Below are 57,671 nucleotides of genomic sequence, written 5' to 3' on the forward strand. Positions count from 1 at the left end.
CTCTTTTTCTTTTTGCAAAAATAGTAATTTTAAATTAAAATTCAAATTCTATTTTTCAAGGATTGTTTCAATGGCAGAAATCTTAATAATTTTCTCTCTCAACTCATTATCTTTTTCTTCATTAGAGATCTTTTCAGCTGTTTTATCAAAATTATCGTTGAAGAAAGGAAGAGAGAATGTTTCTACAATATTTCCTCCGTGGAAAGGGAAACGTTTTGTTGCGGCTTCCAAAACCCCGGCTCCACCTCTCCCTCCCGGTGATGTAGACATTAAAAGCATTGGTACTTCATTCCATACTGTTCTGTCCTTGATTCTTGAAACCCAATCAAATACATTTTTAAAAGCTGTTGAATATGTTCCGTTATGTTCAGGTAAAGAAACCAAGAGTACATTAGCGCCATCAATTTTTGCTGCAAAATCTTTTGCTTCCTGAGGTACTCCTCCTGCCAATTCTCTCTCATGCTTATAAATAGGCATTTCGAAAGGGTTAAGGTCTACTACTTCTACTTCTGCTTTTCCCGCAAACAAAGAAGCTGCGTAGGATACCAAATGCTTATTCATTGATGCTTCGGAATTACTTCCTGCTATTGCTAAAACTTTCATTCTGTTTAATTTTTTTAATGTCTACAAATTTAATTTTTATTTTAGATAAGATGGTAATTCCATTGGCACTTCCATCAATAATATTTCTGTGTCCTCGATTGCTTCAATATTAAAGCTTTGGGTATCCCAGATTCCTAATCCGTCTCTCTCATTTAAGATTCTGTCGCCTACTTTTGCACTTCCTTTTAGAACAAATGCATACACCCCGTTTCCTTTTTTGTTAAACACGTAGTTTTTACCATTCCCTTTTGTAAAGTTAGCCAGGTTAAACCATGCATCCTGATGAATCCACACTCCATCATCATTTTTGTTGGGTGAAAGAATCTGCTGGAAACCATTAATTTTCTCTCCTTCTTTGATGCTTTTCTGATCATATCGGGGCTCTACATTCAGCTCTCTTGGAAACACCCAGATCTGAAGAAATTTAACCTCCTCATCCTTGTTTTTATTGTATTCGCTATGCTGAACACCTGTTCCGGCACTCATTACCTGAATCTCTCCTTTTTTGATAACCGCCGTTGTACCCATTGAATCTTTATGCTCCAGATCTCCTTCTAATGGAATAGAAATGATTTCCATATCTCTGTGAGGATGTGTTCCGAATCCCATTCCCTGAGAGACGGTATCGTCATTCAACACTCTTAAAACTCCGAAGTTTGTTCTTTCAGGATTTTGATAGTTTGCAAAACTGAAAGTATGGTAGCTGTTTAACCAACCATGACTAGCATGGCCTCTTGAATCTGATTTATGATATACTGTTTTCATATTGTGATTAATTATGGTACAAATGTACGGAGCGTAGACGGAGTGGATATTGATGTAGGGTAAGAAAGGAAAAAAAGGTGAAATCGCTGAATTGCGGAACTGCAAAATCGCCATCTTTGTCGATGAACAACTTTCACCCTTTGATAAAAACTTTTTTCAACAAACATTCCTAGCGATTAAACGATTTAACCGTTCTGACTTTTCGCCTTTCGGCATTTTTGCCATTTTGCTTTTCATCTATTCAGCCACATCGTCATTCTTCGCCTCTTCTTCAATTGTTGTCCCAAAGATATGCTGACGGTGATTTTTACCCCAATTTCCCAATGATTCTACCACAGGGTGAAGTGTTTTTGTATATTCCGTCGGTAAGTATTCAATAGAAACAGGATATGTATCCTTCACAACCCTTTCAAGCAAACCATTTTGTTCTAATTCCTTTAATTCTTTGGCTAAAACTTTCGAAGTAAGCTTGGGAATGCTACGTTCAATCTCTGTGAAACGCTTATTTCCGGCATTCAAAGAAATGATGATCTGTAATTTCCATTTCCCATTAATGACATCCAATGTATCCTGAACAGGTTTAAGAGCCTTTGTACAATCTTTATGATTATGTTGTTTTTCCATTATTCCACTTTCCTTTAGGTAACCACTATACTTTTGAAAGTAAATTTACAATAATTTTGACATTAATAAAAACAAAAAAAATTTAAACAAAATGGCTAACATTTTAAATATCAAAACAAGTATTGTAGGAGAAAATTCTATAAGCAATCATTTATCTCAGACTGTTATCAATCAATTGCTGGATAAAAATCCCGGGAGCACGGTTGTTGTCCGTGATCTGGGTTTAAATCCTATCCCCCATCTGGAGATTCATCATTTTAGTGCTTCAAGAATTCCGGATGAGGAAAAGAATGATGAACAGAAAGAAGCTTCAAAATATTCTAACGAAGCATTAAAAGAAGTTCAGGATTCAGATATTATTGTTATAGGAGTTCCTTTTTATAATTTCAGTTTTCCGTCAACTTTAAAATCCTGGATCGATAGCATATCTGTCGCAGGGAAAACATTTTCTTATATTGACGGGGTTCCAAATGGTCTCCTGCAAAATAAAAAAATATACCTGAATTTCGCATCCGGAGGTGTGTATGAAAATGGACTTATTGAAAATATGGAAACCTACTTAAAAACCTTATTCGGTTTCATCGGTATTACGGATATCAAAGTTTTCAAATCTCAGGGAACCATGGTTCCACAGTTGAAAGAAACAAATTTATCAAAAGCAATTGCTGAGATTGAAGAACTGGTATAATTCAATTGAGCTAATAAAAATGTAAGTTTTGGCTAAGCCGTTTTTATACTCTTATTGTTGAGGTGGGTTTAAACCCACCTTTTTCATTACAGGAGGATTAGTATATTTTTGGTAAAAAGATTAAAAAGCCTCCTTAATTTTGGAATTTCGTTTAAGATAGAAAAGTAAAGCGAAAATAATCAGCATAAGGGCAATCAGAGATTCTAAAATTGCAGAAGTATAATTGGAAAAACTGCCCAAAACATTCGTTACAACCCCTGTCCCTATTTGATTGGCCGCCATCAAAAAGCCAGATACCAAAACCGAAAACATCGGAAACTCTGCTGTTCCCCAACCTATAGATCCGGGAAAGATACTTCCCATAAAAAAACCAATGAAAAACATCAGCAATAAAAGGATATTTATATCAGGATCAACTACCATCAGGGTAAGAAATCCGGCAACAAACAATGGTGATATCAGAAAGACATATGATACATTAAATTTCTTTGAGAAAATCCCAAACAGCAGACGGTTTATAGCAATACCACCCCAAAATAAAGAAAGCCCAAGACTGGCTTTACTGTTATCCAATCCTTGATTTTTGAGTATTATCCCTCCAAAGCTCCCAAATGTTCCTTCGATACAGCCGTACAAAATAATGGTGATAAAAAAGATCCATAATTTTCCAGGGATTTTAAAATGATCAGGAAGCTGGAACAATCTTCCTTTTTGTATTTTTAAAAATAAAAACATAACAAAGGCAGCGGATACCATTATAAATATACTTCCGGGAACATATTTCCAGTTTTTCACATCACCTATCAGATTCATCATTAAAGGAGAAGTAGATGTCCCCAACCCTACCAGAAACTGTAAAATTAAAATTGCAGAAGACCTGTTATCATCAAACAGGCTTGCAGCCAATGGATTCAAAGTGGTAATAGAAAGTCCGAATCCGGCTCCCATAAAGGCTACTAAAACCATCAATACCGGAAACAGCAGAGTTTTATTCGCCATAAAATAATGGAGCATCCACAAACAACCTGTAGATATAATCATCAGCAAAAGCCCACAAACCAGAACCGGCTTAGGTCCTGTTTTATTAATCAGGAACGGTGCTCCGAAGCAGGCAACTATAATACATATAACCTGAGGGATAAAAAGATTTCCAAATTGTGATGAAGTAAGTGTAAATAATGAAGGGTTTGTAAAAACAGTTCCCAATGCTGGAAACACCACAAAATTAACTCCCGTTAAAAATGCTAAAATATAAACGACAATGATGGTGACTGTTTTAGAATTCATTACATTAATTTAGCCTTTATATGATCCCCAACACGTAAAGCCATCGCAATAATAGTAAGAGCCGGATTTACAGCACCACTGGAAACAAAAAATCCTCCGTCTACGATATACAGATTTTCTAAATCGTGACTTTTGCAGTAGATATCTACAACCGACGTCCCCGGATCGGTTCCCATTTTTGTCGTTCCGTTCTGATGAGCCGGAGAAGCAATGTCCATCCCTTTACTAAAATAGAAACCTTTGAATAAAAAGCTCTCAAATTTACCTGATGCTTTTAAAGCTTTGATCAGCTCAGCCTTTAAAAATTCGTGTCCCTTTTGATTGTTTTCAGAATAGGCAATCCTGATTTGTCCGTTTTCTACAGTAACCCTATTTTCAGGATCCGGCAAATCTTCTGAAGTCAGCCAAAAATCTACGGCGTGTCTGGCCATCAATTCAAACGTAAAACCGGGAGCTGCAACAGGACTATCGGCTCTGATCTGATACTCATCTGATTTTCCCAACATCTGAATATGCCCAAGAGGAAACTCATATCCACGGTTAGCATGGTAGAAGTCATTCACACCGAATGTTTTACCGAATTTTGTGGGATTATGTTCTGTGTACAACGCAACAAGAGCTGTATTCTGGTGGAACATATAGTTTCTTCCGACCTGATCCGAAGTATTGGCGAGCCCTGTAGGAAATCGTTCATTTTTACTTTCAAGCAATATAGCCGCAGAATTGATAGCTCCTGCTGAAAGAATAACAAGATCTGATGTAAGGGTTTTTATCTGTCCATTTTGTTCTATAACAACTTCTGAAATCCTGGTTCCGGTATTATTGGTATTCAATCTAATGACTTTTGTATTCGTCATCAATTCCACGTTGGGATACTCAAGTGCTTTTGACAATGAACATAAGTGCGCATCTCCTTTTCTTTCGGCGGCATCAGGAAAACCATCAAAACGGTCCAGCACATAAGGCGCATTAGCTGTTTTATGAGGTTCAAAGTTAACCCCTATGGGTAATTCAAAAGGATGCAGTCCATAATCGGTGAGTTCATCAACAATTTCCTGTATCCTTGGCTCATGGGGCAAAGGCGGGTATGGATAAGGTTCTGCATCATAAGGTTCAGTAGGATCAGATCCTCTTTTACCATGAACATGGAAAAGCTTTTCAGCTTCCAGATAGTAATCCTTTAAATCTTCATATTGAATAGGCCAAGCTGGTGAAGTTCCGCCATAATGTTTTATTTCTTTAAAATCTTCCTCCCTTAAACGAAATAAAGCAGCTCCATAAAATTTGGTATTTCCACCTACATTATAATGCATACCGGGACGAAATGGCTTCCCATGTTTATCCAGCCATAAATCGGTTGTTGTATATCTGTTCTTTTCAAAAACCTCTATGGAATCCCAATTCTCTTTTTCAACGGGCACATAATCTCCTCTTTCAATAACCACAATTTTTTTGCCGCTATCGGCCAATCGGTAAGCCATTGTTGCACCTCCGGCTCCACTTCCTATAATGATGATATCGTACATTATTACTATTTAATCAATCTAAATTAAAAATTTAAAGCCATGACTAGCTTAATAAAAGATTAAATTCCGATTGATTGTATAAATAAAGAACGATGACTCTTTCTGAATATGGATATATTAAATAATCTCATCAATTTTATGGAACAGTTGTAAACTTCATTTTATGATGGATAAATCTGTAATTTAAACTATGTTTTGGCTAAAGCCATTTGTATAAATTAGAAAAGCGGGCTAAAGCCCGCTTCTGTTGATATATTTTTCGACATAATTGTATTTCTGCCTTCTAACTTCTAATATCTGATATATTATTTATTGATATAAAATTAAAAATGGACCTGTTGAATTTCTTCTTCAATTTCTTTAGGTGTTTCATCTTCTGATTTAATAAAAATCATTGTAAGGACGGCTCCAAGCAACATACAAACACCTCCTACAACAACATACCCAATTGCATAATTCCCAAAGAATCCGCTTACAATAGGCCCACCAAAAAGACCGTTGATAATCTGAGGAATTACAATAAAGAAATTAAAGATTCCCATGTATACTCCCATTTTCTTTTGAGGAATAGCATCAATCAGCATCGCATAAGGCATTGCTAAAATACTTGCCCAGGCAAAGCCTAATCCTATCATTGAGATTTTCAGATAACTTACATCTTTGATAAAGTACATAGAAATCAGTCCTATCCCTCCACAAAAAAGAGCTAATGCATGAGTTTGTTTTTTTCCGATTAATTTGGCGATTGGGGTGAGCAGAAAAGCAAACGGAATTGCCCACAAGTTATAATATCCAAACAATTTTCCTGTAAGATCGCCAGCCCTATTGAATTCAGCTGAATGAGTATCCTGCGGGGACAGTCCGAAATGATGTGTTGCCAAAGCACTTGTGGTAAATACCCACATCGTAAAAAGAGCAAACCATGAAAAAAACTGAACTGCACCTAATTTCTTCATAAGCAAAGGTATTTTAGCAAAATCTTTGAAAATATCAGTAAATTTAGATGGTTCTTGAACCATTTCTTTTCCATTTTCAAATTCTGCAAACTCCTCTGGGGAATATTCCTTTGTACTCACTATGGTATACAGTATGCTTGCCAGTAAAACCCCTGCTCCGATATAAAAGGCATAAATTACATTATCCGCTACAAAACCAGGCTGAGCAACGTTGGAAATTCCAAGTTGAGTTAGCCAATCCGGTAAATAGGACCCGATAACCGCTCCGATTCCTATCAGTATTGTCTGAACAGAAAATCCGATTGTTCCCTGATGTTTTGGAAGCATATCCCCTACCAACGCACGGAACGGTTCCATTGCAACATTGATGGATGCATCCATCATGGCCAAAAATATCACAGCTAATAATAAGACATTTGCTGCCATCATATGGGTTGCGGAAGCAGCATTGGGAAGTAGTACCAGGCCTATTGCGCACAAAATGGCTCCTATTAAGAAGTAAGGCTTCCTTCTTCCCAATGGGCTCCAGGTATTATCCCCCATGTGACCGATAATAGGCTGAACAATCAATCCGGTAACGGGAGCGACCAACCAAAACCAGGAAAGCTCGTGAACATCTGCTCCAAAGTTGGCAAGAATCCGGCTGGCATTTCCGTTTTGTAAACCAAAAGCCATCTGAATCCCTAAAAATCCCATACTCATATTGATGATCTGAGCCATGGAAAGATTCGGTTTTACTTTTTTAGCCATTGTCTGTTATTTGGTTTTCAATTGCTGCAAAAGCACATCCTCAATCGGTGCCTTTTCAGCCACCACTTTATCTATTACATCATTTGGAACCGTTACGGAAAGGACATATTGTTTTACTTTCCAGCTTCCGTTTATTTTTTCCACTACACCGGAACCACGGCAGATTTTCATCTGGGTATCCAGTAATTCATCGAACCAGGCTAGTTTACCGTCTTTACTGAAATACACATTTCTTTTCAAAGCAGTAAAATTCCAGGTCTTCTTTTTATCAAAATACGGCTTAGCCCAAATCATAAAAGCTTTCTTATCCCAAACTTCTGTAGCATCAGTCCCGATGAATGTAGACTCATCAGCAAAATAATTAAAATATGCAGTATAATCTGCTTTGGCAGCAGCAACATTGAACCCGTCGAGCATGGTTACGATCTCAGCTTTATCTTTCTCGAATTTAGACTGCGCTGAAGAATAGTTAATAGTAAACACCAGGAGTACCAGCGTATAAATGATTGTTATTTTTTTCATATTCTAATTTAATATATTTGATTTCATTATTTTTGCAATTCAATCACCAGCGATGTTTTTGCAGGTATGGTGATGGTGTTCTGTAATGAAAATTCCTTCCCTGAAATGATATCTTTTCCCTTTTTAATGGTGCCTATAGATTCAGCAAATCGTTTTAAATCCAAAACCTGCTCTTTTTTATTATTATTTAAAACAACCATAACACTGTCTTTTTCATTATACCTGAAATATACGAAAACATTGTCTTGGGGAATATAATTTTTGGTTTTTCCCGTATGAATAACCTCTTTCCCTTTTCTCCAGTTCAGAAGTTTTTGGGTAAAAGTGTAGAATTCCTTTTGCTTTTCCGTTTGGGTTGAAGGATTAAAAGCATTTTGACTGTCTGATTTCCATCCTCCCGGAAAGTCTCTGCGAATATCGGCATCTCCTCCTTTCTTTTTATCCCCCCTCATTCCTATTTCAGAACCATAATATATTTGCGGAATTCCCCGGACAGTTGAAATTACTGTTAAAGCCATTTTGTACGCATCCGGGTCAGCATTAAAAATTTCATTCCATCTCTCGGTATCATGATTTTCGAAAAAGACCATCACATTATCAATATCAGGATACAGGAAATCACTGGTAAATACGTTATACAATTTAATCAGCCCGCTATCCCAACCATTTTTTTCAGTAAATGCTTTAGATAGATCACCATACAACATAAAATCCATTACAGAAGGTAAATTGGAATTATAGTGAGCAGCTTCTCCTGTTTTTGAATCTTTCTGCCAGGCCGAAATCTGACCGGCCGTATATAACCACGTTTCACCAACAATATTAAATTTCGGATATTCATCAGTAATGGCTTTTGCCCATTTTGCCATCGCTTCTTTATCGTTATAAGGATAGGTATCCACACGAAAACCTCCCAGCTCGGCATATTCAATCCACCAGATTGCATTCTGAATGAGATATTTCAGAACCAAAGGATGTTTTTGGTTGATGTCGGGCATTGTTTTATCAAACCATCCATCCAAAGCATATTTTGTATCAATATCAGATGCATTGGTATCAAACTGAGTCGTTGTTTTATAATTCGAACGATAGAAGCCTTTTTCTCCTTCATCAAACCAATGGATCCAATCTTTGGTTGGCAGATCCCTGATCATCCAGTGTGAAACTCCCCAGTGGTTGGTAACATAGTCCAAAACAAGTTTCATATTCCGTTTATTCAGTTCACGGGACAGTTCACGATAATCTTCGTTGGTACCATAACGTCCATCGATTTTATAAAGATCTGTTTGTGCATATCCATGATAAGAATATACTTTTTCATTATCTTCAGTAACCGGAGTTAGCCATACGGATGTGGCACCTAAATTCTGGATATAATCAAGATTATTGATAATACCGCGGAGGTCGCCACCATGCCTTCCGTTGGGAAGCTTTCTGTTTGCTTTTTCAGTAAGATCAGGCTGAGAATCGTTCTTCTCATCACCATTAGCAAAACGATCCGGCATGATCAGATACATCACATCTTTAGAGGTAAAGGACTCCCTGTTGGCTGAATTGGGATTTCTTTGTCTGAGTTCATAAGAATAAGAAGCTATATTTTCAGTTCCTCTTTTTATGTTGATTTTAAACTCAGAAGCATTAATTTCATCCGTATTAATGGTAACGAAGAGATAGTTTGGGTTCTCAACTTTCCGGATATCTTTAATTCTAATACCATTGGACAGCTCAATCCCATAATCTGCGATGTTCTTTCCATAAATCAATAACTGAAGCTCAGGATTTTTCATCCCTTTCCACCAAAATGCAGGCTCTACTCTTTCTAATGTTTTCAACTGGGAAAAAGCAAAGCAACCTGTCAAAAGAGCTAATATTGTATATAGTTTTTTCATAATGGACTGGTTTAAAAAAACCTTACAGGAATCATGTACCTGTAAGGTTTAAGTTTTAAGTTGGTTCTTAAAATTTATTTTATGAGCTTAATGGAGATTGCAAAACCACCACTTCTTACCATTTTAAAATTGATTTTAGACTTGCTTGTAATCTGTTTTTTGTAGATGTTATAGCTTTGAGGATTATTAATATAATCAGCGTCTTTACCGTCTTCATAAATTGTTGCCTCATATTTCTGACCTTTATCCAGGAAAGAGAAGTCTACTGTATATTCACGTTTGTTCTCATCTGTAATTCCACCCACGAACCAATTGTCGGTTCCTTTAGCTTTTCTGGCTGTAATTACGTAATCTCCAGGCTCTGCTGCCAGGATTTTTGTATCGTCCCAATCCGCTGCTACATCTTTGATAAACTGGAAAGCATCCATATGCTTCTTGTAATTCTCAGGTAGATCGGCAGCCATCTGAAGTGGCATATACATGGTAACATATAATGCCAGCTGTTTTACCAAAGTAGTCTTTACAAATCGTTTATCACCTGGGAAGTAATAATCCAGTTTAGTCTGGAAAATTCCCGGAGTATAATCCATTGAACCTCCCATCCATCTTGTAAATGGTAAAATGGTTTGATGATCTGCATTATTTCCTCCAAATGCCTCATATTCCGTTCCACGGGCTGCTTCTGCGGAAATGTAATTCGGATAGGTACGGCTTTCTCCTGTCGGACGTACAGATTCATGAGAATTAACCATGATCTTATATTCATTCGCTTTCTCTGCAATTCTGTAAAAATGATTGATCGTCCACTGAGAATAATGGTGCTCGCCTCTTGGAATAATATCTCCTACATATCCTGTTTTTACAGCATCGTATCCATATTTATTCATTAACTGGAAAGCTTTATCGGACCATCTTTCATAATTGGTTGCCGAACCTGAAGTTTCATGATGCATGATCAGTTTGATCCCTTTGGAGTGGGCATAATCATTCAGCATTTTGATATCAAAATCCGGATAAGGTGTAATGAAGTCAAAAACAAATTCCTTTGAATGTCCAAACCAATCTTCCCAACCTATATTCCAACCTTCGATCAGAAGTCCCTGAAATCCGTTTTGAGCAGCAAAGTCGATATACTCTTTAACTTTAGTATTGTTCGCAGCATGCTTTCCGTTTGGAGTTAATTTGGTAAAATCTGTTTTACCTAAATGAACATTTTCTGCCGTAGAATAAGCCCATTGGGATTTTCCGATGATCATTTCCCACCACACACCCATATATTTTGTAGGGTGAATATAAGAAGTATCGGTATATTTAGTCGGCTCATTAAGATTAAATATCATTTTTGAGTCCATTACCTCTTCTGCTTTTGGAGATACTATAATCGTTCTCCATGGCGTAACAGAAGGAGTTTGAATATATCCTTTCGCTCCTTGTCGGTCGGCTGTAAGATGCGTTTTAAATTTGAAATTCTGAGCATCCACTTCCAGATGCGAAGCAGGATAATCCAAAACCGCCGCTTCAGCGACATTGACGTATAAAGGACTTTTACCTTCTTTCTTTAACATTAAAGGAGACTGAACTGCATTTTTAACCAATGACTGAGAAGCATTGGCATCAAACGCTTTGTCCCATCGACCCGGGATTTCGGAAATTTTTGTTTCCTGATATTGGTACTCCTGAGAATCATAATCAGCCACAATCCACCATGCTTTCATATCTGTCGGAAAATCAATTTCAGAATCTTCCTCTCTGATCACAAAATAATTAAGGTTCTTCTGTTGTGGGAATTCATATCGGAAACCTAATCCGTCATTAAACAACCTGAATTTTACCACAATGCTTCTGTCTGTGGAAGCCTGATTAAGCGTAACAGCTAATTCATTATAGTTATTGATGTAGTTTTTCTTTTCTCCAAGTACAGGCTGCCAGGTTTCATTTTTAGAATCCCTTTTCTCGTCTGTCTTGGTAAACCCGTTATTCAGGTCAAATTTAGCGTCTTCTGCTTTTGCAATTTCAGAGGCAAATTTAATAGCTGTGTCTTTAAATAATCTCAATCCCAATTTAGAATCTTCAACAACTACTGCCCCATTATATTTTAAGTTATAATAAGGTACTCCCTGCTTTAGCTGAAAGTCCATTTCGAACTTTCCGTCCGGCGATTTTAAAGTTTGTGCATTAACACCCGCAAACATCATTGAGAACAATAAAGCTCCAACTGTAATTTTCTTCATAATGACTATTTATATGTTTAATAAATAAATAAAGTGTTACTAAAAAGCAACACCTTACTTTTTAAATTCTATGTAATTTTATATTTGATATAGTATTTTTCAGGATATTTTAAAATACAGGAATTACAGAATATTCACCTGTTATATCATTAAAATATACATCATAATGGAATGCTGTAGCTAAAGGAATGTTGGCACCTCCTACGGCTGCTACTCCAAAGAATTCCTGTGCTACTCCCCAACTTGTTCCCCAATCATGATTAGCTCTGAACTTAAATTCACCGGAATTCATTGCAACATTCTTCTTCACCCAGATATGAGGATCAAAAGTTGATTTCTGAAGATCAAGATCCGTATTCCAGTCCCCTGATGCTGTTCCAATCATTGAAATAGTTGTATAAGTTGTTGACGGAGCAGGTACGGATACTAATGTATAAGTCAAAGCGGTTGTATTAATACTGAGCTTATAATACCCCGCAGCTGCAACAGGAATATTCCCTGATCCACCACTTGTACTTAATGTTCCTGGAGAACCTAATCCATATTGCGGATCCCATGATCCAGGAGTTTTAATCATTTTAAATTCTCCCTGTGCAAAATACCCAGTATAAGAATAGATCCCGGCAGTAGCCGTTTTTTGCAATGGAAGGAAATTAGTATTAGCTGTTGTATTTGTCCATCCGGCTGACGTGGCATCCCCTATTAGATATAAATCTGTATAGTTATAAACAGGTCCTAAAAGATAAGGAGTTATTGTTAAAGTAATTACCTCAGAATAAAAGGGTGCTGCCCCAACTAAAGTTCTTAAGCGAACCTCAATTTCAGCTGCTGCATTTGTAGGTGCTCCTAAACTCAATGCTATATTGTTAAGTTGTTTATGAGTAAAGGCTATAGGAGAATTTGTAGCTTCCATAGTAGAAGCATCTTTAAAACTTTTCCCTTTTATTGCAAACTGTAACTGTTGTGTGTAAACTACAGGTAGATCAAAAGTTGACTTACTCCAGGTCACATTCAAAGCTACGTTATCAGGATTGTTTTTATCCAAAACGATCGTTGTCTTATCTGGTGTAATCTTACTTTGGGTAGTTTCAGTAATAACAGCCTCATCATCGTCTTTTGTACATGAGATAACCCAAAGCCCTACGAAAGCTATTGCTAAGATTTTAAAAAAATGTTTCATTTTTAGACTTTTAAAAGTTAATACCCTGGATTTTGAATCAAATTAGGATTAGCTACGATATCATTAGCTGGAATAGGAAATAGATTTCTATATTCATCCACTCCTTTTCCTTCTTTCACACCACCTTTCCAAGGCCATACATAAGCACTTGAGGTAAATTTCCCATATCGTATTAAATCAGTTCTTCTGGTAGCCTCCCACGACATTTCTCGCGCTCTTTCATCTAAGAAAAAGTCAGTATTAATTGATGTAACTAAGTTTCCTCCTGCTCTTGTTCTGAGAGCATTTACATATCCTAATGCAGTTGCAATATCACCTCCTGAACCACCTCTAGTAACAGCTTCGCCATACATTAAATAAATATCTGCTAAACGATATAATGGTATATCAGCATCTACAAAATTTCCTGTAGGGTCAGAACCTGGTGCATTGTTAGCATATTTTATATTTTTATATTTAATAAAAGCATATCCGTCAGTAAAAGCAGTTATATCATTAATCTCCAGATTTTGCCCGCTTGTATAGAAATTACCTCTTTGGTCATTAGAGTTTCCGTTAAACAAACTCACAAAGGATTTTGTCGTTCTTAAACCACCCCAACCACCATTGACACCAAATTGAGCAGCAGGCATTGAACCTCCAATAGCAGCATGTACCATGAAAGTTGAGCCCCCATAAGTTTTTGTACGCATTCCATCATAATTTACTGATAAAATAACCTCCGGATTATTCAAATTATTATCCGCCATAAACAATGAGCCATAATTTGATTTTAAGGCATACCCAGAACTAATTACTTTTTTACAATAAGTAATACAATCTGTATTTCTTTCTGTCCCCGTATAAACTTTTGCGTTTAGATACAGTCTTGCAAGTAATGCCCAGGCAGCAGCTTTATCCGCTCTACCATATTCATTTGTTTTAGGATCTTTTAAATCGTTGGCACAAGCCAATAATTCAGTTTCCACAAACTTAAATAATTCTGGTCTTGTAATTCTTGGAGGCGGATTATTAATGATATCAGTTGTTTCCAATACATAAGGAACATTTCCAAATAAATCTAAAGCATGATAGTATGATTGAGCTCTTAAAAATCGAGCTTCAGCATTCATATATTTAGCTTCAGTAAGATTACTTCCTGAAATTCCATTGGTAGCAAGTTTTTCATCGGTTGTATTTTTGATGAATTCATTACTAACAGCAATAACGTTATACATTCTATAATAAATCGCCGCAACAAAAGGATTTGAAGCATTCCAGGTCATATTATGCATTTCAGGCAAACCAGCATCACTCCAGGCAATAACAGCCTCATCTGTCGTCAATACCTGCATACTATACATCTGACGAAGATAATTGGAAAACCCACCATCTATACCTCCGATATCCGTATTTCCATCTCCATTATTTTCATCACCTTGTCCTCCAATTGCTAAACCTGCATAGATTTTTGCGAGAGCAGGTTTATAATTATTAAAATCTTTGTATAATACGGTAGAGGTTAAACCCAAGGTTGGCTCTCTTTCGAGATCCTGTGTACAAGATCCTGTTGAAATTAAAGTTCCTAATGTAATAGTTCCAATAATTAGTTTTTTATATAAATACTTATTTTTCATGATAGATTAAAATTGAAAGTTAAACCCTACTGAATAAACTTTAGGTCGTTGATAAAATCCGTTATCAATTCCACCAAAAACCTCAGGATCCACACCTTTGTATTTGGTGATTACAAATACATTTTGAGCCATTGCATTTATCCGTAAATTTGTGCCTTTCCCCATAAATTCACCTGCGTTATATCCAACCGTAATGTTATCCATTCTTAGGAACGAAGCATCTTCTATAAACATATCAGAGAATAACTGTGTAGTTGCAAACTGAGTATTTAGAACACTTGAATTGGTATTGCTTAAGAAATTGTTTGCCTGAATATTTGCTATGGAACTGTTAGAAGCTGAATTATTATAAACATAGTTACCTAAAACCGCTCTAAGAGATGTTCCAATATCCCATTTCTTAAACTTCACCTTTGTGGAAAAACCTAGTATAACATCCGGATTCGGTGACTTGTAAAAATATTTATCATCTTCTGTTATTTTTCCGTCCCCATTTCTGTCAATGTAAGCCCCGTCCAATGGTTTTCCGTTAGCACCGTAGACCTGTTGATAAACGTAAAAGGCATTAAGAGGTTGACCAACTGTAATTGCCTGAATATAATTGTTGATTCCAGAAATACTTCCAGCAGGTATCTTATAAGCAGAATCTACATATTGTGAAAGACTCGTAACTTTAGGATTGAATCTCGTTGCATTAAAATTTACATCCCACGTTAGATTTTCATTTTTTATCGGAATGATATTTAAATTAGCTTCAAATCCCTTATTAGCAATAATTCCAACATTTTTAATATTAAAGTTATTTAAATCTCCAGCCCAAGTTGGAACTTTTGCAATCAGATTCTCAGATTTCTTATCAAAATAATCTATTGAACCATTAATCCTACTATTAAGAATTTCGAAATCCAACCCTAAATTTTTTGTGGTTGTAGTCTCCCAAACCAGATTAGGATTATAAACATCCGGACGAAGTAACGTATAAAAGTTATTCCCAAATTGGTACTGAGCAGTACTACTATTGCTATATGAATATGAACCAAAAGCGGGATAAAAATTACCTGTTTCCTGTTGTCCTGTTTTACCCCATCCAGCTCTTATTTTCAAGGAATTTATACTTGAAATATTCTTCAGAAAATTTTCTTCATTGATTTTCCAAGCAACTGACACTGCCGGGAAATTACCCCATAAGTTATTTTTATCAACTCCATTCCAGAATGTAGAAGAACCATCTCTTCTTATTGATCCGTTAATGACATATTTATTAGCTATAGTAAAAATACCTCTAGCATAAAAAGACAATAAGGTTCTTCTTGTGTCTCCGGGAGTTGAATAATCTGTTTTTTGGTTGCCATAATATGTAGGTGCTTCAGGAGTAATAGAACGAGTATCCTGATAAGAATAGCCTGCAATAATATCCAAATTGGTATCTATGGCATCAATTTTCTTAACATAATTTAAATATGACTCGAAAAGTTTACTTTTTATTTCTTGGGAATACGAACGGTAAGATCCTAAACTCCCTATTCCTTGAGCATAGTCTTTTGATACATTTACAGATCCATCACTTTTTGCATAATCATATGATCCCGTCACATTTAAACGTAAATCAGGCAGAAAATGGAATTTATAATCTAATTGAAGGCTAGGTATAATCCTGAAAACAGACGAAAGATCTCTTTTCCCGTACAATAATCCCAAGGGATTTCTGGTACCATTTACATTTAGTCCTGTAGCCTGATTTTGAGGATCCAACCACTCATAATACCCTCCATAATTTGAATTACCAGAATACACAGGCTGAGTAGGATCAAAATAGATAGATGCTCCAATAGCCCCTTTATCTGGAAATCTGTTCTCAGAAAATGTTCCTTTAAAGTTACCATTAACAGTTAAGTGATTATCAAAAAATTTAGGTGAAAAATTTAAACCTAAAGATGTTCTTTTAAACTCATTGGTTCTAACAATACCATTTTGCTCATTATATCCTATAGAAACTCGATAAGGTAATTTTTTAATGCCTCCGGAGAAAGCTATATTATTGTCAGTTCCCCATGCTTGTTGATAAATCTGATCCTGCCAATTGGTATTTGCATTTCCTAGGTATGTCTTTTGAAGTGCAGTTCCGTATGTATTTACAAAATCTCGAAATTGGCTGGCATTGAGGACGTCCACATTACCCATTTTGGTAGAGACTGAAAAATTGGTATTGAAGTTAACTTTCAATTTACCTGTAGTTCCTTTCTTTGTTGTAATTAAAATGACCCCATTTGAAGCTCTGTTACCATAAATCGCTGCGGAAGAAGCATCCTTTAAAATATCAAAAGTTTCAATATCATTTGGATTTATGAGAGCTAATGGATTAGTGGCACCACTTAAGCTATTAAAGTCAATAGGTACACCATCAATTACTATTAATGGATCATTATTAATAAATGAAGAACCTCCTCTTACTCTTATAGTAGAACCTGCACCGGGCGCTCCACTGTTCCCAGTTATCTGCACGCCTGGGGTTTTTCCCACAATTAATTGGTCTGCAGTTGCTGCACCACCATTAAAATCTTTTGATGTCACTGAAGAAATAGATCCTGTTAAATCTGTTTTCTTCTGCTTTCCATATCCAATCAGCACCACTTCCTCTATTTTCTTTTCTTTAGTCACAGAGTCTTGTGCATAAACCATTGAACTGGCTAATAAAAAAGCAGGTGCTATTTTTAATACCGTTGTAAAATTTCTCACAATATTTTTTTTATATAGTTTCGTTTTTGTAGTAATAATGGCGTGAAAACCACGCTTGCAATTTAGAAAAAAATTAGAATTATCATAAATTTAATAAAACTTTAGATAATTTTATGTAAATTAAACGCGGTCCAAAGATTAGATTTCTGCTTTTCATCAATTTACACGATCTTATGCGTTGCATAATATTATCGCAGGATTAACAAAAAGTTAAACAAGCGTTTAACAAAATGTAATATTTATTTCCCAATAATCGCTTATTGTTGCTAATATTGAGGGCTATCAAGAATTTTCGGGAGATAATCCGTATATTTGTAGTTAAATTATTACTATAAATGTCAAACAGAAAGATGATTACGGCAGCTTTGCCTTATGCAAACGGACCGGTTCATATAGGACATTTGGCAGGTGTTTATATTCCTGCGGATGTTTACGCAAGATTTCAAAGAAGGTCAGGAAAAGATGTAGCGTTTATCTGTGGTTCGGATGAGCACGGGATCCCTATTACGATAAGAGCCAAAAAGGAAGGAGTTACTCCTCAGGATATCGTGGATAAATACCATGAGATCATTAAAAAATCTTTTTCAGATCTTGGAATTTCATTCGATGAATATTCCAGAACCACTTCTAAAAAACATTATGAAACCAGCCAGGATTTCTTTAAAACATTATATGAAAAGGGAAAATTCACTGAGGAAGTTTCTGAACAATATTTTGATGAGCAGGCTAACGAGTTTTTAGCAGACCGCTATATTGTAGGAACATGTCCTAATTGTGGGAATGAAAATGCTTACGGAGATCAGTGTGAGAAATGTGGTACTACCCTTTCTCCTTCAGAACTGATCAATCCGAAATCAATGTTAAGTGGAAATGTTCCGATCCTTAAAGAAACCAAAAACTGGTATTTACCTTTAAATGAATATGAAGATTTCTTAAACGAATGGATCATTGAAGGCCATAAAGACGACTGGAAGCCCAATGTATACGGACAGGTAAAATCCTGGTTAAATGACGGACTAAAACCACGTGCAATGACCAGGGACCTCAACTGGGGAGTTCCGGTTCCACTTCCTAATGCCGAAGGAAAAGTATTGTATGTTTGGTTCGATGCTCCTATCGGATATATTTCTTTTACTCAGGAATGGGCAGAGAAAAACGGAAAAAACTGGAAGGACTACTGGCAAAGTGAAGACAGTGACCTGATTCACTTTATCGGAAAAGATAATATTGTATTCCATTGTATCATCTTCCCGGCAATGATGAAGGCACACGGAGATTATATAATGCCTAAAAATGTTCCGGCATTTGAGTTCCTCAACCTTGAAAACGATAAAATCTCAACTTCGAGGAACTGGGCGGTATGGGCACATGAGTATGTTGAGGATTTCCCGGGACAACAGGATGTTTTGAGATATGCTCTTCTTTCTTCTGCTCCCGAAACAAAGGATAATAATTTTACGTGGAAAGATTTCCAGACAAAAAATAATTCTGAATTAGTTAATAAATTTGGAAATTTTATTAATAGAGTTATTTCTTTTACAAATAAAAACTTCGAAGGAAAAGTTCCAAACGGTACTTTAGATGAGGAGAGTAAACATGCAATCAAAACTGCATTAAATGAAGTAAGTAACTATTTAGAAAAATACGAATTTAGAAATGCTCTAAATTCATTTATGGCTCTTGTCGATTATGGTAACTTGTACCTTCAAAATGCCGAGCCTTGGAAAACAATAAAAGAAGATCCAAATAAAGCTGCTCAAGCTCTATTTGTTGGGGCTCAAATTGCAGCTGTAACAGCCCAAATCTGTGAACCATTTATGCCTTTCACAGCTGAAAAACTATATGGATATTTTAATATTACAAAGAAAAATTGGGAGGAAGTACAAAACTCACAAATCCATATTGAAATTGGCCATAAAATTGAAGAAGCACCTTTATTATTTAACAAAATAGAAGATGATGTTATTGAAGCGCAAATCCAAAAGCTTGAAGACACAAAACAAAACAATAAGAAAACAAATCCTAACGCCAACCCAATGAAAGAGGAGATTACTTTTGACGATTTTTCAAAAATTGATTTAAGAACAGCTACTATTTTAGAAGCTGAAAAAGTAGAAAAAGCCGATAAGCTATTAAAGTTTACGGTTGACACAGGAGTTGATGTAAGAACAGTAGTTTCAGGAGTTGCTGAGAGTTTTACTCCGGAAGAATTGATTGGAAAACAGGTGATGATCTTATTAAATCTGGCTCCAAGAAAAATTCGTGGAATAGAATCTCAGGGTATGTTATTATTAACCACAAAGCCGGATGGAAAACTATCTTTTGTTACTCCGGATGACAGCAATGTTGAAAACGGTATTGAAATAGGCTAAATATTTAAATGCATAGTAAAAAAATCCCCTAAGGTTTTACCTTAGGGGATTTTTATTTTTATACAATTGTCCTCGCAGGGATACTCATATTCTATTTCTTCATTAGTTTTGCCAAATAAGCATCTTCATCCTGCATCACCTTTTCAATATTGAAACCATTATTTTCTGCAGCATTCTTTAAAGTCTCAAAATCCAGGTATAACCACTTGATAGGATCTTCGGACTCTCCTTTATAGTGTACGATATAATCCAATTCTCCATAATAACCTTCTGCCGGGATATATACTCCGCCATCTTCATCCCGGTCAAACATGTATAAAATATCTGTACTGTCGATTAAAACCTGTCCGTTATCATTGAGCAATAAATGCAGTTTTTGGAGGTAATTATCTATTTCAGCCAGGCTTCCAAAAATCCCGGTTCCATTCATTAACAACAATATGGTATCAAAAGTTTCGCCAGAGAAATCAAGCATATTCTCGCAGACAGCTTTTTTAATTCCTCTTATCTGACACACCTGAATCGATTTTGGGGAAATATCCAATGCCACAACATCCAGATTCCTGATATCCTGAAGATATAAAGAATGAGAACCAGCTCCGGCTCCGATATCTAAAACCTTTCCATAAGATGATTCCAGAGCTTTTTGTTCCAAGGCATTCATCTCTTCAAAGGTTCTGAAAAGATAATCTACAGGAAGTTCATCCAGTTCGGAAATTGAAGTTTCAGTCTGCAAATCTTCAGGATCTTCATTATGATGGTAATCCCAGATTGCTTTTCCCATTAAATCTTTCATAATAACTTTTAATCAAGCAAAGATAAGATTTTTGCCTTGAAAAGCTATCGCGGTAATTGATAGAACAAAAGATAGTCTAATCCAATTAGCGGAGATTAATTTGTTACCGGTAGTAACAGATAGCCCCGATAGGAACGGTTACCCCACAGCAAGAATCGGGAAAGCAAGGCGCGAGGAGTATGAGTGGATAGCGGGAAAAAGCTTCAAAATATACCTATCAAAAGAAACCCGAACGATTTGTCGGGACCATTCTTATTCATTCGCATGCAATTCTCTCCTCCTTTCTGCCTGTGACTCATCTTGCGCAGCACCGGCTTTCCAGTATGAATATGCATATAGCTCAGACTGATTCCAGCTCTTTTCTTTTCTGAAATAATTGCGAACCTCTTTCATGGTGGAGAGTTCACAGGCAATATATCCAAATTTTGAAGTTTCCGGGATCTCCACCCTTCGCACCACCTCAGCAAGCTTGTTTCCTAAGTGAGCATCAGGATTATGAACCCATATGAATTCAATATCGGCCTTGGTTTCCAATTCCTGCTCGTCTTCTCTCCCATGGACTTCGATGACACAAACTCCTTTTGCCGTTTCGGGAAGGGTTTCTAAAATGGCACTCAAAACCGGAATTGCAGTACCATCACCAATAAGAAAATACCAATCTGCCTGAGGATAAAGTTCCTTGGCCTCTGTACGCATCATCACGCCTAGCTTTGAGCCCTTTTTCGCCTCTCTAGCCCATTTTGAAGCAGGACCACTATCACCGTGATCAATAAAGTCAATAACCAGTTCATTGGCTTCAAAATCAATTCCCCGATGCGTATACGTACGGATAAAGGGAGCGACTTCCTTTGATGGATGGATCCATTCATGATTTTCATTTAAAGTTGGAAAATAGATCTCGTTCAGCCCATGGGGAGGAATCGCAATTTTATTGTTATCACCGATCGTTGTATTTCTGAACATCGAAACATCTTCGGCCTTAAGATAAACTCTGATAAAATGAGGAGTTATGTATTGTTTTTTGATTACTTCGGCAACGATCTGCCCTGCTTGCATTGTAGCCATACCTTTTTTTTTTAATTAATATGCTATACACCAATCATCCTTTGAAGCCTTTGATAATAGGACATAAGGATAAAGAACATTCTTCATAAAGAATGATACAAATGTAGTTAATTATTTTTATTACGTCTAAATAAAAATAATATTATTGAAATAAATTACATTTTATCGGGTTCATTTTCATACCATAAGATACCAAACAAGAAAACGTAAACCCCAGACTCAAAATAAATCCGGGGTTTACAAGTGAAAAACAAGGTATCTTTACAAAGCGGGACCAGCCGCATCTTTTATTTCTTCTAACAATTTTTTACGTTCTCTCAATCTCCTTCTGGCAATCACGGATTTACCACCCAGCATTCTGATAAATCTACCATATTGAAACCATTCTTTACCGAAATGATGGGTTAAAACGTAAGCCAATACCCCTAAACCTACTATTATAATGTAACCAAATATCTTTTTGGACGCGATAATGATCGCGTTCAGCTGAACGAGTTTCATATTACCTGAAAGTGTTTGAGGAGTCACTGTCATTCCATCAATATAAACAGCCAGATCTCCTACCGCCACCACCTGAAAGTGGTATTGAAACCATGAATAGATTGCTGAAAATATCCCTACCGCTAAGAATGTTCTCCAAACCAGCACCAAGCCGATTGCAGCAAGCATATCATCAAGTTCCAGTTTATCAAGCGTATAATACCATACTGAGATAAACAATGAACACATCCCATAACCTTTTAAAAACATAGGCAGATACCAACCTTCATAATTGAATTCCAATACCATTGAAAAGTACATGATCATAGCATATCCTATCATCGCAGAAAATCCTGAAAAAATGAACATCTTTAAAGGTTTTTCATTTTTAAACCAGAAAATAGCTGTAATCCCAGCCAAAATAATTCCCGGAATCATCAGGATGCTGAGCCTTGCATTGGTCAATTGATCATATCCCAATACTCCCACCGCAAACGTATTTTGCAAAGTTGTTGTCCCTAAAAACATTCCCAGCCAGAACAACATGAACAATCCATTCTGGACATTGTTTCTTTTGAATATGGAAAATGACAGATAAGGTCTTTTTAATGTTAATTGTCGTGTTGCCAATAACGCAAAACTTATAAAAGCACCAATGCTGGCCTTTATTATTTTCGAAGAGTTCCACCAATCCTGCTGCTTTCCAAAAGAATATACATATGCCGAAAACATGAATGAGGAAATAAAAAGCAGAATACTCAGCCAATCAATATAATGCAAAGGAACTTTAAGGGCAAAATATTTATCATGCATAAAGATCCAATGAATCAGTGCCAGTACAAAACATAAAACGGACACAATAATGTAAAAATGCTGCCAGTTGTAAAGAACAGACACTTCTACAGCATAATAACTTGCCACCTGATTCATCATAAGGACGAACGTATAAAATGCTCCGTAGAACATCCCCCTGTTTCCTATCATTGCCATTAATGGTAAGAACAGTTCAATAGTAACCATCATTTTCAGAAAACCGATGACTAGTGCTGTTATTACGATTACCATTGGTTGCAATGTGGTAGCATTAACATAGCTTAGTAGTCCTAAAAGAACAAGAATTAAAGTGATCTTATCGCGTACCTTAAATCTCATCTTCATTCTTAGAACTACAGGCATACAGGCTCCCATTCCTATTGTCGTTGCATAATTTGCCCATAGAAAATATTCTGACAGAGCTCCCGTTCCTCCTACAAGATAACTTATATTACCTGTATACACTCCCCCCAACGGCATTACCACGGCAAGAAGTAATAGGATCAGTAAAAGCTGAACCGGCTTTGGAACCCAATCATGATATAAGCCTTTGTTATACATTTTTTATTTTTTTTAGATGTTACAGACAATTGAAAAAGTTGAAAATGATGTCTTACTGACAAATCTTTCAATCTTTCAATCTTTTAATCTTTTAATCTTTCTTGTTAACATTCACATTCATATTCATCCCCGCACTCAGTTTATTGATATCCTCTTTTTTATTAGCGGCAGTAAATTCTATTCTTACGGGAATTCTCTGCTGTACTTTAATGAAGTTACCGGTAGAGTTGTCTGTCGGAACACTGGAATATCTCGATCCAGTAGCTGCAGAAATAGCCGTAACAATTCCTTCAAATTGTTGTCCGCCGAGCGCATCCGCCGTCATTATCATCTTCTCTCCAATTTTAACATTCGGCATCTGGCTTTCCAGAAAATTGGCAGTTACCCATTTCTGACCATTCAGTACAATCGTAGCTACCTGCTGCCCCGGCTGGATCAGTTGGCCTTCGGAAATCGTTCTTCTCCCCATAACGCCGTCATAGGGTGCAGTAATTACGGTATAAGAAAGATTGATTCTTGCCATATCCAATGCCGATTTTGTTCTTTTGATCTCGGCATTATTGATCCCAAGCTTGCTTTTAACTTCCGTCGTAGAAAGGTTCGCTGATTGCTTTTGATTAACTAATGTTTCGTAAGCTGCTTTTTGTGCATCATATTCTGTTTTCACCTGGTCATATTGTTGTCTGGTAACAGCTTCTGAAGCCAATAGGTTTTTGTACCTGTTCAGGTTTTGTTCAGCATTCCATAATCTGGCTTTTGCCCCTGCTATGTTAGACTCCATCACGTTAACATTATTAGAAACCGTATTTACGGATGATGATGTAGCGGAGCGCTGTGCCAAAGCATTTTGATACGCTGCTTCGGCCTGGCCTAGCTGGGTTAAAATTTCATTTTTATCTAAAATAACCAAAGTATCTCCTTTTTTTACCTGCTGGTGCTCAATAAATTTAATTTCTTTGATATAGGCTGAAACCCTGGTATTGATTGGATTGATAAATTCTTCAACCTGGGCTGCTTCTGTATAAGTCTTATCTCCGATATGAAAATATTCCCTAACCAGCCAGAATAAGCCAAAACCAATAGCCAGAAATACAATAATATTGGAAATAATTGCTCTAATTTTATTTTTCCTGGCTTCCTTCTTTTTAGCTACTGCGCTTGAAACCGCAGGTGCCTGTTCTATATTTTGTTGTTCCTTGTTTTCCATTATCTTGATTTTCAGTTTTAAAAATTAAAGTGTTCCCGTAGATTTTAAAAGATTATAATATTGATACAGAACATTGATTTCTGCATTGGCAAAGTCCAGTTCAGACTGTAATTTCTGATTTTGAGCATCAATCATTTCAGCTTGTACAGCCAGCTGATTGAGATATCTAGCCTCTGTAATCTTGTAATTCTCTTCGGCCAGTTTTTTGGCGTCATTAAGAATATCAGCCTGCTGAATAGATTCCTGGTATTTAACATAAGCCGCATTAACTCCCATGTCTACATTTTGCTGAACTAAAGTCATTGCATCTCCAGCTTGCGTTTTTTGTATTTCTCCAAGTTTAATTTTCTCTTTCGTTTTATAAAGATTGTCGATATTATAACTTAGAGAAACTCCTGCCTGCCATCCTCCGGAATACATATCCACAACAGGATTTCTTGTCGTAATCGGGCGCTGTAAAGTATAACCTCCAAAACCGGATAACGTAGGAAGCTGATCGGTTTTTATAATCTCTATATTTTTATTTGCAACATCAATATTCGTTTTGGCAGACTTTAGCTGTGGATTACTGTTATGAGCCAGATCCATATAATACTCCATTCCGATACCCGCTTCCTTATTGTCTAAACTTTCGACAGGAATAATTTCTGTTTCAGAAGGTAATCCTAATGCAATATTCATATTATAATTAAGGATCTTCCGGTTATTAACGAGCGTTAAGATTCCCTGATCGAGATTCTTTATTGCCAACTCTCCACGGATCACTTCATTGCGGGTAACCATTCCTTGCTGATAAAATTTCTGGATGTTTTTCAGGCGTTCCTGGGCCAGTTTCTTATTATTCTGAAAAACGGATTCCTGATTAAGAATTTTGTAGATATCCAGATAATTGGATATAACTAAGAGCTTAACGTCCTGTTTATTCTTTTCAAGATCCAATTCAGAAAGCTGTTCCCTTAATCCGGCTAATTCTATAGATTTATTCACCAATCCTCCTTTGAAGATCAACTGAGTAGCCTGTACTGCATATGAGCTTCCATAGTGAGGCATAGGAATAGTGGTAGAACCCGAAAAATCTTTGTCAATTGCTACTGCATCTCCCAAGTAAAACTGACTTGTTGATGCCGTTATATTAGGCAACTTCTGGAGTTTTGCGACACCTGTCTGTTGTTTTGCAATATTGATATTTTGAGCGGTAACTTTTAGCTGCTGATGATTCTGAAGAGCCAGTTCAGCGACCTCATTCGCTGTCATTTGTCTGACTTCCTGAGAAAAAAACAGCGCAGGGAATATAGCTATCAAAACTGATAGTGCTGTTTTTATGTAATGTATCATTTTACCTTGTTTTTACATAGGCAAAGTTACGGCAACACAGAAATCAAACAAATGTTTGATAACTGGAAAAAGATGTTCAAATGTAGGATTTACCTGTCAAACTGATTTCTGTATTGGGTGGGACTGATCTCTAAATGCTTCTTAAAAAAGTGAGAAAATGAATACTGATCACTAAACCCAAGCATGGAAGAAATCTCTGAAACAGACTTTTTGGAAGAGTTTAGAAGTACTTTGGCTTCGTTGACCACTATAGCCGCTATGATCTGACTGGCCGACTTTCCGGTAATAGATTTCACCACCGACGAAAGATGTCTGGTTGTAATGGACTGTCTTTCGGCATAGAACTCAACAGCTCTTTCCGTATGGTGATGTTCTGCGAGATCTGTCAAGAAGATAAAAACAATTTCTTCCTGTCTAGACATCTGCCCCATGGCGTTGCTATCCTCCTTGGAAATAATCCCGGCCATCTGGTAGCAAAAAACGGAAAATAAGTGTTCCACTATCTCCTTTTTATACATCATTTCCGTTTCCGAATCCAGTATATATTTAAGGAAATTAACACTTTTCCACACCAACTCCATTTCATCCTGCTGAAAAGGAACTCCTTTATTCATTTGTTGCCTGAAATAACGGTATCCGATAAGACGGTTAAATTTCAGGGATAAAGCAGAAATAAACTCCCTTTTATAAGAAACCATTCTGGATTGAAAGTCATCACTTACCGATACCATTTCATAAACAGTCTGGGGATCGGTTACCATAAACATATTGGGCATAAGTTCAAGGTCCCTGAAGTGCTGACGAAGCTTTATAGTCCCGGTTTTAACAAATATAAACGCAGGATTATCTGGACGAAAGGGTTTTTCGACAGAAATTCTTTCAAAGATATTATGCTGTGTAAAGATCTCTACACCGAATTTTTCAAGGACAGACATACCACAAATGTATTCAATCTCTTGGACGATTGCAAAATTTTATTAATTTCGTATTAACCAAATTCCAAATTATGAGAAAGATAGATTTATTTTTCGCAGAATATTGTAAAAACCACAGAAATAAAACCAATAAGCTCATTCATTGGATGTGTGTTCCTCTCACTTTTTGGAGCATATTAGGCTTTATCTCCTTACTTCCTTCACCGCATATTTGCTCTCCTTACTTTGGTTGTGCCAGCATCATAAGCATGGTTGCAGTTGCATTCATTACACTATTTTATCTCAGACTATCCTTCCTGATCAGCATGATGATGCTTATTATCATGATATTGATGGAGGGTTCAATATATATGGTTAATATACGATTCTTGAAAAACGCATGGATTATTTATTTTTCAATATTCGTGGTTACCTGGATCTTAAGACTTTTCGGACACAGAATCGAAGGTAAAAAGCCTCCCTTCTTAAAAGATCTTCAATTCCTTCTAATGGGGCCTATTTGGTTATTAACCTTTATTTTCAAAAAGACAGGAATAAAATATTAACAGTCTTTCTTTTGAATTATGCATCATTTTTGATAAGATTCATAAAAAGAATCATGAAGAACTTAATTTTACCCTTATTGCTCATAATATGCATTCATTGCAGTAAATCAGATGGTGTCGCCAGTCCAAGAGCTAGTGCTGATCTTGTAGAAGTACTACCGGATGATAAAACAGCTAATTTCTCAAAAAACGAACTAGTTCCTTCGCCTCAAGAGGAACCGCGGGAAAATACACCCAAAAAAATTGATACCATTTCTAAAAAAATCATTAAAAATGGAGAAATGCGTATCCAAGTTTCAGATATTAAAAAATCCCTGGATCAGGTAAATGAAGCCTTAAAGAAAAATAATGCTTATATACAAACAGAAGATTTTCAAAACTCAGATGAAGATGAAAACCTGAGCCTTACGATCCGTGTGCCTCATAAAAATTTTGATGCTTTAATCAATTCCTTTTCTAATGGGATAGGTTCTGTTTTATCTAAAAACATTTCCTCTGAAGATGTTACGGAAGAGTATACAGATGTTAGCATTAAACTAGCCAATAAAAAGATTTATCTTGAAAAATACCGGGATTTGCTTAGAAAAGCCTCCAATACGAAGGATATGCTTGAAATCCAGGAAAAAATCCGTGGTCTGGAAGACGAAATAGATGTTGCAGAGGGAAAACTTCGTTTTATTGATGACCGTGTGAACTACAGCACACTCAATTTGAGTTTATATAAAGAAAAAATAAGAAGTTCAGCTACATCAAAAATAGGTTTTGGAAGCCGGTTTGGAGATTCCATTACCCAAGGCTGGAATAGTTTTATAAGTTTCATACTTGGACTCATCTCTTTTTGGCCATTCTTTTTAGCCATCCCGCTTATTGTTTTCCTTTGGAGAAAATGGAAAGGAAGAAGAAAACAAAAATAGATCTGAATATCTATATCCGGATCTATTTTTGTTTTTAAAACTATGCATTAAAATGCTTCTTTACCATTTCCAGCACTTTCTCGTCTGACATTTGCTGGGACGTGTCTAATGTAATTTTCAGATCCTTGAACTGAGCAGTATCATGCAGATAGTGTTTTAATTCTTCCTGAATTTTTCCCGGACCGGTAATATATACTTCCTGAGAATTTATTAATAAATGTTCAACTTCTTTAAAAAACTTAATCCGATTCGTCCTTTCCGCATTATTACCTGCATTTTCACTTGAATTACCATGCTGAATCTCAGCTTTTACAGGATTACAAAGAAAAAATTTAAAGGCATTTTGTGCATCGTGATTTTTTGCAACGATAGCTTTTTCGGTATCTATCCAGATTCCTGCTAATTTTTTGTCTGACATAATCTTGTATTTTAATGTTACCCTATATAGAACAACAATGGTGCAAAGACGACGTTAATGCATGTTAAAAATAATTGCACTAAAAAAATTAAACAACAATGAAACAAGACCTGTTATACGAAAACTCTTTATAAGAAAGATCTACATAATTATTTACCAAGCACAAATACAGCGGGGATTTTATGAAGTTCCGGTTTTTTCTTTTGCCATTCTTTAATGGTTTTCGTCTGAATAAATTCATGCTCAGGATCGTTGATATTAGCAGCGATACACAATTTTGTATTGGGAGACAAAAATTTACACAGGTCTTCGATAAGGGGATTATTCCGATAGGGTGTTTCCATAAAAATCTGAGAATATCCTGTCTTTTGTACCAGGCTTTCCAAATGCAGAATTTGTTTTTTCTTTTCTCCTTTATCAATAGGAAGGTATCCGTTAAACGAAAACTCTTGACCGTTAAACCCACTTGAAATCAGAGCCAGGATAATAGAAGATGGTCCTGAAACAGGTATTACTCTTATATTTTTTTCATGGCACCATTTCACAATCAGATTTCCCGGATCAGCGATGCAGGGAAGGCCAGCTTCAGAAAGCAATCCAAAATCCTGACCTTTTAACATGAGTTCCTGAGCATCTTTAATATCTTCATTCTGGGTATATTTATCCAGTAAAAAAAGCTTGAGATCGGATTGTTTTTTTTCAGGAGCAAAGAATTTAATGACCTTTCGGGCAGTTTTTTCATTTTCCACAAAGAAATAATCGGTTTGCATGATATAATCATTCATCACCGGTGAAAAATGATTGATAGGAGTATTTTCTGATAAATAGGCTGGAAGTAAAAAAAGCATTTTTTTATTTTTGGGTTCTTTCTTTTAATGAGGGTTGTTGAAAATATTGGGTCAGATCCATTGAGAACGTCACTGAGGTGATTTTCCATGTCCCGCTGATCTTCATTAAGGTCCATATTTCTTTTCCCCAGTTACTCATTTTTCCGTCATACCAAAAGCTATAATCGAAATTAGCAGAAGCTATGGAACCGTCTTCAATGATCCTGATATTATCAAACTTTTCTTCTGATTTATCGTCTTTAAAACCCTTAATAAAGGTTTTATAATCATCGGTAAAGTGGCTTTCTGCTTTTGGATTTTTTTCAAGACGTTTCAATTGAGTCCTTTCACTATATGTTCCCATCCATAAAACCGGTTCCTGAAAAAGGGAAAGAAATTTACTTTCATCCCTGGTTTTGATGCTTGTCATAAAATCATCCATTACTTTTCTAATGGCAATCTCGTCATTTGTCTGGGCAAATAGAAAGTTGGCAATTAAAACAAAAAAGAAAATAAAGTATTTCATTTAATTTATAATTTGATTACAGATCGTATTGCATGCTTCATCCAAAAGTTGATAAACATCTTCAAAATCATCCATATTTCCCCAATAAGGATCGGGAACATCAGCATTTTCATGATTTCCTGCAGCTTCTAAAAACAGAAATATTTTCTGCCTTTGCTCCTCATTTTTTGCTTTTGAAATTACATCTCCATAAATATCAATATCCATACAGTAGATTTTATCAAAATTTTCCAGATCCGCTTTGGTGATGGGTCTGGATCTTTGTTTGGAAATATCAATCCCATGATTAGCTGCCGTTTTTATCGCCCGTTTATCCGGATGTTCACCTTCATGCATTGAAATCGTTCCCGCAGAATCCACTACAAAACCGGGAGGGAGCTTTTCTTTCATAATTCCTTCTGCTAAAGGGCTCCTGCAAATGTTTCCCAAGCATACCATCAATATTTTCATGTTACAATTCTATGAATTAAGGACTAGCATATCTATCAAAATTAAACAAAAAAATGAAGAATAATTCCTATCCTTCATTTTCTTTATATCAAATTAAATTATTCTAGTGTTTGATTCTTTCCGTAAGCTCTTTTACGTACTTTTTCACTTCTTTGTCTATCTTGGAAACATCTTTAATAGTTTCACAAGCATACATTACCGTTGAATGATCTTTACCTCCCATTTCTTCACCGATTTTAGTAAATGTAGCATTGGTAAATTCCTTTGCAAAATACATGGCCAGCTGTCTTGGAAGTGCAATTTCCCTTTTTCTTGTTTTCGAAAGCAACTGCTCTCTTTTAATACCAAAGTAATCACATACGATCTCCTGAATATAAGGAATGTTGATGATTTTTTTCTGATTGGCTGCAATCTTATTGATGGTATCTTTTAATAACTCAAGACTAAGATCGGATTTATAAATAGTGGAGTAAGCAATTACAGAATTGATCACCCCTATAAGTTCTCTTACGTTGGTCTTTGCTTCAGCCGCTAAGAAGTCAAGCATATCTTCCGTCAGTACAATACCATCTCTGCTTAACTTATCAACGATAATTTTTCTTCTGGTTTCCAGATCCGGAGATTTGATCTCTGCAGAAAGTCCCCATTTGAAACGGGAAACGATTCTGTCCTGAATATCCATAATATCTACCGGAGCCTTATCAGAAGTCAGGATGATCTGCTTTCCATTCTGATGCAGATAGTCAAAAATATGGAAGAAACTATCCTGTGTTGCCGATTTACCAGACAAGAACTGAATATCATCAATGATCAAAACATCCACCATCTGGTAGAAGTTTGCAAACTCGGTTTGCTTGTGTGCCTTTGCTGCTGAAATGAATTGCTGTATGAATTTTTCAGAAGACAAATAAAGCACTACTTTATCCGGAAACTGGCTTTTAACTTCCAATCCTACCGCCTGTCCCAAGTGTGTTTTACCTACTCCATATCCTCCATATAAAAACAATGGATTAAAGGCAGTAGCACCAGGTCTTTTTGCTATAGATCTTGCTACTGTTGCAGCAAATTTATTGCTTTCTCCCTCTACATAGTTATCAAAAGAAAAATCAGATTTCAGATTGGAATCGATATTTACTTTTTTAATTCCAGGTACAACAAAAGGATTAACAATATTGGATGAAAAACCTTGAGGCATTGTTTCCTGCACTTTCGGTGTAGGAACACTTTTCCCTTTCATGTTCATGGTAACTGGTTTTTCTAAGCCATTAGGCTTATTTTCCATTACAGAATACCATAATTTTACTCCTTTACCTATATTTTTCTTCAGGGCCGCAGAAAGTAGAGATAAGTAATTATCCTCAATATATTCCTTGTAAAAATCACTAGGTACCATTAATGTAAGATTATTGTCAACCAAAGAGATTGGCTGCACCTTATCGAACAATAAGTCGAAGGATTTTTCAAGTTTTTTCAAATCAGAATTATCTTCAGCTGCGTTAAGGTTGTCACGCATAAACTGAAGGCACTTCTGCCATATCATCATTAAATTTTCATCCATATTTATGCCCCGATTAATTCTTTAGTTAGTACTGTGTTTAGAAGGAAGACAAAGGTCTAATTTTTTATTTTCAAAAAAAAATTTTGCAGGTATTGATTATTTAAAAATATATTTGTATGTATAATTTGAGACCCAAAATGATACACACAATCCACTCAATACGAGTACGTTACGCCGAAACCGACCCTATGAAATATGTCTATTATGGCAACTATGCAACGTACTTTGAAATTGGCAGAGTTGAGCTATTTCGATCCATCGGAATGTCATATAATGAAATTGAAAACCAGGGAATTTGGTTACCCGTTTCCGATTATAAAATTAAGTATTTAAAACCAGCTTTATACGATCAAAAATTAGAAATCCACACCTATATAAAAAAAATACCCGGAGTACGGATTGAATTTGAATATGAAATCTACAACGAAGAGGGAGTAAAAATTACCGAAGCTTCTACCACCCTGTTCTTTCTGGATTCATCAACCAACAAAATCATCAGATGCCCGGAGCATTTATTGAATCTTTTTAAAGCAAACTGGAAGGTTGAAGAAAATACCCCTGAATAATTAAGGTATATAATTTTTTTAACTATCAACTATTTCATTCCTTTGTTGAAGTTTAATTTACATTTAACAATTACGCAGAATATATGAAGATTGCATTTCTTGGCCCATATGCAAGTTTTACCCAACTTGCCACCACACAACTTTTTCCTGAGGAAGACCTATTACCACAGGCAAATATCCTGGATTGTTTTGAAGCAGTAGAAAAAGGAGAAGTTGCTAAAGCTGTTGTCCCCTTGGAAAACTCCATTGAAGGTACCGTTTCCATGACATTAGATTATCTGTATAAAACCCCTGCAATAAAAATCGAAGCTGAAGCTGTGATGCCCATTGCACATCACTTAATGATTCATCCCAATAATTCTATTGAGGAAATTGAGAAGATTTATTCTCATCCGCAGGCATTGGCTCAGAGTTTTCATTTTTTAGATGACCACTACAAGAATGTTCAAAGACAGGATTTTTCTTCTACGGCCGCCGCAGCAAAATATGTATCTGAGAACCCTGATCAAAAGATCGCAGCTGTCGCCAATCAATTTGCTGCCAACCTTTATGGTTTAAAAATCATTAACCGGAATATTCAGGACTTTGAGCAGAACCATACACGCTTTATCGTGATCTCTAAAGAAGGAAATCCTTACAAAAACGAAAAATTAGAAGTTCTGGGTGAAAAATCCGGGATGCTCATTACATTACCTGAAGATCATGCCGGAGGATTACACCAGGTACTATCAGTATTCGCCTGGAGAAAGATGAATCTTAGCAAAATAGAATCCCGGACCTTAAAAACGGGACTTGGAAACTACTTTTTCTATATCAATGTGGTAGGTGAATGGCATCCGATCCTGCATGGAAATGCAATACAGGAGCTGGAATCCATTCATGCAGATGTTGATTTCCTTGGAAACTACAAAGAATTTTTGTTGGAAAGTTAGATCTTATCAAAAACACAAGGAATTATATACTAATTTATAAATATCAATAATATTTCAAAAAGCTGTCAGACGTTCTGACAGCTTTATTTTTACCTTAAATAAAAATTATTCAATAAAAAGGGATTTATTTAAATTATTTTATTTATCTTTATTCTCAAAAAATTTAAGTATATTTACTTATAGTATAAATACGTAACGTTATATTGAATATAAATTGTAAATTGTTAAAATATTTAAACATAATTTACAATAACTTTATATAAAATATAACCTACAGGCATAATTTTTGCTGTATTTTTACGAAACTAAAACTAGAACCATAACAATTTAAACTTTTATAACATGAAAACTAAAATTTCCATTCTGATCTTATTTTTGATCTCATTTCAAGCCTTTTCACAGGTAGGAATAAACACCACAACACCAGCAGCTACTCTTGACGTAAACGGAGATGTGAAAGTACGCCAGGTTCCAACAACGACAACATTAACCGGATTTGATGTTATGATGTATAATATTGCTACCGGTGAGTTACAACAAGCAGATCCTGCATTAGTAGCGAGTGCCGGAAGTGGTGGTGCAACAAACCCTACCCTGTTTGCTGCTAAAAAAACAGCAGGAATCAGTTTATTAAGTTTAGGATTATTTCCTTCCGGATTTAGAGGAGTTAACTTCCTGACAGCAGAAAGAACAATCGGTAGTGCAGCATTATTCTCTGATACCGACAATACGTACGTTGTTCCATCTGACGGAGTATATGCTATTGGATTTACTTTCCGTTACGGAACAGGATTACAAGCTTCTATCCTTGCCAACAGTCCGGGAGTAGGAATCGTTAGAACAAGAGCTGGTGTAGCTACTACAATAGACAGCCGTGCGTTTAGTGGAGCAAACCTAATTCTGTTAAGCTTAACAATTTCAGAATCCAGCTTGAACTCAATCTATAGCCTACAGGCAGGAGATAAGATTTCATTCGGTCTTGTAGGGTCTTCTGCGCTTGACGTAGGTTTACTTGGATCAAGTGTTGCTTCATTCTATATTTACAAAGTATCTAACTAGGACTTTTATTTAATTTAATCACTATACACCGTTAATCCATCATATCCCAATATGATGGATTAATTGTTTTTACGAGTAGCTTAACAAACATTTATTTATATTTGATCAAACAAATGAAAATTATGACGGCAAATTTCCTGGTTATTCTACTTATTGTATTGATTGTTATTGTTTATAGTAATTTAAATAGCAGAATACAAAAGCTTGAAAAGAAAATTTCAGACTTACAGGAAAATACTCCTAAAGACATTCCGGTTGCAGGGCTAAAAAAAGAATCTACAAGTCCATCTCAGCTATCTCCTGAAGCTTCACCTATCAATACTCATCATGAAAAAGAATCTGCACCAGAGATCTACCCCAACATTCAGGAACAGGTACCATCAGATCAACAGACAGACTGGCTTTCCCCTATTATGGGTTTTCTTAAACAAAACATTCTGGCAGTTATTGGTATTTTCACTTTGGTTTTAGGTATCGGTTACTTTGTAAAGTATGCCATTGATAAAAACTGGATTGGAGAAGCAGCAAGGGCGACAATAGGATTCTTCATCGGTTCAGCTATTATAATTACAGGTCATTTTCTAAGAAAAAATTATGCAACATTTTCATCTATAATATTGGGAGGTGGTATTGCAATCTTATATTTTACCACTACCATAGCGTTTCGTGAATATCATCTGTTCGCACAGAATACCGCTTTTATTATTACATGCTGTATAACATTATTATCTATCATTCTTTCTTATCGCTATAATAGCGAGGTCCTAGTTATTTTTTCATTATTTGGCGGATTTCTAGCCCCTTTAATGATCAGTTCCGGCCAGAGTAATTACTTATTTTTATTCACCTATATATCTGTTTTAAATATCGGAATGTTTATCATTACCTTTTTGAAACAATGGAAAAGTGTTGGAGGAATTGCATTTTTCTTTACGCATCTCTATTTGTTATATTGGATTGTAGAAAAACCTGAAATATTAAGTATTTATTTTTATCTGATCAATTATGTTATATTTTATGCTTTCGCATTGCTAAACTATAGTAAGAAAAACATACTTTTTGCTTTTGATACAATATTATTAGTCCTGGTCAACTTCTTTAGTACTCTAAGTTTAATTTACCTTTTTAACAAATTGGGATATGAACCGGTCATCATATTTCCTCTAATCTTTGCAGCAATTAACGGCTGTCTCGTTTTCAGGGAATATAATAAGAAAAGTTTTAACAGCACTTATTCCATATTTACAGGTATTACTGTAAGCCTTCTAACCATTGCTGTCGCATTGCATTTCAAAACGCATTTGATCACAAGCATCTGGGCAATTGAAGCAACTTTACTTCTTTTTATCTGGAAAAAAACAAATCTTAGTATTTTTAAAGTTTTCTTTTATATTCTTTTTCCTTTGGTCCTGTTAGCTCAAATCATTACATGGGCACAATATTTCGACGCAAAAGATCTTAACGTAATAATCAACCCTATCTTTTTAACAAGTTTGGTGACAATCATTACCATCCTTTTTAATCTTGCCCTACTCAAAAGATTACAGGGAAATAACACTTCCGGAAATAGCTTCTTTGAAAATGCATTTAAAATCCTTAATTACTCTATCATTTATTTCGCGATATTATTTGAATTGATTTATCAGATTTCTGAACAGCCTTTTGCTATTATTTTAGTATCGGGGCTTTTACTGAGTCTGTTCTACATCTTCATCCTTTTACTACTCGGCAGAAAACTGGAAATAAACAGACAAATCGAAAACGGATTGATTTATTTTTTCTTTTGCCTTACTATCATTCATGTTACTTTCTGTGCTTCCGAGCTTATACATGATATCGTATTAAAGAAAACTTCACCTTCTTTCTATGGAATTTATTTACTATACCTCATTCCTTTTATATATGTATATTATTATAAGGTAATAAACACACCGGATTTTTTGAAAATAAAAATTTCGTATTGGCTCGGTGCCTTTACATTGGTTACTGGTGTAAGCTGTGAATTGTATCATTTATATTTATTGGGAAATTCAGTAAACCTTACAAACCTGCCTGCACTGCAAAAACATTTTAGCATTCTGTATCTTCCAATCATTTGGGCTATCCTTTCAATTATCTTTATTTATACCGGGCTTAAAAGAGAGAATAATGAATTAAGCAGAATCGGATTCACCCTTATAGGGATCGTTATTGTGAAACTGTATGCCTATGATGTATGGCAAATGGATAATATCTCCCGAATTATAGCTTTTATATTACTTGGAGTGATTTTATTGCTGAGCTCATTTATGTTCCAGAGATTGAAAAATATCATTAAAAATCTTGTGGATAAAAAGGAGGAAACTGATAAAAATGAAAATTCAGAATTTTAATAAAACCCATTATTTATACATAATTTTTAATTTATCTTGAAATCACATTCAAATTCTACAAAAAAAACTTATATTTAACCTGTTTTTAATCGTTACTTATTCTTTAGATTATGAAAAAAATACTTTATTCTTTTTTATTAGTATCTTCTGTATGTTTGTTTGGACAGAAGAATCCTTCAGCTAAATTTGCTGTTGCTAATGATATTGTTGGAACAGTTGATATGTTCAAGGACAAATCAGATTTCATACAAAGCATGCATGTTTATAAAACGCCTGCTACTTTGCCACAGAATCTAAAAAAATTCAGTTATCTGGCAGACAATGGGATTACAGAGTTCAAAATCAAAAAAGGATATGAAAACCTTGACAGGTTAACATTAGCTCAGCTTAATGTACAAAACAACCTACCCAAAGAAACACCTGTAATCATCGAAGGTTATGAATTTTCTAATCCTGAAACCAGTATTTATGCTGATATTTTAGCTAAAACTGAAGTAAAGGATTACAATGGCAAAAAGTCCCTTTTTATTACAACAACCCAGAAATAATCATTAATTTTTGATCATAAAAAGGATGCTCATTGAGCATCCTTTTCTAATATTTATTATTCCATTTTTTTCTGAGTTCTTCATAGATCTTTTTCTCAGTGGCATTATCTCCCGGCTCATAAAGCCTGGTGTCTTTAATTTCTTCAGGAAGGAAATCCTGGTCTACAAAGTTTCCTTCATAAGAATGTGCATATTTGTAGTCTTTGCCATAATTGAGATCCTTCATTAGTTTTGTCGGAGCATTTCTGAGATGAAGGGGTACAGGAAGATTACCTGTTTGTTTTACTAATGCCAATGCATTATTAATAGCCATATAAGTAGAATTACTTTTAGGAGATACCGCCAGATACACTGCAGTTTCACTTAAAATAATCCGGGCTTCGGGATTACCGATTACGTTGACAGCCTGAAAACAATTATTAGCAATAACCAAAGCATTCGGATTTGCCAATCCAATATCCTCAGCCGCAAGAATAAGCATCCTTCTCGCAATAAATTTAATATCTTCTCCCCCGGCGATCATTCTTGCCAGCCAATATACCGCACCATTGGGGTCACCTCCCCGCATGGATTTAATAAATGCAGAAATAATATCGTAGTGCTGTTCTCCGTTTTTATCATATAAAGCTATTGTTTCCTGAAGAACGGCAAGAACATCTTCATTGGAAACCTCAGTTGTCTCTGTATTTTTATATTGATTGAGAACCAACTCAACAGAATTGATAAGTTTTCTGGCATCACCACCCGAATATTGTATAAATGCACCTTTTTCTCCAATTTTTAAATGGGTATTCTCGTCTTTATTATACCTATCGAGAGCAATGTCCACAAGTTCTTCCAGTTTTTCATAGCTTAAAGCTTTCAGGATATACACCTGACTCCTTGAAAGCAAGGCTGAAACTACCTCGAAACTTGGATTTTCCGTGGTTGCACCTATCAGAACGATCCATCCTTTTTCTACTGCGTGAAGCAATGAATCTTGCTGCGACTTATTAAAGCGGTGAATTTCATCAATAAATAGGATTGGCGATTTTCCTGAAAATAGATTCTGTTTTTTTGCTTCATCAATGACATCACGAACATCTTTTACACCCGAAGAAACCGCAGAAAGTTTATAGAACTTTCTTCCGGATTTTTCAGAAATAATTTCTGCCAATGTTGTCTTCCCCGTTCCTGGAGGCCCCCATAAAATAAGAGAATTGAGCGTATCGTTCTCAATCATCTTCCGTATTGTTCCCTTCTCACCCGTAAGATGCTCCTGCCCCAGAACATCATCCAGGGTTTTGGGTCTTAATTTTTCAGCTAATGGAATATTTTGATTCAAGATATTTTAGGATTTTTGAGTGAATATTTCAGATTTATGTGTCTGAAACTTATAACAAATTTAAACTAATTTTCATTTTTTTACCCTATTTTTGCATTGTTTTGAAATTAACAGTCAACAAGATCATTACTTTTCCTTTGGTAATTTTAGTTAAATTTTACCAATGGTTTATCTCGCCCTTACTCCCTAAAAACTGTCGTTATGAACCTACATGCTCCCATTATATGATAGAATCACTGCAGGTGCATGGTATTTTTAAAGGATTGTGGCTGGGTATCAGGAGAATTTCAAAATGTCATCCATGGGGAGGTAGCGGATATGACCCCGTTCCTCCAAAGAAATAAAAATTCAGTAATAAACTATCAAAAAAATAGAAATGAGTAATATTTTTTTCAGAATGTACCTCGTAGTATTTGCCTTCGTTACCCAGTGTATTTTTGCACAGGCATACCCTGGCGGTCTATCGGACGGAAGCTTACAAGTAAATGCTACGGAAATCCCCGTTAAAATCTATTCAACAACTGAAATCAGAGATCTGGACTCTTTTGTGGAAAGACCTATCAATAGTAATGTTCTGGTAATTCTGAATAAGTCTAATTTTGAGCCTGCTTACTTCAATTTCAGCGCTGCAACATTAAGTAAGTACAAAGAAGCAAAATACCAGTTTTTTGATAAACACTTTAAGCTGATAGAAACTCCGGCTACTCAGGAAAATATTGAAACTTTCAAATATGCTGTAAAAGCAGACAAACCCATTACAGCTGCAGACCATGTTGAACTGGAAACTCCTTTTAAAATATGGGATCCTTCCAATGGGATCAAACTGGGACCTGTTACACTTCATTTTTATAGCCTGATGTTCATTTTTGCCTTTGGATTTGGTTATCTCCTGATGGCAAGAATCTTCAAAACTGATAATGTCAATTTAAAATATCTGGAACCATTATTTACATGGACCTTGATCGGAACTATTTTAGGTGCAAGGCTAGGCCATGTTATCTTTTATCAGCCTGAATTATTCAAGGAAGATTTCTGGAGTGTCTTTTTGCCAATAAGCACAAAAAACGGCCTGAAATTCACAGGTTTTTCAGGATTGGCAAGCCATGGAGCTACTATTGCTTTAATTCTTACAACTCTTTATTACTCGTTTAAGATCATCAGAAAAAACCCTTTCTGGGTATACGATAGATTAGGAATAGTGGTTTCTTTGGGAGGTGCATTTGTAAGAATGGGGAACTTTTTCAATTCTGAAATTGTAGGAAAACCTGTAGACCCGAATTCCCCGTTTGCTTTACTTTTCCCACAGCAAAGCAGTGAATATGGTCTTACCGTACCTCGTTATCCTACCCAGCTTTTTGAAGCCTTCGGATATATTTGCCTGTTTATCCTGCTGTGGATCTTATACAAAAAGACAGATAAGAAATATCAGCAAGGCTGGTTATTTGGATTATTTTTCATTATTCTTTGGGCTATCAGATTCTTTGTAGAATTTTTAAAAGAGCCTCAGGGAGATGAATTTATCCAGATCGGAGGCTTGAATACCGGACAGGTACTTTCTATTCCTTTCATGCTTGCAGGAGTAGTGATCATGATTATGTCTAAAAAATTCAAAATTACTCAGGAACAAAACGCAAAACCTGAATAATTATATTCCTTAAAATAAATATATAAGCCACAATTGAATTGTGGCTTTTATATTTTTACGACCTCCTTTAGAAGTACTTTATAGCTTAACTGCCGTTTTTTTATTGATTTTCTCAAATACTGTTCCCAGTTCATTAATGAGATCAGTAGGAAGCATAGATTCTTTAGAATATCTTTCTGCCGCATAATCTGCTGCTTTTCCATGAAGCCACACCCCGAAAACAGCGGCATCTTCTTCGGAATATCCTTGTGCCAGTAATGAGGTAAGAATTCCTGTAAGAACATCTCCGCTTCCTCCCTTGGCCAGTCCCGAATTTCCTGTTGTATTATAATACACTTTTCCATCAGGAGTAATAATTTGTGTATGATGATCCTTCAGGACAATATATATCTGCTGCTCATCCGCTTTCTGACGAGCCAGTTCCAGTCTTTCAAAAGAGTCTGCAGATTTACCAAATAGCCTTTCAAACTCCTTGGGATGAGGAGTAATGATTGAATTCTTCGGGATCAGTTTCAGATTTTTTTCATTTTCCGAAATTATATTCAAAGCATCAGCATCCAGGATCAGTGGTTTCGCATATTCTTTTAAAAATTGCAGAAGGACTTTTTGCGTTTCCTTATCTGCTCCTATACCCGGCCCTATACCAAATACAGAATTATCTTCAATCTCTATCTTACTTGTAACCTTATCACCACTTTTTATAAACATGGCTTCCGGACAAGATATTTGTAAAATATTATATCCGCATTCGGGAGCAACCGTAAACGTCAAACCGGCTCCGGTTTTTAAAGCAGCTTTTGTGGATAGCACAGCAGCTCCCATTTTACCAAAGCTTCCTGCAACAATATGTACTTTACCATACAATCCTTTATGAGAAAAGTCCGGTCTCGGTCTAAAAATTCTTTTGATCCATTCTTCATCAACTGAAAAATCAGCTGTTTCAGTATTTGAAATATACTCTCTGCTAAGATTTATATCCAAAATCTCTACCTTACCTGTAAATATACCACTTTCAGGATGTAAAAAGCTCTTCTTCCAGAATTGAAAACTCAGAGTATAATCAGCCTTGAAAATAGTAGAGCCTGCAACAGAAGTGGTATCTGCAAAAAGTCCGGAAGGAATATCAATAGAAATTTTAACAACCTTCAGAGTGTTTAAATAATCAACTATTTCTTTGTATGCTCCTTCAAGTTCTCTTGATAATCCGGTTCCGAAAAGGGCATCAATAATAACAGTATCATCATCCAGCGGGTCCTTATCCAGCTCACTGAATCTTTTAACCGGAATTTCCGAAACCCCTTGTACTCTTTCAAAATTGACCTCTGCATCATCGGAAAGTTTCGATTTGGGATCCTCTACAAATACCTCTACATCAAAACCTTCGGTATGGAGCAGCCGTGCAATAGCAAATCCATCTCCTCCGTTATTTCCAACGCCACAGAAAACAAAAAACTTCTTATGATTTTTACAATGTTCAGATATCCAGTTTACACATGATTGTGCTGCGCGCTCCATTAGTTTAATTGAAGAAATTTGATCGTTCGATATCGTAAACTGATCACACGCCCTTATTTGCTCCTTCGTAAATATTTTCATTTCATATTAGTATCCGACTAATTTATAATATTTTTTATTAACGCAAAGGTGATTACTCCACATTCACATTATTTAAAAAGAATACAAATAAATATCCCATAAACGCGAAAAAAATAACAATTTTAGCTATATTTGTGTCATACACAACATAAAAAAAATTAAATTATGGGATTTTTAAAGGAATTTAAAGAATTTGCAGTCAAAGGCAATGTCATTGATCTTGCAGTAGGGGTTATCATTGGTGCAGCTTTTGGTAAAATTGTTTCATCATTTGTAGAAGATGTTATTACTCCTCTTTTACTTAATCCGGCTCTAAAAGCTGCAGGGGCAGAAAATATCAAAACCCTGGTATGGAACGGCGTTACCTATGGTAATTTCCTGGCGGCAGTTATTAACTTCCTTTGTATAGCAATGGTTCTTTTTATAATGATTAAAGGAATTAACAAAGTATCAAAGGCTAAAGAGGTTGCTCCGGCTGGTCCTACAGATGATCAGAAATTATTGATGGAAATCAGAGATTTACTAAAAAACAAGAACAACATATAACATAAAAACACCTCATTTGAGGTGTTTTTTATTTCAATACGAACTTCATTCGATTAGTGAATCTGTAGTATACTTGAAATCTGCTCCGCTAAAGAAAGACCAATTCTATCCTGTGCTTCCAATGTTGAAGCTCCTGTATGAGGGGTGAGGGAAATTTTAGAATGAGTGAGAATGTCTTTTGAAGGAGTAGGCTCATTAATGAAAACATCCAGTCCTGCAAACTTCACTTTTCCGGAATCCAGGGCTTCAATTAAAGCGACCTCATCAATAACACCTCCGCGTGAGCAGTTCACTATTGCAACTCCGTCCTTCATAATTTCAAACTCATTTTTTCCGATCATATATCCGTCTTTCTGTGCCGGTACGTGAAGGGTAATAAAATCCGAATGCTTCAGAACATCCTGTAACGGTTCCGTTTCAATATCCACATTGATAAACTGATTGTTATAGAACCTGACTTTTATACTTGCCCTGCCTACATTATTATCAGCCGCAACTACTCTCATTCCAAGACCTAAAGCAATCCTTGCAACCTCTTGTCCTATTCTTCCCATTCCAACGATACCGATGGTTTTCCCTCGCAATTCTATTCCTTTAGCATATGCTTTTTTAAGTCCTGCAAATTCAGTATCTCCTACTACAGGCATCTTTCTGTTCGAATCCTGTAAAAATCGTGCTCCTGAAAATAAGTGGGCAAATACCAATTCCGCAACCGACTCCGAAGAGGCAGATGGTGTATTGATTACATGAATTCCTTTTTCCCTTGCATAATCTACATCAATATTATCCATACCAACACCTCCTCTTCCGATAATCTCAATGGATGGACAGTTATCAATAATATCCTTTCTTACCTGTGTCGCACTACGTACCAGTAAAGTACGGATCTTGTGCTCATTAATGTAATCTACTAAAAATTCCTGTGGTACTTTTGTTGTGATTACTTCAAACCCTTTTTCAGTTAATGCATCAATTCCAGATTGATCCAGACCGTCATTTGCTAAAACTTTCATAAATACAATGTCTATTTAAATTTAAAAAGATTTAAAAATTAAAATTCGGCGTGCTGCTTTATCATTAATCTTTAAATCTTTGAATTATTTTTAATCTTCTTTGAAAACTTCGATTGTCACTTGCTTTTCGACCAGATCAGTAAATTTCCCTTTGTATCTTGTCGCTCTCACCAGGTGGTTATCAATCCAGTGATAGTTCCCTCCTCTTGGTTTTCCACACAAAACACTATGGTATTTGAATCCGTGTTTATCCAGCCAGTCAATTGTAATTTGTTTTAAATTTTCAGTGCGGGAAGTAAAAAAGCATATCTGATGTCCTTCATCATACCATTTATTTATGGTTTCTAAAGCATCGGGATAAGGCTCACAGGTAACCATTCTCTCCGGTTCTTCGTTCGGAACATCATCTGTAATTGTTCCGTCAATATCTATTAAGTAATTTTTTACTCCGTCCTTTAGTACTGGACTCACGTGTTCGATATAATCTAGCTCCATCATAAAAATTTGAATTACAAAGTTACGATTTTTACAATGAAAAGAGGTGTTAAACTTTGTTTATGTTAAAAATTTACTACTATAACGTAAATTAGATTAATAAATTCAATATTAAATCAACCAATTTTACATTTATGATTTAAAATTTTCAGTTTCACTTGAGTTTAATCACCAGAAGTTCACTAAAAATAATATCAGATTTCAACAAATAACCACAAGATTTACATTATTGATAATCTGAAATATCATGATTAAACCGAAAATTTTAAAATTTTTCTCCAAGGCTAATACGCAACCGGTTCAAGGCATTCATAAGGGAAATACTTGATGTAAGTTCTACAATCTCCCTTTCAGAGAATTCAGTTTGAAGTTCTACAAGTAAATTACTGATATCTCCATTGATGAAGGTTACAGCGTCTGCCCACTGTAAAACTAAGAGCTGTTTTTTACTGAATGATGCCGAGTGCTTATATCCGGGGATCTTATCAATTATAGATTGATCGATACCCATATCTCTGAGTTCTCCGGCATGGAAACTGCAACAATAGGCACAGCCGTTTAACTGGGATATCCTCAGCTCGGCCAGAGCAATAAGCTTATTATCAATTCCTGAATTTCTGATACTTGAATGAGCCTGGTATAAATATCCAACAGTTTGCCTGGCTATACTTTTATAATCCATCTTTTTTTTCACAAAGCTACAGCAGGCATACATTCTTAAAAGAGTACAAAAAACAGAAAATTGAGTATAAATAAAAGATTAATTTTGTACTAATCATTGATGCTGCGATGGACCATATACATGAGCTTATTGAAATCGAAATAACTGAGTTATCTGAATGGAAGGACCGTTTCCGTAAAAACAGTTTTTTTGAACTCGTCTTCATTCTTTCGGGGAAAGGAGTACAAAGTATAGAATACAAAACCCGGAATTATCAACCTCAGGATTTCTTTTTGCTTCCCTATTCAAAGTGTCATGCCTATGACATCATCCAGCCTACTCAGTTTTTATTCGTCCGGTTTACAGAGCATTATTTTAAAAATCTTAAAAGTACGGATATCAATTATTCACAATGGTACAGCAAACTCAATTATATCATAGGATTCTATGATTTCAGCAAAGGACTTGTTTTTCATGATAATAAAGACAAGGAACAGGTTAGAAGATTATTGGATATTATAGTTCATGAAAGGGATCAGAACGCGGCGTATTCTGAAACTTTAATCGCCAATTCCCTGTCTTCAATACTTACAATTATCAGTTCAAGACTGGCCGATACGAAAGAGAAAGGCGATACTAAATTTTCTGAAATCATCCGGCATATCAATCAAAACATCATTAATGAGGATCAATTGTCTATCGATTATTTATCCAAAAAATTTAATCTTTCCGGAAAGTATTTCAGCGAATATTTTAAAAGAAATGCCGGCGAAACATTAAAGGAATATACTCAGAAAACCAAACTGCAGATAGCGATCAACAGGATTACATATACAACAGCTCCATTACAGGAAATTGCATGGAGCCTGGGTTTTACCGACGGAAGCCACCTTAATAAGGCCTTAAAAAAGCATTTCGGTATATCTTCATCCATATTGAGAAAAGAAAAACGAACTGCAGATCATTAAAAAGTTCCGAAAATTTCAGGGATTCCATCCGCGATCTGGCATTGATATGATGTTTCCCCAAAAATTTCCAAAATACATTTATTAGACTTACATTTGTAGGAATGGAAGAATTGGTAGTCTTAGTAAATCCGCAGGACAATGTTATAGGTTTGATGGAAAAACAGCAGGCACACGTTAATGGCTTGCTACACCGGGCTTTTTCCGTATTTCTATTTAATGATAAGGGAGAAATGCTCTTGCAAAAAAGAGCTTCGGAAAAATACCATTCTCCAAACCAATGGACTAATGCAGTATGCTCGCATCCCAGAAATGGTGAAAGCTATCTGGCAGGTGCAAAGCGTAGGGTGAAAGAAGAACTGGGAATAGAAGTAGAACTTGCGGAAAAATTCAGTTTTATTTATAAAGCTGATGTTGGCGGTGGACTTTGGGAGCATGAGCTTGACCATGTATTCGTTGGAAATTACGATGCTGATTTCAGTTTAAATAAAAAAGAGGTTGAAGAGGTAAGATACATCTCCATTGCTGATCTGGATAAAGAGATCTCTGAGAACCCAGAAAATTTTACAGAATGGTTTAAAATCATTCTGGAAGAATACAAACACCATTTTTAGATGAGAAAAAATTTGATCGCAGGATTAATATTGATGTTAGGCTGTTTTACCTTTGCACAGAAAACGGCAGTTTATGAAAGTACCAATTACACGATTAACGTTCCTGAAGGGTGGAAATCGACAAATGACGATGATATTGTAAATATATTTCCTTCGAATGAAATTGGTGCCATTACAATTTCAGAGTACCATGACCTGAATATTCCTAAAGAGGAAACAAAAAAATTCATCCTTGCCCTTTACAAATCCAATGATGAAGAAAGCAAGGTAAAATCCGGTAAAGGAAAGAAAGGATACACAGAATATACGTATGAATATTTTGATGATCACGATAAGCTTTTCTGGATTACCAAAGTTTTTCAAAAAGAGAAAAACCTGTTCATTATTTCCATCAATTGTGGCCAGAAATACTGGAATGGCAATTATATGAATCTTTTCAATGATACTTTTAACAGCTTTAAAATAAAGTAATAAAAATAAATATGAAGAAAACAGCCTTGTACGACAAACACGTTTCTTTAGGAGCGAAAATAGTACCTTTCGCAGGCTTCGAAATGCCTGTACAATATTCCGGAGTTACGGAAGAACATTTTGCAGTGAGAGAAAACGCGGGAATATTCGATGTTTCTCACATGGGACAATTTTTCATTGAGGGTCCTGGTTCTAAAGAGCTTTTGCAATTCGTTACGACAAATAATGTAGATGCACTGGAAAAAGGAAAAGCCCAATATTCTTGTCTTCCTAATGAGAATGGCGGTATCGTAGATGACCTTATCGTGTATCAGATGGATGATGAAAAATATTTTGTAGTAGTTAATGCTTCAAATATTGAAAAGGACTGGAATCATATTTCAAAATACAACACTTTCGGAGCTAAAATGACCAACGCTTCCGATGAAATGTCACTTTTGGCAATTCAGGGACCGAATGCAACAGCAATCCTTCAAAAGCTTACTGACGTTAACTTGTCTGAAATTCCTTACTATCACTTCACAGTAGGGGCTGTAGCAGGAGTAAACGATGTCATTATTTCAAATACGGGATATACTGGCAGCGGAGGATTTGAAATTTATTTTAAAAATGAAGATGCCGTAAAACTTTGGGATGAGATCATCAAAGCAGGAGAAACAGAGGGTATTATTCCTTGTGGACTTGCTGCCAGAGATACTTTGCGACTTGAAAAAGGATTCTGTCTTTACGGAAATGATATCGATGATACAACTTCTCCTATTGAAGCCGGTTTAGGATGGATCACAAAATTCGATAAAGATTTCCTTTCTAAAGAAACCTTTGCCAAACAAAAAGAAGAAGGAGTAACAAGAAAACTGATTGCTTTTGAACTTCAGGACAAAGGGGTTCCCAGACATGATTATCCTGTAGTGGATGCGGAAGGAAATGTAATCGGAAAAGTAACTTCAGGAACACAATCTCCTATGAAAAAGATTGGTTTAGGACTGGGTTATGTTGCTAAACCTCATTTTAAATTAGGATCGGATATCTTCATCCAGGTAAGAAATAAAAATATCCCTGCAAAAGTTGTGAAGGCACCTTTTGTATAGAAAGGAATATTTTATTAAAATAAAAACCGTAGGAGTTCCTACGGTTTTATTTTTTTATTGGGGTTTTTGTTATCGGTAAACCAAAATATCCTTGATGATCATACTTCCATACAATTTCTTTTCCGCATTGGTAAAGTAATATTTATTTCTTCTGCTATAAGCGTCAGCAGTTCTGTAAGAAAATCCCGTTTGCCAGATAATGAGCATTTTGGTTTCATTTAAAATAGGATAATTGATATCATAAAACCGAAACAATGACCGCTCAACAGTGGTACTATCTTTTATATCCGGAGTGTTCCAAACAGTTCGTGGGTATATTCTGGTCATTTTACTCAATAAATAAGAAAAGGGTTTCCCTCTATATTCGGATTTCTTAAGTTCAAAATTTGTTTTAAGATAATGTAAAGTATCCAGTTCCTTGGTATTCTTTTTATCTAAATCAATCTTATGCTGAGCATGAAGATGACAAAAGACGCAACTTAACAGAACGAAAATATATTTCATGATACAAAAGTAAAACAGAATACAAATATTGTTAAAATAATTTGCTTTTCCACAAAAAAAAGACTGTATAGGATACAGCCTCTTTTAGTTTAATAGCAGATACAGCATAATTTCCGATCCGAGGAACATACATCACCCATTCCCGGATTATTGGAAACTACTCCACCGGCACCGCCGCATAAAAAATTGCAATTTACAACAGGTCCGATTCCTCCATTGATTACTCTAAGGTCTCCCCTGTTTAGGCTTTTGATTTTGTGAACATTTTTTAACATAATAATATTTTTGGTATCATCAAATATAAAATTTTCCCGACATATAGAAACGATATCTGAAGAAAAATAAATCACATAAATACCTGAAGTAAAATCACATAGAACAAAACCACGCCTTAATCTTTAGCTATATTAAACCAATCACTCAACATTTATCTTTTAATTGACAAGCGATGTGCTGATGTCTCGTCCATACCACCAGCCAAAACACTAAGAACTTTATTCCATACATTCTTTTTCTCAGACAGGGATTGATTTAATTCATCGTAAGCCTCCGCATATTGTCTTTCATAATTTTGATCTTCCGAATCCGGGTAACTCCATGGAATATATTTCAGGATATCTAATGTTAAAGCATCAATTTCATCCGGTTCAAGCTTTTCCATGAGGGTTAGTTTTAATTTATAAGATTCAGATGTGGAAAGAATCCGGTTCAGATTCTTTGAAATAATCTCCCAGATGCTGTCCCATTTTTGAAGGTTTTCTGCTGTAAAAATACTGTTTCCTACATTTTGCATTTCTATCAGAATGTTAATTACAACATCTTTATAATGGTTGTAAGCTTGTCTTATTTCAAGCAGGTTGGAGCGGTCCTTATTTATGAATTTGTCTTCGATACTCCTAAGTATTCCAAGCAATACAATGATATTTTCAAGTAGCTTAGCTTTTTCGTTCAGCCATAAATTGATAATGATGCAATCATTAAACAAAACAATAAGTTCTCCAGCTTCATCAATCTTTTTTATGATGCCATCATTGCCCTCCACAATCTCCTTATGGGTAAGGGTAATATCAGTGCTTAATTTTCTTAGGTTCTGGACAGCTTTTATTACAGGATTAAAATCTTTTTCCATCATAATTTGTTTTATTTTTTGTGTTTATAAATTATAGATGAAAAATTTCACAGATCCTGTTTAGGGAATTTGGGAATTAAGAGAATCAGGGAGTTTTTTCATCACCAGCTAACATACAAAAAAATCTAAAAATCATTTTTTTATCAAATTCTACTGAGAAGCAAATATCCGGTAAACAATACCGGATATTCAAAATCGTACATGTATTTAATTGAGTGAAATATTTCGAATCAGAAAAATAATCCTTTACAAATCGAAGTTTTAAATTTGTATGATCTTATTTTCAGAAATTAATCGGCACCAAAGAACGTTTTTAAATTCTCAATATTGTTTTTATCATTTCCCACAAAAATTTCCTTATCCGTTACGAAAACAGGTCGTTTCAAAAAGGTATAATGATCCAGTAATAAATTTTTAAAATCCTTTTCTTTTAATGATTTTACATCCAGTCCCCGTAATTTAATCTGTGTAGACTTTTTGCTAAACAATGCTTCGTACGATTGAGTCCTTTTGTACATCTCAGCAAGCTCTTCTTCTGTAACCGGCTCTTTCTTAATTTCTCGGAGTTCCCAGTCTGTAAGATCAAACTGTGCCAATATCTTTCTGCAGGTATCGCAGGTATTCAGGTGGAATACTTTTTTCATCTCTATTATGATTTTTATGATCCTAAAAAAGCTTATGATAAGCTTTAACCCTTCAAAATTATGATTTAATTCAGGATTTTGAAAATTATTAAATATCTTTATTCAAATTTTATACAATGCAGAACAAGCCAATTACGTTTCAGTTTATCTCGGAACCATCGGATGTTAATTATGGAGGAAATGTTCACGGGGGAAGCGTGATGAAATGGATAGACCAGGCCGGCTATGCCTGTGCCACTACCTGGAGCGGAAATTATTCTGTAACGGTTTACGTAGGGGGAATTCGTTTTTATGAACCCATTAAAATCGGTGAAATTGTGAAGGTTGAAGCTCAGGTTATTTATACCGGAACCTCCAGCATGCACATTTCGATCAATGTATTTTCGAGAAACCTCAAGCAACCTAATTTTGATAAAAAGACACATTGCATCATTGTTTTTGTAGCCGTGGATGAAAATGGCAAAAAGCTGCCTGTTCCTAAATGGGTTCCCGAGACTGAAGAAGAAAAGCAGCAGGAGCAGTATGCAAAAAGACTTATGGAATTAAGGACCCAGATTGAGGATGAAATGAAGCCTTTTTTATAAGAGAAGGCAGCAATTCATTAATCATAAAGAGGACCAACAATTTATAGTTAAGGAATAGAAATTTATAGATATCATGAAAATTATTTTTACATTATCTGCCCTGTTAATTATTACTTTTGTTCAGTCCCAGACCCATAGGTTCATTTATGAGCTCAAATATAAAATGGACTCCACGGAATCCGGTTATGAAAAGCAGAATATGATCCTGGATATCACCCCAAAAGAAGTTAAGTTCTACAGACAAAACCTAATGTCTACTGATTCTTTAAATAAAAAGTTCGGAATGAACTCCAGCTATACGGATATGTCCGGACAGGTTGTAAAAAGAAAAGTCAACTCCTTTGATCATGAAAATTTCATTAATATAAAAGCAGGATATTATTCATTCAGGACTACGGACAAAATCAACTGGATGATCTCTGACGAAGTGAAAAAAGTAGAACATTACACTTTGCAAAAAGCAACTGCCGATTTTGGAGGAAGAAGCTGGACTGCATGGTTTTGTAAGGATATTCCATTTAATGAAGGACCTTTTAAATTTCGTGGTCTGCCGGGTTTAATTTTTGAATTATCCGATTCAAATAAAAATTTCATCTATCATCTTCTAAAAAGCGAAACATTAACCGGAACACCATCCACTGAAGATTTTCTGGAGTCTAATTTTGGCAACAAAGCGATTTCCATCAATGAAAAGCAAAAGCAAAAATTATTGCTGGAATTTTATAATGACCCTTTTGCTTTTGAAAGAAATACCATCAGCAAAACGGCAACTGATCTTAATATCAATATCAATGGAAAGGAAATCCGCAATGTAGATGAGCTCAATACACAAACCAAAAGCATGCAGGAGGTAATAAGAAAGTATAATAATCCTATTGAGATTGATAAAGTAATGCATTATAAAATTAATAAATAATATTTATCTTTGTAGCTCAAAAGGAAATGGTGTTCTTCCTTACCCAACCGCTTTACGTAAGCTGATGACGCCTGATTAATAGATTATCAACCAAAATTAATCAGGATTATTATGTCTAAAAATCCCCGAACAGTAAGTAAAAAAATAGTATTTCATTCAAGATTTTTCTTTAGAAAATTCCCTGCTTTCCCATATATTGTAAAATGGCTTTGCATCAGCTCGATCATCGGGATTCTGGTCGGAAGTGCCTCAGCCGGGTTTTTGCAGTCCCTTGAATGGGCTACCCGTTTCAGGGAGAACCATATCTGGTTGATTGCGCTTCTTCCGGTGGCCGGTTTTTTAATAGGGCTGCTATATCATTACTATGGAAAGGACGTCGAAGCCGGTAATAATTTACTAATCGATACCATTCATGATCCTCAGAAAACCATTCCTTTTAAAATGGCTTCTTTTGTATATCTGGGTACTATAGTTACTCATTTTTTCGGAGGTTCTGCAGGCCGGGAAGGAACAGCAATACAAATGGCAGGAGCAATTTCAGACCAAATCAGTAAACCATTCAGACTGGATAAAACCGAAAGGAAAATTTTAATTATTGCTGCCATAGCTGCTGGTTTCGGTTCTGTTTTTGGAACACCGCTAGCCGGAGCGGTATTCGGTCTTGAAGTTTTTCTCATCGGAAGGATCCGTTATAATGCCATTTTTCCTGCATTTGCGTCTGCTATTATTGCAAACTGGGCAACCGATCTGTGGAATGTAAAACATACCCATTATCATATTGATTTCGTCCCAAAACCTGAGTTTTTACCTATTCTTTACAGTATTCTGGCCGGTGTTGCTTTTGGTCTGTGTGCAGCAGCATTCAGTAAAATGATACATTGGGCAGGAAGAATATTCAAATCTAAGATCACGTTTCCCCCATTCCGGCCTATTGTGGGTGGTGGTATTGTTGCTATTGCTGTATTTACAATGGGAACGACACGGTATATCGGTCTGGGGATCCCCACAATTGTGGAATCATTCGAAAATCAGCTGCCTTTTTATGATTTTGCCTTAAAAATGATTTTTACGATCATAACATTATCCGCAGGATTCAAAGGCGGTGAAGTAACTCCGTTATTTTTTATCGGAGCAACATTGGGAAGTGCTTTATCCCTGTTTATCCCTCTTCCTTTCGGGCTTTTGGCAGGAATGGGTTTTGTGGCAGTTTTTGCGGGAGCAACCAATACTCCCCTTGCGTGTATGTTGATGGGGATTGAGCTTTTTGGAGCTGAATCCGGAATTTATGTTGCCATAGCTTGCGTTGTTTCTTATTTGTTATCGGGCAGAAACAGTATTTACACGCGGCAAAGAATCGGACAAGCTAAACATCGCAGATACGAGAGCGACCAGGATAAAAGTTTTTCAGATCTCTGAATTTTAAAGGTATTCTTACATACAATTTAACTAAGTTTGTGTCTTAATTGTTTTTACAGCATGTTTGACTACAGACTTAAAGTTTTTCACACGGTTGCTTCAAGACTGAGCTTTACAAAAGCTTCTGAGGAGTTGAATATCTCTCAACCGGCGGTCACCAAACATATCAAGGAAATAGAAAGCCAGCTTAACACCAGGCTGTTTAACAGGAAAGGTACATCTATCCAGCTTACTGGTAGTGGAGTCATACTTTACAAATATGCAGAAAAGATCCGCAATATGTACAGGGATCTGGAGTTTGAAATTTATCAGCTGAATTCTGAACACAGGGGCAAACTGATTATTGGCGCAAGTACTACTGTTGCACAATATATCCTTCCTGAGATCCTCGCAAAATTTCATTCGTATTACCGGGATATTAAGATTGAACTGCTTACTTACAATACAGAAGTTATATCAACATTATTAAAAGAGGGTAAAATTGACCTGGGAATCATTGAAGGCGAATCCCAATCTTCTTATTTTGATTATAAAATTTTTAAACCCGATGAAATTGTACTTGTTGCAAAATCGGACCACCCTCTTATGAACAAGACACTGCAATTGAAAGATTTATACAATACAGACCTGATCTTCCGGGAGCAAGGTTCGGGAACACAGGAATTTATCCAGAGTCGGTTAAAAGAAAAAGGCATTGATCTAGAAAATCTCAATATTGTTATGCAATTAGGAAGCAGCGAAAGTATAAAAAACTACCTCCTTCATTCCGAATGTCTGGCATTTCTTTCCGTAAGCACTGTCTTAAATGAGCTGAAAAATAATACTCTGACGATTATTGATATTAAAAATTTCAGTATTGAACGAAACTTCCATTATATCCTTCCGAAAGGAGAACAATCTGCCCTTATTCAACTTTTTTTAAAGTTTATAAATTATAACTAAAAGTTATCCAGTATAACAAAATACAATTTACATTGTAATAATTAATTGTAGAATTTTGAAGAATGAATTCAAGAATCTATAATATGAATCGTTTTATCCAAAACGAAAAAACAAAGAAAATCATTTTCCTTACATTAGCAGTCATTACGCTTACACCGTGGATTTCATCTCCCATCGCTCTTGCTTTAGGATTTCTACTCGCTGTCCTTTTAGGAAATCCTTTTGAAAAATATCTCCATCGGTATATTCATTTACTGCTTCAGATATCCATTGTAGGGTTGGGTTTCGGATTAAAACTTAACGAAGCTTTACAGGCTGGTAAAACGGGTTTTATATTAACTGTTGTGAGCATTGCAACAGTAATGATCCTGGGGTATTTTTTAGGTAAAGTATGTAAGCTGGAAAAAAAATTGTCATATCTGGTTTCTGTTGGTACCGCTATCTGTGGAGGTAGCGCCATAGCGGCTACCTCTCCCATCATTAAACCCAGCACCAAACAGATTTCTCTCGCTCTTGCAATCATTTTTACTTTAAACTCTATTGCATTATTTGTTTACCCTGTTATTGGTCATGCATTACACCTTTCCCAGGAGCAATTCGGGTTATGGTGTGCGATCGGTATTCATGATACCAGTTCCGTTGTAGGAGCTGCAGGCAAGTTTGGGGATGAAGCATTAAAAACAGCCACTACTGTGAAGCTTGCCCGTGCTTTATGGATTATTCCGGTTTCTCTTATTACCATGTTGATCTTTAAAAATAAAGAATCGAAGATTAAAGTTCCGTGGTTTATCGGATATTTTGTTTTTGCAATCTTATTAAATACCTATATACCCTTGTTTGCTCATTTCAGCCAGATCATTACCACAGTTTCAAAATCAGGATTAAACTTAACTTTATTTCTTATTGGATCCACCCTTTCTCTGCAAACCTTAAAAACAATTGGTTTTAAGCCACTGGCTATAGCGGTCATCCTATGGATTTCTATAAGTACGGGAACATTGTTGTATATTATCCATTAAAAAGACAAAAGCCCTTTGGATCCCCAAAAGGCTTTTGCGTATTAAATGTGGAAATGTTTATTTCTAACTGAAATAATTCGTAATTAAATTGCCGACTGATCACAAGTATAAACCTGTGGGCAAGCAATGTACTGAATGCAGTATTTAGGACCAGTTACAGAACCTGAACAGCTGCATCCGCATAGAGATAAATCAGGATTCACGTTTACACCTCCTACGATGTTTTTAAGTTCTCCTTTGTTTAATTTCTTAGCGTTTTTAAAAATGTTGTTTACCATGTGATTTGATTTTGAGATTGAACAATATAGTTTAATGATTTCAAATTTAAACAAATAATTAATATTCAAAGCATAGTTTACAAAAAAAATTCATAATTTATTTATATAAAAACAGTTATTAATTTTTTAACGCAAAAATACTTTTACAATTTATTAAACACCTGCTGTTATTCTGTAAATTCAAGGTCTTTGTTATGGGTTTCGGAAATCGTAATTGATGAATAAAATGCCAGTCCGAAAACGATTACTCCAACAATAGCGGCACTTATGATAACGGTAAAATTATGCTTAAGTAAATCAAAAGCCAGAATCATTACAGGCACCAATCCCCTTACCATATTAGGAACAGTAGTCGTTGCCGTATTCCTGATATTGGTCCCGAACTGTTCGGCAGCCAGGGTAACGAACATGGCCCAATATCCAGTTCCCAGCCCTAGCCAGACACAGAAAATGTAATATTTGGTTTCGGTATTGGTATTACCGAAAAGCATAATTGCAACGCCTACCAGCGTAAATGCCAGCATATAAAAAATAGCCATTTTCCTGGATTTTAAAAGATGCGAAATAAATCCACTCATCAAATCCCCGATAGATATTCCGACGTATCCCCACATAATAGCTTTTCCAGGATTGATCTCCTTAATGCCCATTTCCGGAGCAAACTGATTGGCTAACACAGCAAGAATACCTATACAATACCAGGTTGGAAGTCCGACAGCAATACATTTCATATACCTGATGAAACGATCTTTATTGGTAAAAAAGGAAAGAAAATTGCCTTTTGAAACATTCGTCTGATGCTCAATATTCTTATAAATTCCCGATTCTGAAACGCTTATCCTTAAAAATAGCAGCATAATACCCAGAACACCTCCGATAATGTAAGAAATATTCCAGCTTCCGGCGAGTTCAACAGTTAGCTGAGCCACTACCGCACCCATTAATCCAAAACCTGCCACTACAGATGTCCCTATTGCCCGTAAACTTTTCGGGAGGCTTTCAGAAACAAGGGTTATTCCGGCTCCAAGCTCTCCGGCTAACCCAATACCTGCTATAAACCTTAAACCCGCATATTGGTACACCAAATGCTCTTTAGGAAAGTAAGGAAGGAATCCACAGGCTATGTTTGCGAGGGAATATACAAGAATAGAACCGAATAATACGGACAGCCGGCCTTTTTTATCTCCAAAAATACCCCAGAAAACCCCACCAATCAATAAGCCGGTCATCTGGCAATTCAAAATGAAGGTACCATCCACATCAGGATTGAGGCCTAAAGCTTTTAAACTGGGAATCCTTACAATACCGAATAAGAGAAGGTCATAAATATCTACGAAATAACCGAGAGCAGAAATAATTACCGGAATGGAGAAAATGTACTTCAGCTTTGAAGACATGGATAGTTCTTGCATTTTTAAATTTTGATAAAAATAAAAAACCTTTCAATTTCTTGAAAGGTTTTTACAGAATATCTTTGTTAAATTATTATCTCGCAATATTCACAGCTCTCGTCTCTCTGATTACTGTTACTTTTACCTGTCCGGGATATGTTAATTCGTTCTGGATCTTTTCAGAGATATCGTAAGACAACTGAGAAGCAATTTCGTCATTCACTTTTCCGCTTTCTACCATTACTCTCAACTCTCTACCTGCCTGAATCGCGTAAGCACTTGATACTCCATCAAAGCTTAATGCTGCCGATTCAAGATCTTTCAGTCTCTGAATATAAGACTCCAATACCTGACGTCTTGCCCCCGGTCTTGCTCCGGAAATAGCATCGGCAACCTGGATAATTGGAGACAACAGGGAAGTCATTTCAACTTCGTCGTGGTGAGCTCCAATAGCATTGATTACCTCAGGATTTTCTCCATATTTCTCAGCCCATTGCATACCTAACAATGCGTGAGGAAGTTCAGATTCCTGCTCAGGAACCTTACCGATATCATGTAAAAGACCTGCTCTTTTCGCCAGTTTCACATTTAATCCTAGTTCAGCAGCCATGGTTGCAGCAATATTAGCAACTTCTCTGGAGTGCTGTAATAAGTTTTGTCCGTAAGAAGAACGGTATTTCATTCTACCTACGATCTTAATCAATTCAGGGTGTAATCCGTGAATTCCTAAATCTATGATGGTTCTTTTACCAACCTCAATGATTTCTTCTTCGATTTG

Annotated in this window: 56 protein-coding genes and 1 riboswitch (1 of these 57 running past the window's edge); of the genes, 21 read left to right on the forward strand and 35 right to left on the reverse strand. The window is 35.8% G+C overall.

The window, feature by feature from the left end; genetic code table 11:
- Window positions 1–48: 48 nt before the first annotated feature.
- The 3 genes from AAEU33_RS18265 to AAEU33_RS18275 all read right to left on the reverse strand — a co-directional run bounded on the left by AAEU33_RS18265 (window position 49) and on the right by AAEU33_RS18275 (window position 1,992).
- On the reverse strand, window positions 49–603 hold the full coding sequence (locus AAEU33_RS18265; protein ID WP_172277769.1) for an NAD(P)H-dependent oxidoreductase: 555 nt from the start codon (window positions 601–603) through the stop codon (window positions 49–51).
- Between the two features lie 36 nt (window positions 604–639).
- Complete coding sequence (locus AAEU33_RS18270) at window positions 640–1,368, reverse strand: pirin family protein (protein ID WP_345989492.1); 729 nt, start codon at window positions 1,366–1,368, stop codon at window positions 640–642.
- Between the two features lie 237 nt (window positions 1,369–1,605).
- On the reverse strand, window positions 1,606–1,992 hold the full coding sequence (locus tag AAEU33_RS18275; protein WP_172277765.1) for a helix-turn-helix domain-containing protein: 387 nt from the start codon (window positions 1,990–1,992) through the stop codon (window positions 1,606–1,608).
- Window positions 1,993–2,083: 91 nt separating this feature from the next.
- Here AAEU33_RS18275 and AAEU33_RS18280 point away from each other — a divergent pair, with 91 nt between their 5' ends.
- The gene (locus AAEU33_RS18280) at window positions 2,084–2,680 is read left to right on the forward strand and encodes an NAD(P)H-dependent oxidoreductase (RefSeq protein ID WP_345989494.1); all 597 of its coding nucleotides are present in this window, start codon (window positions 2,084–2,086) and stop codon (window positions 2,678–2,680) included.
- 120 nt (window positions 2,681–2,800) lie between these two features.
- Here the strand turns inward: AAEU33_RS18280 and AAEU33_RS18285 are convergent, their stop codons facing one another.
- From AAEU33_RS18285 to AAEU33_RS18325, 9 genes are all read right to left on the reverse strand, one after another.
- Window positions 2,801–3,967 (reverse strand): MFS transporter, encoded by a 1,167-nt coding sequence (locus AAEU33_RS18285; RefSeq protein WP_345989496.1) that lies wholly within the window; start codon window positions 3,965–3,967, stop codon window positions 2,801–2,803.
- On the reverse strand, window positions 3,967–5,493 hold the full coding sequence (locus AAEU33_RS18290) for a GMC family oxidoreductase (protein ID WP_345989498.1): 1,527 nt from the start codon (window positions 5,491–5,493) through the stop codon (window positions 3,967–3,969). The genes AAEU33_RS18285 and AAEU33_RS18290 overlap by 1 nt, the downstream gene beginning before the upstream one ends.
- Window positions 5,494–5,816: 323 nt before the next feature.
- Window positions 5,817–7,199, reverse strand: a complete 1,383-nt coding sequence (locus tag AAEU33_RS18295) for an MFS transporter (RefSeq protein WP_345989500.1) — start codon at window positions 7,197–7,199, stop codon at window positions 5,817–5,819.
- Between the two features lie 6 nt (window positions 7,200–7,205).
- Entirely contained in the window at window positions 7,206–7,721 is a 516-nt protein-coding gene (locus AAEU33_RS18300; RefSeq protein ID WP_345989503.1) for a nuclear transport factor 2 family protein, read from the reverse strand.
- Between the two features lie 26 nt (window positions 7,722–7,747).
- Window positions 7,748–9,610, reverse strand: coding sequence for a glycoside hydrolase family 13 protein (locus AAEU33_RS18305; protein ID WP_345989505.1), 1,863 nt, complete (start codon window positions 9,608–9,610; stop codon window positions 7,748–7,750).
- A gap of 74 nt (window positions 9,611–9,684) precedes the next feature.
- Window positions 9,685–11,841 carry a glycoside hydrolase family 97 protein gene (locus AAEU33_RS18310; RefSeq protein ID WP_345989507.1) on the reverse strand — a complete coding sequence of 719 codons (2,157 nt, stop codon included), beginning with the start codon at window positions 11,839–11,841 and terminating at the stop codon, window positions 9,685–9,687.
- A 109-nt stretch (window positions 11,842–11,950) separates the two neighbouring features.
- Window positions 11,951–13,021 carry a SusE domain-containing protein gene (locus AAEU33_RS18315; RefSeq protein ID WP_345989509.1) on the reverse strand — a complete coding sequence of 357 codons (1,071 nt, stop codon included), beginning with the start codon at window positions 13,019–13,021 and terminating at the stop codon, window positions 11,951–11,953.
- A gap of 17 nt (window positions 13,022–13,038) precedes the next feature.
- Window positions 13,039–14,637, reverse strand: a complete 1,599-nt coding sequence (locus AAEU33_RS18320) for a RagB/SusD family nutrient uptake outer membrane protein (protein ID WP_345989511.1) — start codon at window positions 14,635–14,637, stop codon at window positions 13,039–13,041.
- A gap of 6 nt (window positions 14,638–14,643) precedes the next feature.
- A complete protein-coding gene (locus AAEU33_RS18325) occupies window positions 14,644–17,373 on the reverse strand; it encodes a SusC/RagA family TonB-linked outer membrane protein (protein WP_273647507.1) in 2,730 nt (909 codons plus the stop codon).
- Between the two features lie 335 nt (window positions 17,374–17,708).
- Here AAEU33_RS18325 and metG point away from each other — a divergent pair, with 335 nt between their 5' ends.
- Window positions 17,709–19,745: a methionine--tRNA ligase gene (metG, locus tag AAEU33_RS18330; RefSeq protein ID WP_345989513.1), complete on the forward strand. Its 2,037-nt coding sequence runs from the start codon at window positions 17,709–17,711 to the stop codon at window positions 19,743–19,745.
- A gap of 91 nt (window positions 19,746–19,836) precedes the next feature.
- Here metG and AAEU33_RS18335 read toward each other — a convergent pair whose 3' ends face one another.
- The 6 genes from AAEU33_RS18335 to AAEU33_RS18360 all read right to left on the reverse strand — a co-directional run bounded on the left by AAEU33_RS18335 (window position 19,837) and on the right by AAEU33_RS18360 (window position 26,937).
- Window positions 19,837–20,541: a class I SAM-dependent methyltransferase gene (locus AAEU33_RS18335; protein ID WP_345989515.1), complete on the reverse strand. Its 705-nt coding sequence runs from the start codon at window positions 20,539–20,541 to the stop codon at window positions 19,837–19,839.
- 252 nt (window positions 20,542–20,793) lie between these two features.
- Window positions 20,794–21,606, reverse strand: coding sequence for a siderophore-interacting protein (locus AAEU33_RS18340; RefSeq protein ID WP_345989517.1), 813 nt, complete (start codon window positions 21,604–21,606; stop codon window positions 20,794–20,796).
- A 261-nt stretch (window positions 21,607–21,867) separates the two neighbouring features.
- Entirely contained in the window at window positions 21,868–23,460 is a 1,593-nt protein-coding gene (locus AAEU33_RS18345) for an MFS transporter (protein ID WP_345989520.1), read from the reverse strand.
- Window positions 23,461–23,551: 91 nt separating this feature from the next.
- A complete protein-coding gene (locus tag AAEU33_RS18350) occupies window positions 23,552–24,667 on the reverse strand; it encodes an HlyD family secretion protein (RefSeq protein ID WP_345989522.1) in 1,116 nt (371 codons plus the stop codon).
- A gap of 24 nt (window positions 24,668–24,691) precedes the next feature.
- The gene (locus AAEU33_RS18355) at window positions 24,692–26,002 is read right to left on the reverse strand and encodes a TolC family protein (RefSeq protein ID WP_345989524.1); all 1,311 of its coding nucleotides are present in this window, start codon (window positions 26,000–26,002) and stop codon (window positions 24,692–24,694) included.
- An 89-nt stretch (window positions 26,003–26,091) separates the two neighbouring features.
- Window positions 26,092–26,937 carry an AraC family transcriptional regulator gene (locus AAEU33_RS18360; protein ID WP_273647500.1) on the reverse strand — a complete coding sequence of 282 codons (846 nt, stop codon included), beginning with the start codon at window positions 26,935–26,937 and terminating at the stop codon, window positions 26,092–26,094.
- A 71-nt stretch (window positions 26,938–27,008) separates the two neighbouring features.
- Here AAEU33_RS18360 and AAEU33_RS18365 point away from each other — a divergent pair, with 71 nt between their 5' ends.
- Window positions 27,009–27,482, forward strand: coding sequence for an Mpo1-like protein (locus tag AAEU33_RS18365; protein WP_273647499.1), 474 nt, complete (start codon window positions 27,009–27,011; stop codon window positions 27,480–27,482).
- A gap of 53 nt (window positions 27,483–27,535) precedes the next feature.
- Window positions 27,536–28,396 (forward strand): DUF4349 domain-containing protein, encoded by an 861-nt coding sequence (locus tag AAEU33_RS18370; RefSeq protein ID WP_345989527.1) that lies wholly within the window; start codon window positions 27,536–27,538, stop codon window positions 28,394–28,396.
- A gap of 40 nt (window positions 28,397–28,436) precedes the next feature.
- Here AAEU33_RS18370 and AAEU33_RS18375 read toward each other — a convergent pair whose 3' ends face one another.
- The 5 genes from AAEU33_RS18375 to dnaA all read right to left on the reverse strand — a co-directional run bounded on the left by AAEU33_RS18375 (window position 28,437) and on the right by dnaA (window position 32,175).
- Window positions 28,437–28,814 carry a hypothetical protein gene (locus AAEU33_RS18375; protein WP_172277728.1) on the reverse strand — a complete coding sequence of 126 codons (378 nt, stop codon included), beginning with the start codon at window positions 28,812–28,814 and terminating at the stop codon, window positions 28,437–28,439.
- Window positions 28,815–28,963: 149 nt separating this feature from the next.
- Window positions 28,964–29,662: an SAM-dependent methyltransferase gene (locus AAEU33_RS18380; RefSeq protein WP_345989530.1), complete on the reverse strand. Its 699-nt coding sequence runs from the start codon at window positions 29,660–29,662 to the stop codon at window positions 28,964–28,966.
- Window positions 29,663–29,666: 4 nt separating this feature from the next.
- A complete protein-coding gene (locus AAEU33_RS18385) occupies window positions 29,667–30,167 on the reverse strand; it encodes a nuclear transport factor 2 family protein (RefSeq protein ID WP_345989532.1) in 501 nt (166 codons plus the stop codon).
- Window positions 30,168–30,617 (reverse strand): low molecular weight protein-tyrosine-phosphatase, encoded by a 450-nt coding sequence (locus tag AAEU33_RS18390; RefSeq protein ID WP_345989534.1) that lies wholly within the window; start codon window positions 30,615–30,617, stop codon window positions 30,168–30,170.
- Window positions 30,618–30,720: 103 nt separating this feature from the next.
- The gene (gene dnaA / locus AAEU33_RS18395; RefSeq protein ID WP_172277724.1) at window positions 30,721–32,175 is read right to left on the reverse strand and encodes a chromosomal replication initiator protein DnaA; all 1,455 of its coding nucleotides are present in this window, start codon (window positions 32,173–32,175) and stop codon (window positions 30,721–30,723) included.
- A gap of 137 nt (window positions 32,176–32,312) precedes the next feature.
- Between dnaA and AAEU33_RS18400 the strand changes: the two genes are divergently transcribed.
- The 5 genes from AAEU33_RS18400 to AAEU33_RS18420 all read left to right on the forward strand — a co-directional run bounded on the left by AAEU33_RS18400 (window position 32,313) and on the right by AAEU33_RS18420 (window position 37,652).
- Complete coding sequence (locus tag AAEU33_RS18400) at window positions 32,313–32,741, forward strand: thioesterase family protein (RefSeq protein ID WP_345989537.1); 429 nt, start codon at window positions 32,313–32,315, stop codon at window positions 32,739–32,741.
- An 83-nt stretch (window positions 32,742–32,824) separates the two neighbouring features.
- Window positions 32,825–33,673 (forward strand): prephenate dehydratase, encoded by an 849-nt coding sequence (gene pheA, locus AAEU33_RS18405; RefSeq protein ID WP_345989539.1) that lies wholly within the window; start codon window positions 32,825–32,827, stop codon window positions 33,671–33,673.
- Window positions 33,674–34,015: 342 nt separating this feature from the next.
- A complete protein-coding gene (locus AAEU33_RS18410; RefSeq protein ID WP_172277721.1) occupies window positions 34,016–34,732 on the forward strand; it encodes a hypothetical protein in 717 nt (238 codons plus the stop codon).
- Window positions 34,733–34,854: 122 nt separating this feature from the next.
- A complete protein-coding gene (locus AAEU33_RS18415; RefSeq protein WP_345989542.1) occupies window positions 34,855–37,104 on the forward strand; it encodes a DUF2339 domain-containing protein in 2,250 nt (749 codons plus the stop codon).
- A gap of 110 nt (window positions 37,105–37,214) precedes the next feature.
- Window positions 37,215–37,652, forward strand: a complete 438-nt coding sequence (locus AAEU33_RS18420; RefSeq protein ID WP_172277719.1) for a hypothetical protein — start codon at window positions 37,215–37,217, stop codon at window positions 37,650–37,652.
- 46 nt (window positions 37,653–37,698) lie between these two features.
- Here AAEU33_RS18420 and AAEU33_RS18425 read toward each other — a convergent pair whose 3' ends face one another.
- Window positions 37,699–38,976, reverse strand: a complete 1,278-nt coding sequence (locus AAEU33_RS18425; protein WP_345989544.1) for a replication-associated recombination protein A — start codon at window positions 38,974–38,976, stop codon at window positions 37,699–37,701.
- 101 nt (window positions 38,977–39,077) lie between these two features.
- On the opposite strand from AAEU33_RS18425, the gene yidD reads away from it, so the two are divergent.
- Both yidD and lgt read left to right on the forward strand, forming a co-directional pair.
- On the forward strand, window positions 39,078–39,320 hold the full coding sequence (gene yidD / locus AAEU33_RS18430) for a membrane protein insertion efficiency factor YidD (RefSeq protein ID WP_345989546.1): 243 nt from the start codon (window positions 39,078–39,080) through the stop codon (window positions 39,318–39,320).
- A 452-nt stretch (window positions 39,321–39,772) separates the two neighbouring features.
- Window positions 39,773–40,621: a prolipoprotein diacylglyceryl transferase gene (gene lgt, locus AAEU33_RS18435; RefSeq protein ID WP_273651042.1), complete on the forward strand. Its 849-nt coding sequence runs from the start codon at window positions 39,773–39,775 to the stop codon at window positions 40,619–40,621.
- A gap of 78 nt (window positions 40,622–40,699) precedes the next feature.
- Here lgt and AAEU33_RS18440 read toward each other — a convergent pair whose 3' ends face one another.
- Window positions 40,700–42,217, reverse strand: a complete 1,518-nt coding sequence (locus tag AAEU33_RS18440; RefSeq protein ID WP_345989548.1) for an NAD(P)H-hydrate dehydratase — start codon at window positions 42,215–42,217, stop codon at window positions 40,700–40,702.
- 165 nt (window positions 42,218–42,382) lie between these two features.
- Here AAEU33_RS18440 and mscL point away from each other — a divergent pair, with 165 nt between their 5' ends.
- On the forward strand, window positions 42,383–42,763 hold the full coding sequence (gene mscL, locus AAEU33_RS18445) for a large conductance mechanosensitive channel protein MscL (protein WP_172277712.1): 381 nt from the start codon (window positions 42,383–42,385) through the stop codon (window positions 42,761–42,763).
- 53 nt (window positions 42,764–42,816) lie between these two features.
- Here the strand turns inward: mscL and AAEU33_RS18450 are convergent, their stop codons facing one another.
- The 3 genes from AAEU33_RS18450 to AAEU33_RS18460 all read right to left on the reverse strand — a co-directional run bounded on the left by AAEU33_RS18450 (window position 42,817) and on the right by AAEU33_RS18460 (window position 44,953).
- Window positions 42,817–43,776, reverse strand: coding sequence for a D-2-hydroxyacid dehydrogenase (locus AAEU33_RS18450; RefSeq protein WP_345989551.1), 960 nt, complete (start codon window positions 43,774–43,776; stop codon window positions 42,817–42,819).
- Between the two features lie 90 nt (window positions 43,777–43,866).
- Window positions 43,867–44,271, reverse strand: coding sequence for a phosphoheptose isomerase (locus AAEU33_RS18455; protein WP_172278324.1), 405 nt, complete (start codon window positions 44,269–44,271; stop codon window positions 43,867–43,869).
- A 265-nt stretch (window positions 44,272–44,536) separates the two neighbouring features.
- Window positions 44,537–44,953: a carboxymuconolactone decarboxylase family protein gene (locus AAEU33_RS18460; protein ID WP_172277708.1), complete on the reverse strand. Its 417-nt coding sequence runs from the start codon at window positions 44,951–44,953 to the stop codon at window positions 44,537–44,539.
- A gap of 107 nt (window positions 44,954–45,060) precedes the next feature.
- Between AAEU33_RS18460 and AAEU33_RS18465 the strand changes: the two genes are divergently transcribed.
- The 4 genes from AAEU33_RS18465 to gcvT all read left to right on the forward strand — a co-directional run bounded on the left by AAEU33_RS18465 (window position 45,061) and on the right by gcvT (window position 48,070).
- Window positions 45,061–45,900, forward strand: coding sequence for a helix-turn-helix transcriptional regulator (locus AAEU33_RS18465; protein WP_345989553.1), 840 nt, complete (start codon window positions 45,061–45,063; stop codon window positions 45,898–45,900).
- Window positions 45,901–46,001: 101 nt separating this feature from the next.
- Window positions 46,002–46,511 carry an isopentenyl-diphosphate Delta-isomerase gene (gene idi, locus AAEU33_RS18470; RefSeq protein ID WP_172277704.1) on the forward strand — a complete coding sequence of 170 codons (510 nt, stop codon included), beginning with the start codon at window positions 46,002–46,004 and terminating at the stop codon, window positions 46,509–46,511.
- Window positions 46,512–46,982, forward strand: coding sequence for a hypothetical protein (locus AAEU33_RS18475; RefSeq protein ID WP_172277702.1), 471 nt, complete (start codon window positions 46,512–46,514; stop codon window positions 46,980–46,982).
- Between the two features lie 11 nt (window positions 46,983–46,993).
- Window positions 46,994–48,070: a glycine cleavage system aminomethyltransferase GcvT gene (gene gcvT, locus AAEU33_RS18480; RefSeq protein ID WP_345989556.1), complete on the forward strand. Its 1,077-nt coding sequence runs from the start codon at window positions 46,994–46,996 to the stop codon at window positions 48,068–48,070.
- Window positions 48,071–48,139: 69 nt separating this feature from the next.
- Here the strand turns inward: gcvT and AAEU33_RS18485 are convergent, their stop codons facing one another.
- The 4 genes from AAEU33_RS18485 to AAEU33_RS18500 form a co-directional block, all read right to left on the reverse strand.
- Window positions 48,140–48,574 carry a hypothetical protein gene (locus tag AAEU33_RS18485; RefSeq protein WP_345989558.1) on the reverse strand — a complete coding sequence of 145 codons (435 nt, stop codon included), beginning with the start codon at window positions 48,572–48,574 and terminating at the stop codon, window positions 48,140–48,142.
- Window positions 48,575–48,663: 89 nt separating this feature from the next.
- Window positions 48,664–48,849 (reverse strand): hypothetical protein, encoded by a 186-nt coding sequence (locus AAEU33_RS18490; RefSeq protein ID WP_345989560.1) that lies wholly within the window; start codon window positions 48,847–48,849, stop codon window positions 48,664–48,666.
- A 152-nt stretch (window positions 48,850–49,001) separates the two neighbouring features.
- Window positions 49,002–49,706 carry a hypothetical protein gene (locus AAEU33_RS18495; RefSeq protein WP_345989562.1) on the reverse strand — a complete coding sequence of 235 codons (705 nt, stop codon included), beginning with the start codon at window positions 49,704–49,706 and terminating at the stop codon, window positions 49,002–49,004.
- A 287-nt stretch (window positions 49,707–49,993) separates the two neighbouring features.
- On the reverse strand, window positions 49,994–50,347 hold the full coding sequence (locus AAEU33_RS18500) for an ArsC/Spx/MgsR family protein (RefSeq protein WP_345989564.1): 354 nt from the start codon (window positions 50,345–50,347) through the stop codon (window positions 49,994–49,996).
- A 116-nt stretch (window positions 50,348–50,463) separates the two neighbouring features.
- Here AAEU33_RS18500 and AAEU33_RS18505 point away from each other — a divergent pair, with 116 nt between their 5' ends.
- The 5 genes from AAEU33_RS18505 (at window position 50,464) to AAEU33_RS18525 (ending at window position 55,224) form a co-directional block, all read left to right on the forward strand.
- A complete protein-coding gene (locus AAEU33_RS18505; RefSeq protein WP_172277690.1) occupies window positions 50,464–50,931 on the forward strand; it encodes an acyl-CoA thioesterase in 468 nt (155 codons plus the stop codon).
- A 73-nt stretch (window positions 50,932–51,004) separates the two neighbouring features.
- The gene (locus AAEU33_RS18510; RefSeq protein WP_345989567.1) at window positions 51,005–51,847 is read left to right on the forward strand and encodes a GLPGLI family protein; all 843 of its coding nucleotides are present in this window, start codon (window positions 51,005–51,007) and stop codon (window positions 51,845–51,847) included.
- Between the two features lie 13 nt (window positions 51,848–51,860).
- Window positions 51,861–51,928: riboswitch (Fluoride riboswitch) on the forward strand.
- A gap of 30 nt (window positions 51,929–51,958) precedes the next feature.
- Window positions 51,959–53,263: a voltage-gated chloride channel family protein gene (locus tag AAEU33_RS18515; protein WP_345989569.1), complete on the forward strand. Its 1,305-nt coding sequence runs from the start codon at window positions 51,959–51,961 to the stop codon at window positions 53,261–53,263.
- A 60-nt stretch (window positions 53,264–53,323) separates the two neighbouring features.
- Window positions 53,324–54,205, forward strand: a complete 882-nt coding sequence (locus tag AAEU33_RS18520; RefSeq protein ID WP_345989571.1) for a LysR family transcriptional regulator — start codon at window positions 53,324–53,326, stop codon at window positions 54,203–54,205.
- A 62-nt stretch (window positions 54,206–54,267) separates the two neighbouring features.
- Window positions 54,268–55,224 carry a putative sulfate exporter family transporter gene (locus AAEU33_RS18525; RefSeq protein WP_345989573.1) on the forward strand — a complete coding sequence of 319 codons (957 nt, stop codon included), beginning with the start codon at window positions 54,268–54,270 and terminating at the stop codon, window positions 55,222–55,224.
- Window positions 55,225–55,307: 83 nt separating this feature from the next.
- On the opposite strand, the gene AAEU33_RS18530 is transcribed toward AAEU33_RS18525, so the two are convergent.
- From AAEU33_RS18530 to rny, 3 genes are all read right to left on the reverse strand, one after another.
- Window positions 55,308–55,502 (reverse strand): hypothetical protein, encoded by a 195-nt coding sequence (locus AAEU33_RS18530; RefSeq protein WP_172277680.1) that lies wholly within the window; start codon window positions 55,500–55,502, stop codon window positions 55,308–55,310.
- Window positions 55,503–55,669: 167 nt separating this feature from the next.
- Window positions 55,670–56,914: an MFS transporter gene (locus tag AAEU33_RS18535; RefSeq protein ID WP_345989575.1), complete on the reverse strand. Its 1,245-nt coding sequence runs from the start codon at window positions 56,912–56,914 to the stop codon at window positions 55,670–55,672.
- A gap of 73 nt (window positions 56,915–56,987) precedes the next feature.
- A protein-coding gene (rny, locus tag AAEU33_RS18540; protein WP_172277676.1) for a ribonuclease Y crosses the window boundary here: on the reverse strand, window positions 56,988–57,671 show its 3' portion. Its footprint extends 885 nt past the window's final position; 684 of the gene's 1,569 nt are visible here — the last part of the coding sequence; the start codon falls outside the window, past its right edge; the stop codon is at window positions 56,988–56,990.

It is taken from the genome of Chryseobacterium sp. Chry.R1 (genome assembly GCF_039645525.1).
Taxonomy (GTDB): domain Bacteria; phylum Bacteroidota; class Bacteroidia; order Flavobacteriales; family Weeksellaceae; genus Chryseobacterium; species Chryseobacterium proteolyticum.

Bases quoted from the DNA above. Each gene is read 5' to 3' on its own strand.
- AAEU33_RS18265 (WP_172277769.1), bottom strand. From the start codon at position 603: ATGAAAGTTTTAGCAATAGCAGGAAGTAATTCCGAAGCATCAATGAAT.
- AAEU33_RS18270 (WP_345989492.1), bottom strand. From the start codon at position 1,368: ATGAAAACAGTATATCATAAATCAGATTCAAGAGGCCATGCTAGTCAT.
- AAEU33_RS18275 (WP_172277765.1), bottom strand. From the start codon at position 1,992: ATGGAAAAACAACATAATCATAAAGATTGTACAAAGGCTCTTAAACCT.
- AAEU33_RS18280 (WP_345989494.1), top strand. From the start codon at position 2,084: ATGGCTAACATTTTAAATATCAAAACAAGTATTGTAGGAGAAAATTCT.
- AAEU33_RS18285 (WP_345989496.1), bottom strand. From the start codon at position 3,967: ATGAATTCTAAAACAGTCACCATCATTGTCGTTTATATTTTAGCATTT.
- AAEU33_RS18290 (WP_345989498.1), bottom strand. From the start codon at position 5,493: ATGTACGATATCATCATTATAGGAAGTGGAGCCGGAGGTGCAACAATG.
- AAEU33_RS18295 (WP_345989500.1), bottom strand. From the start codon at position 7,199: ATGGCTAAAAAAGTAAAACCGAATCTTTCCATGGCTCAGATCATCAAT.
- AAEU33_RS18300 (WP_345989503.1), bottom strand. From the start codon at position 7,721: ATGAAAAAAATAACAATCATTTATACGCTGGTACTCCTGGTGTTTACT.
- AAEU33_RS18305 (WP_345989505.1), bottom strand. From the start codon at position 9,610: ATGAAAAAACTATATACAATATTAGCTCTTTTGACAGGTTGCTTTGCT.
- AAEU33_RS18310 (WP_345989507.1), bottom strand. From the start codon at position 11,841: ATGAAGAAAATTACAGTTGGAGCTTTATTGTTCTCAATGATGTTTGCG.
- AAEU33_RS18315 (WP_345989509.1), bottom strand. From the start codon at position 13,021: ATGAAACATTTTTTTAAAATCTTAGCAATAGCTTTCGTAGGGCTTTGG.
- AAEU33_RS18320 (WP_345989511.1), bottom strand. From the start codon at position 14,637: ATGAAAAATAAGTATTTATATAAAAAACTAATTATTGGAACTATTACA.
- metG (WP_345989513.1), top strand. From the start codon at position 17,709: ATGTCAAACAGAAAGATGATTACGGCAGCTTTGCCTTATGCAAACGGA.
- AAEU33_RS18335 (WP_345989515.1), bottom strand. From the start codon at position 20,541: ATGAAAGATTTAATGGGAAAAGCAATCTGGGATTACCATCATAATGAA.
- AAEU33_RS18340 (WP_345989517.1), bottom strand. From the start codon at position 21,606: ATGGCTACAATGCAAGCAGGGCAGATCGTTGCCGAAGTAATCAAAAAA.
- AAEU33_RS18345 (WP_345989520.1), bottom strand. From the start codon at position 23,460: ATGTATAACAAAGGCTTATATCATGATTGGGTTCCAAAGCCGGTTCAG.
- AAEU33_RS18350 (WP_345989522.1), bottom strand. From the start codon at position 24,667: ATGGAAAACAAGGAACAACAAAATATAGAACAGGCACCTGCGGTTTCA.
- AAEU33_RS18355 (WP_345989524.1), bottom strand. From the start codon at position 26,002: ATGATACATTACATAAAAACAGCACTATCAGTTTTGATAGCTATATTC.
- AAEU33_RS18360 (WP_273647500.1), bottom strand. From the start codon at position 26,937: ATGTCTGTCCTTGAAAAATTCGGTGTAGAGATCTTTACACAGCATAAT.
- AAEU33_RS18365 (WP_273647499.1), top strand. From the start codon at position 27,009: ATGAGAAAGATAGATTTATTTTTCGCAGAATATTGTAAAAACCACAGA.
- AAEU33_RS18370 (WP_345989527.1), top strand. From the start codon at position 27,536: ATGAAGAACTTAATTTTACCCTTATTGCTCATAATATGCATTCATTGC.
- AAEU33_RS18375 (WP_172277728.1), bottom strand. From the start codon at position 28,814: ATGTCAGACAAAAAATTAGCAGGAATCTGGATAGATACCGAAAAAGCT.
- AAEU33_RS18380 (WP_345989530.1), bottom strand. From the start codon at position 29,662: ATGCTTTTTTTACTTCCAGCCTATTTATCAGAAAATACTCCTATCAAT.
- AAEU33_RS18385 (WP_345989532.1), bottom strand. From the start codon at position 30,167: ATGAAATACTTTATTTTCTTTTTTGTTTTAATTGCCAACTTTCTATTT.
- AAEU33_RS18390 (WP_345989534.1), bottom strand. From the start codon at position 30,617: ATGAAAATATTGATGGTATGCTTGGGAAACATTTGCAGGAGCCCTTTA.
- dnaA (WP_172277724.1), bottom strand. From the start codon at position 32,175: ATGGATGAAAATTTAATGATGATATGGCAGAAGTGCCTTCAGTTTATG.
- AAEU33_RS18400 (WP_345989537.1), top strand. From the start codon at position 32,313: ATGATACACACAATCCACTCAATACGAGTACGTTACGCCGAAACCGAC.
- pheA (WP_345989539.1), top strand. From the start codon at position 32,825: ATGAAGATTGCATTTCTTGGCCCATATGCAAGTTTTACCCAACTTGCC.
- AAEU33_RS18410 (WP_172277721.1), top strand. From the start codon at position 34,016: ATGAAAACTAAAATTTCCATTCTGATCTTATTTTTGATCTCATTTCAA.
- AAEU33_RS18415 (WP_345989542.1), top strand. From the start codon at position 34,855: ATGACGGCAAATTTCCTGGTTATTCTACTTATTGTATTGATTGTTATT.
- AAEU33_RS18420 (WP_172277719.1), top strand. From the start codon at position 37,215: ATGAAAAAAATACTTTATTCTTTTTTATTAGTATCTTCTGTATGTTTG.
- AAEU33_RS18440 (WP_345989548.1), bottom strand. From the start codon at position 42,217: ATGAAAATATTTACGAAGGAGCAAATAAGGGCGTGTGATCAGTTTACG.
- mscL (WP_172277712.1), top strand. From the start codon at position 42,383: ATGGGATTTTTAAAGGAATTTAAAGAATTTGCAGTCAAAGGCAATGTC.
- AAEU33_RS18450 (WP_345989551.1), bottom strand. From the start codon at position 43,776: ATGAAAGTTTTAGCAAATGACGGTCTGGATCAATCTGGAATTGATGCA.
- AAEU33_RS18455 (WP_172278324.1), bottom strand. From the start codon at position 44,271: ATGGAGCTAGATTATATCGAACACGTGAGTCCAGTACTAAAGGACGGA.
- AAEU33_RS18460 (WP_172277708.1), bottom strand. From the start codon at position 44,953: ATGGATTATAAAAGTATAGCCAGGCAAACTGTTGGATATTTATACCAG.
- AAEU33_RS18465 (WP_345989553.1), top strand. From the start codon at position 45,061: ATGGACCATATACATGAGCTTATTGAAATCGAAATAACTGAGTTATCT.
- idi (WP_172277704.1), top strand. From the start codon at position 46,002: ATGGAAGAATTGGTAGTCTTAGTAAATCCGCAGGACAATGTTATAGGT.
- AAEU33_RS18475 (WP_172277702.1), top strand. From the start codon at position 46,512: ATGAGAAAAAATTTGATCGCAGGATTAATATTGATGTTAGGCTGTTTT.
- gcvT (WP_345989556.1), top strand. From the start codon at position 46,994: ATGAAGAAAACAGCCTTGTACGACAAACACGTTTCTTTAGGAGCGAAA.
- AAEU33_RS18485 (WP_345989558.1), bottom strand. From the start codon at position 48,574: ATGAAATATATTTTCGTTCTGTTAAGTTGCGTCTTTTGTCATCTTCAT.
- AAEU33_RS18490 (WP_345989560.1), bottom strand. From the start codon at position 48,849: ATGTTAAAAAATGTTCACAAAATCAAAAGCCTAAACAGGGGAGACCTT.
- AAEU33_RS18495 (WP_345989562.1), bottom strand. From the start codon at position 49,706: ATGATGGAAAAAGATTTTAATCCTGTAATAAAAGCTGTCCAGAACCTA.
- AAEU33_RS18500 (WP_345989564.1), bottom strand. From the start codon at position 50,347: ATGAAAAAAGTATTCCACCTGAATACCTGCGATACCTGCAGAAAGATA.
- AAEU33_RS18505 (WP_172277690.1), top strand. From the start codon at position 50,464: ATGCAGAACAAGCCAATTACGTTTCAGTTTATCTCGGAACCATCGGAT.
- AAEU33_RS18510 (WP_345989567.1), top strand. From the start codon at position 51,005: ATGAAAATTATTTTTACATTATCTGCCCTGTTAATTATTACTTTTGTT.
- AAEU33_RS18515 (WP_345989569.1), top strand. From the start codon at position 51,959: ATGTCTAAAAATCCCCGAACAGTAAGTAAAAAAATAGTATTTCATTCA.
- AAEU33_RS18520 (WP_345989571.1), top strand. From the start codon at position 53,324: ATGTTTGACTACAGACTTAAAGTTTTTCACACGGTTGCTTCAAGACTG.
- AAEU33_RS18525 (WP_345989573.1), top strand. From the start codon at position 54,268: ATGAATTCAAGAATCTATAATATGAATCGTTTTATCCAAAACGAAAAA.
- AAEU33_RS18530 (WP_172277680.1), bottom strand. From the start codon at position 55,502: ATGGTAAACAACATTTTTAAAAACGCTAAGAAATTAAACAAAGGAGAA.
- AAEU33_RS18535 (WP_345989575.1), bottom strand. From the start codon at position 56,914: ATGCAAGAACTATCCATGTCTTCAAAGCTGAAGTACATTTTCTCCATT.